The sequence below is a fragment of the Candidatus Aramenus sp. CH1 genome, from assembly GCA_022678445.1.
Taxonomy (GTDB): domain Archaea; phylum Thermoproteota; class Thermoprotei_A; order Sulfolobales; family Sulfolobaceae; genus Aramenus.
On the sequence record JALBWU010000007.1, the window covers coordinates 77,501 to 132,054 of the forward strand.

The window sequence follows — 54,554 nt, forward strand, 5'->3', positions numbered from 1 at the left end:
GCCGTTACCCCACCAACAGCCTGATGGGCCGCAGTCCCATCCTCGGGCGCCCCTGAGCGGTGACAGCTCAGGGGCCTTTCGGCAAGGGGTCGTTCCAGATCCCCTTGCCCGCCCCGGATTAGCCCCAGTTTCCCGGGGTTATCCAGGTCCCGAGGTTAGGTTGACCACGTGTTACTCAGCCGTCCGCCACGCCTCCTTACCGGAAGCGTACGACTCCCATGGCTTAGCCCTACCCCCATAGCGATCCGGTCCGGCAGGATCAACCGGAATTGGGGAGTGGGGTGCTTTTCACTATCTCGGCTCCCCTTGTCGGGAATGAGGAGTCCCAGAGTTATTAGCTCTGGGGTTCTCATCCCCCCATAGTCATCGTGAACTCCCCCGCCGGAGGTTTTGCCTCCGGGGGGAAGTGTGCAAGAATATACTTGATACAAACCAGATATAAAGCTAACTTCTTGCTACTTTGATAGTTCCCCCTTGGGTCTGACGAGGGGGTTAAGGGTGGTCTGTTGTATTAAGAGGATTTTCATGAAAACTTTTTAGCGAGAAATGAGAAAATGTAAGCCCTGCAGTCCAGTAAACGAAGGAGTTGTTAAAAGTTTTTAGAAAAATCACGGTTTTGTGAAAACCTTTCTGCGTAGTGTTTGATTTTCCCGGTAAAAAGTTTAACAACTTGCGTTTCTGGAGAAAAGGGTTTTGACACTAGAGTCCCACTATCCCGGGGACAACTCTCTGGGCTCACAGTAGGTTCACTACAAAGGTTATCGCTATCCCGGTCGCTATCCCCAGTTCAGCCAGGTCCCTTGTGCCCTTGTTGGAGCCTTTTGCCAATCCCTTGTACATCTCCAGGGCTACGAAGAGAATACCGCCCATGGCCAACGCGTTGAACGCCACAACTAGCAGGTCGGACCCGAGGGAGTAGGAAAGTAGAGAACCAAGGAGGGTGGGGGTACCGCCCAACGCGTACATGGCGAGGAGGTAGCTTCTGTCCACTTCCCTCCCTAGGAAGGGAGACACTATGGGGAAGCCCTCGGTTACGTTCTGCATGGTCAGCCCCACTACGAGGGGGAGGAGGAAAGATGAGAGCCCCTCCCTAAGGGAACCGCCTATGGCAAGCCCCTCCGTGAAGTTCTGGAGCCCTATCCCAAGGGACACGACCAGGGACGCTGTCTTGGCGTAGTCCCTCCTCACCCTGGAGGAGTAGAAGTGGAACCCTAGGTAGGAGGAGGTGAAGGGGACTATGAAGAGGGCATAGTATTGTCATCCCTGCAACAAGGGGTAGGTACCGGAGAACACATCCATTAGCAGGTAAACCAAGATGCCTAGGGCAAGGCCGATTAAGAACCGGTACCACTTCCACGAGAGCCTCTTAAATGTTATGGGGTAGGTGAGGAAGATGGAGAAGGCCACCAGTGAGGAAAACGCCACTAACTGTATTACTTGTCCCATACTCACTAAGTGTCGGCTGAGTTTAAAAGAATTACGCCCCATCGTAAATTTCTTTTTACTAGGACTTTCAGTTTTCCCGGGCAGTTCCTCAGCCATGCAAAAGGCTTTTCAACCCAAATCGAAATGTTATCCATGGGACTTCTCCTAATACTTGGGATAATAGTGCTAGTTGTGGACTTCGTCTTCTCCATGTGGAACAGCTACAACGCTGGTAGGATTTCCGCAGTGAGACCTGTTACAGGAAAGCTCTTCTACGCCCTTGGCGGTTTCCTTCCAATGGGCTACGTCCTCGCCATAGTTATAACCTTCATCGTGAGCTACTTGGGCTACATAAGTTACTCCTCTGCAGTCTTCCTCCTCTCCTTTTCCTTTCTCTTCTTTGGCTTGGCCTTCATAGTCTGGGGAGTGATGGCCACCTACGTCACGGCGAGGACTGCGGTGAGGGGAGGGGGGTGGTTAGCTTGGCTTGTGACGATCTACGACGCCTTCGCCACAATATGGGACGCGTGGGACTACATCTCGGGGTTCTTCTCCAACGTCAGGAGCTTGAGGAGGGCTATTGACTCGAGCGACTTCTCGCTCATAGACGTCGTCCTGGTCTTGGCGACCGCATTTGCAGCTGCGTTCCTCGTGACTTACGCTGCCTACAGGGAGGGGAGAAAGGCGGGGAGGTTGCTCTACTAGGTGGACAGTGCTCCCCTAGAGCCCTCCACGGCGTCCACTGTGGGCATGGACAAGTGGCAGGGAGTTGGGGACAAGGGTTTTACACGCTAGATGGAGGCCCTGCCCAAGGGCCAAGCTCCTAAGGACACACTGCTGGACACAAGACGTGCAAGGGACTCCCCCTCCTACCTGACGCTACGTCCAGTGCCCACGAGCCAGCCTTAAGTCTGCCCCGCGAACTTTTTGTCTGCCGTCCCTAGTCCTTGAAGGCCCGCTATAAGCTTCTCCACGGGGCAGTAGACCTCCCTCTCCTCGTCCTTCACTATCCACGAGGACTCCATGAGGCTGTTGATGTAGTTGTAGACCTCCGAGTCGTTTATCTCCCTGCCCTCGTGGAGCTCCAAGGCCCTCTTTATCTCGCTCCACCTACTACAGCCCTCTGCCACCTTCCTCATTATTGCTAAGTACCTTCCCCTTGCTATTGGCCTCTTGGAGAGGAAGTTCTCGAACTCCTCCAAAACGAGCTCCTTCGCCCTCCTTGTCGTCCTCCTAATGCTTTCGTCGAAGTCCCTGGTGTTCACGTAGTAGTAGCCAAAGTACGTCAGCCAGCCCGGGATGCCCCCTAGCTCCTCGTACGCTCTCTCGTGCTTCCTGAACTCCACTTTGGCCTCCTCAAAGCCCCTCTTCAAGAACTCCACGCTATCCTCCCTGCTAAAGGGCTTTAGCTCCACCTCGTTCATGGCCCTCCCAAACAGGGGGGACTTGGGGTTGTCCACTCCGAGGAAACGGTAGAGCAACCTCATCTCGCTACCGCTCATGACCACCTTGACCTTCCTCAAGTTGTCGAAGACGTAGGCTAGGGGGTTGAGCAAGTCGGCCCCCCTTAAGTTAATTAGGTCCTGGGCCTCGTCAAACGCCACCACTACCCTTTCTTCAGCCCAGTCGTTCAGCGTCTCCAGGAGGTCGGTGAAGTTGAGCTTGTCCTTCTTCCCCCAGTTGAACGTTATTTCGTTCCCCGCTGCGTTGACGCCCTTGATCCCCCTGAGGAAGTCCAACAGGGAGGGGAACCTCTTTGTGAGCTTTCTCACCTCCTTCTCCACCTCCAGCAGGAAGTCCTTGTAGGGAATGTACGCCCTGTCCTCGAACTTCCTTAAATCCACGTATATGTTGGGCGCGCCGAGCTCGTTGATGGCTATCCTCAGCACGGACTACTTCCCAGTCCTCCTTAGACCAAGGACAAGGGTCATGGGCGAGGACAGGGACTTCACGCTTTCTATCTCCCTCTCCCTGTCGAAGAAGTCCCTTCTGTCCTCCTTGGGCATTAGGTCGAAGAGCAGCTTAACTTATACCCCCTTAAGTAAATAAGCGTTGAAGATGACGCAAACTGACGCAAACGCCTCTCGGCACGCGAGACGCTACCTCTTGCACCCCAGCTGAAGGCTACTTGAGACGCAGTAGGAGGAAGGCCACGGTGACGTAAAACCGGAGGATAACAAAGTTAGTCAAAGATAAACGATTTATATTAAAAAATAAATTAAATTAACGAAGGAAAAATGGAAGAGGCGTGGTATTCTCTACCTAAAGAAATAAGAGAGGGCATAAGGTACGTCTCGGCGATGTTCTACCCAGAGGGGCTAATGCCAAGGTGGAAGAAGATGAGGCCAATGGTGTTCTCCCTGTCGAAGCAGGTAAAGGGGTACTCCCTACAGCAGGTCATAGAGGAACTGGAGCACTTCGACTTCTTCAGGGAGTACTTCAAGGAGGAACCGCTGAGGGACGTGAAGTTGCCCGCCTCATACATAAAGCTCTTCGACGGGCTCGTGGAGGACTTAAAGTCGCATCGCTTCCTCGACGACGTGGCGACGAGGTTCCACGTGATAACGGAGGGCGTGTTGGCTACTGTGGGCTTGAAGGTACTCAACGAGACCTCGAGGAAGTACGGGCTCGTCAAGTTCAACGAGGGCGTCAGGAACATCATAGAGGACGAGGCGAGGCACGTCAACTACGGGCTGTCCTTAATACAAGACCAAGAGTACGCGGTGAGGAGGGTCGAGGAGCTCTACCCCCTTGCAGTGCAGATAATGACGGACAGCAGGGAGAAGTTGGAGCCAATGGGCTACTCGCTCAAGGAGCTCCTGGCGTTGATGGAAGAGCTAAAGAGGGCCAGGATAGAGAAGATAAAGGCGAGGGTCACAGCTTAAAGGCCTTCTTGAAGTTCTCCTCAACCTTTCTTTTTACCTCCTCTAACTCTATTTCTTTGACTTTTGCTATGAACTCCAGCGTGGGGATCACGTCTGTGGGCTCGAGCAGTTTCCCCTTGTACTCGTAGCCACCGTCGCTCTCCGTCAAGAGGATCTCTAGTGGTGCCCTCTCTAACACCGCCCTGTGTTTCGCTTGAAAGGTCACGGAGGGGTTTATTGTCACGAAGTATCCCGCACCCTCTATGTCCTTCAAGAGGTCAGTTGGCCCGGAGTACCAGTGCAGTATTGCCCTCTCCACGTCGTGGTTCAGGAGCAACTTTAGGGCGTCTGCCCAAGCGTCAAGCGCGTGGACGTTTACCGTCTTGCCCTGGCCCTCCTCCAAGAAGGCCTCGAAGTACTTGGCTTGTAGCTTCCTTGAGGCGCTGGAGAGCCTATAGTCAAGCCCTATTTCCCCTAGGAAGTCGGCCCCCTCCACTAGGGACAACACTTCCTCTAGCTTCTCCTTCCCCACGTTCCACGGGTGTATCCCAACGCCCTTCAAGACGTTCTCGTCCTTGAGCTCGAGGTTGGCCAAGGAGGAGCGGTAGTCCATGCCGACGGAGGCTATCACGAAGCCCTCGTACTTCTTCTTTAGGTTAACGTAGTGACAGTGGGCGTCGTAGTACACGGGGAAAAATGGGGTTTCTAGAATAAAACCTTTCACGACTTTTCCGGCTTTCCTGGAATCCCTGGCTTCTCAAGTTAGAGGACGACTCATCGATGGCAGGGGTGAGAGGGCTTTCCCGCGTTACACCCTCTCCCCGGTTACCTCCGCGGTGAGCTCCTTCATGAACTCCCTGTGCCTCCTCCTCATGGTTGTGGAGGCGTTGAGGTGGAGGAAGAAGTCGTGGGTGCTCTCCATAACTTCACCGCAGATGGGGCACTGGTAGTCGTTGTTAAGTAGCACTTGGAGCAACAAGGGGTACACGACCTGCTTTATGAACTCGGACTTTATCCTCCTTAGGTTCTCCGAGCCGTCGACCTTCCTCCTAGCGGAGCCGAGCTTCTCCAGTTCCTCTCTGGCGTACTCTAGGCCCATCATAGACATGATCTCTAGGTCCTCCCTAGTCAGGGCGTTCCTTATCACTAGCCCGTGGAGGGCTGACCTCTGGCTGTAGTACGTGAAGGTGCCGGAGGGGGTCACCACTACCCACTTGACGTCCCTTCCGAACTTGACGCTCACCGTTACCTCCCCCCTCTTCAACGTCCTAGGCGCCACCTTCTCGAAGCCTACGGAGATGAGGGCCTTGAATAAGCTGACCACAAGAACTTAGAGGAGAAGCCCACTTTAACTTTTTGGGGTATCGCAGACGCCGTCCAGCTTCCTCATTAGCCTTCCTACCCTCTTGAACTCCTTGGAGTTGTGGTTCCTGAGCCCTCCTCCCATCCTCTTTGGTATGTGGAGTAGCTCGTGGAGGACGACAAAGGCCTTGTCAACGCACTCCAGTGGGTCGAACTTCTCGCTTATCACCTCAACGATGTAGACCTTCTCCTCCCCAAGCACGAACCTCCACTGTGGAGGGAGGGAGAGCGTCCTGGCCACGGCCGTGGTCCTTGCACCCCTGGATCTAAGGAACTCCACCCTGGTCAGGTCGAGGCCGAGCCCGACCTTCCTGTTTATTTCCTCTGCTAGCCTCCTAACGTCTTCCGCTTTCTCCAAATCCATATTATGCTCAAGGGGGTCGTAGGTAAAAACCATTTGGGGCTGTCACGTAGACCCCAAGGGCCAAAATCCTGAAATATTTAAAAACCTTCATTACCACATAAATTTCTTGTAAAGTTTTTATGTCTGAAAAACGGAAGGAGGGTGCAATGAAAGTTACTATAGAGATTGACGTAGGCAGAGTGGAAAAGGCTGTCTTGGTAGAGGTGGAGGGGCGTGGGCTCTCCAAGTTCGCCGAGCTTAACCCACTGCTAGTGAAGAACGTGTACTCCGCTGTTAAGTTCCTCTCCGCTCGCAACTGTGTTGTCGTAGTTCCATTCAACATCTACCAAGAACACGAGGAGGAGCTAAAGAGGGTTGAGGAAGAGCTAAGTTGTAAGGTCTTCAAGAGTTATAAGGAGAAGAAGATTCTAGTATTTTACTAAATGCGGGAGCGGGGATTTGAACCCCGGACGGCCTTCGCCAGCGGATCGCTCAACTGGTCTTGAGTCCGCCCCCTTCGACCAGCTCGGGCACTCCCGCAATATCTAGGTTCTCGTGGACGCTTAAAAATCTTACATCTTCTTGAGCACTAAGGAAGTTAAAGTGGAGGAGACGCCCTTCACCGACCTTATGTTCTCTATGACGGCGTTGAGCTCAACTGAGTCCTTTGCCTCGACCTTTGCTAGGATGTCGTAGTCGCCAGATATCTCCATCACCTCCTTTACCCCCTGTATGACCGAGAGCCTCCTGGTGACGGCAGTGGTGTACACGTTCGAGTCGCACTTTATGGACACCATGGCCTCTATCCTCTCCGGTGGCCTCGGCTTGAGCACCTTCCCCGTCACTTCCTCGGCTATCTCCAGCAGGTCCACGTCCCTGAGGAACCTAGAGTTCTGGCTCTTTATCTTTGCCAGAACCTGCTCTAGCTCTTGGTCTGTGAGCTTTACCCCTAGCCTCTCAAACCTGTCCCTGACAGCGTGCTTTCCGGTGTACTTGTCTATGACGTAGTCCCTGCTCCTGCCGAAGGTCTCCGGGGGCATGAACTCGTAAGTCCTCGGGTCGTTCAAGATCCCGGCTACGTGTATCCCGGCCTTATGGACGAAGGCGTAGTCTCCGGTGACGGGGTAGTTGGGGGGCATGGCTATCCCGCTGTACTTCTCAACTAGGGAGGCCACCTTTGGCAATTGATCCAGCTTCACCACGTCGATGCCGAAGTGGTACTTGATCGCAGCCGCGACTACTTGTAGGGGGACGATCCCTACCCTCTCTCCCAGGCCGTTGACAGTTGCGTGGATTATTGTCACCCCTCCCTCTACTGCAGCCAAAGCGTTCGCTACTGCCATCCCCAAGTCGTTGTGGGCGTGGATGTCGAACTCCACCCCGGGCACCTCCCTTGTCAAGTACGAGAAGAGCTCCCTAGTCTTCGAGGGGTATAGGATGCCAACGGTGTCCGCAATGCTAATCCTGTCTGCCCCGGCGTCCCTAGCAGTAGTCGCCACCTGGACCAAGTAGTCCAAGTCTGTCCTGCTACCGTCCTCAGCGGTAAACCTGACCTTTACGCCATGGGACTTGGCGTACGAGACGTGCTCAGCGATGATGTTGAGGGCGTCCTCCCTCGAGACGTGGTGTTTCGCCTTCAAGTGGATGTCGCTGACGCCAAAGAAGATGGCTATCCTGTCGACCTCAAGCTCTGCCGCTACCTCTATGTCCCTCTTCACCGCCCTGCTGTGGGCCAGGATTTCTGAGGTTATTTCCCCTTCCCTCTTCAGTTTCATTATCCTCTTTATTCCCTCGTAGATGTCAGGGGACACTGCCGGGTGGCCGGCCTCTATCATAGCTACTCCCAGAGTGGATAGGGCCTTGGCTATCTCCACTCTCTGGTCTACAGTGAAGACGACTCCTGGCGTCTGCTCTCCTTCGCGTAGAGTAGAGTCTAGTATACCAACTTTCAACTAATGCACCTAAAAGGTTTTAGAAAGGTAAGAGCGTTATTAAACAATTCGGAGATTAACGGTTCTATTTTCGAACTAAGAAAGGGAGTTCAGTATCAGTTGAGCTACGTTCTCGAGCCCTATCTTTGGGGCGTATTTTTCCAAGATTGTTGAAATTAAGTCGTAGAGCTCCTTGTTTTTCCTGACTTGCTCTATGTGGTTGACGTACACGAATATTAGGGAAGACTTGAGGCTACCGCTCTTGGCGAAGTCCTCCTCCACCTCCTCCAAGATGCTGTTGAGCTCAGCAGAGCTCACCTTTCCCCTGAAGCCCCTCAGCTTCCTGAACTCCTCTTCGTCTAGGATTGACATCTAAATCACGCAGGCTCCACTATACTAGCAACCTCTTCCCCTTTAATAATTTCCTTTAGCCTCGATATCCTGTTGTAGTTGGCGACGATGACCCTTATCCTCGACCTCTCTACTATCTTTATTGCAAGGGGATCCAGGAGCTCGTAAGTACCAGCGCTTACAGACTGGGAGCCCTCGAGTATCCTCTTGAGCTCTGCCGTGGTAAGCCTCGACACGAGCTTTGCGTCTGAGTAGAGCCTCGGGTCCTTCTCGTAGACCCCGTCCACGTTAGTCGCTACTACCAGGAGATCCGCGTTGGTGGCCTCTGCGACCAAGGCTGAGACGGCTGCAGTAGACTGCCCAGGCTGGAAACCTCCAGTGACCACCACCTTGCCGTGGGACCAAGCTTGGATGAACTCCTCCAGGCTCTCAGGGACCTTCATGTACGCGACCTCCGGGAGGGAGAAGACTACGAGGTAGGCGTTTAGCCTGGACGCCCATATGCCCAGCAGGTCAAGGAAAGCCTCGTTGCTTCCCATCTTCCTGGCGAGGTTTATGTACTTCCTAGCCGTCTGTCCGCCCCCAGTGACTATCCCTACCCTGTACCCTTCCTTCACCAGCTGGAGAACCGAGTTCTTTAAGGCAAGGAGCTTCCCGGGATCCTCCTCGTCAAAGAACTTCCCACTTACCTTTAATATGACGTTCATCGCGTTGAAAATGCAAAAAGTAGGTAAAAAAGTTTAGACTGGGTAGTCGTCCGGCAACTTATGCCTGAAGTACTTCCCGGTCTCTGGGTCCTTGAATAAGCCTATCTTTACGCCCTTCCTTCCCTTTGGCGCCAGCATCCACACCTTCTCGGGCGAGAGCTCCATTTCCTTCCCTGCTGGAGTCTTTACTTTTACAGCATTTTTGGAGGTCATTTCAATATCTATGTTGTAGGACTGAGGTTAAAAAACCTTTCCGTGAATAATTTAATTGATAATACCATGAGTAAATAAAGGTTAATGTTGAAGGTTTGCCTTAATCCTCAGACCGCGTCTGTCAGCCCTCCATCGATCAGAATTGAAGTCCCGTTTACGTACCACGACTTGTCGGAGAGGAGGAACGCCACCAGTGGTGCCAGATCCCTCTCTGGGTCGCCTATCCTCCCTGAGGGTACGGTGGAGAGGACTACCTCTTTCCACAAGTCCTCGAAGCTCTTCCCCTCCTTCTCTGCTAGCCTTTTTATTGTCCTCTTGGCCCCTTCCGTCTCGAAGCTCCCCATTAGGATCACGTTGAAGGTGACGTTGTGCTTCGCGTAGGTCTTTGCCAATATCTTCGCCAACTGGATTAGCGGCGCCCTAGATACGTCCGCTAAAGAGAGTATCCTCTGGGGCTCCTTCACTGTCCAAGAGGAGAGGAAGATCACCCTCCCCCAACCGTTCTTGACCATCTCTGGGACGAAGGTCTTTACTAGCTTCACTATCCCAGTCAAGTACAGCTTGACTGAGTAGTCCCAGTCCTCCATGCTGGTCTCCTCGAAGTAGGAGGGCTCTGAGGGAGGGTTGCCCGTGTTGACGACTACGGCGTCCACTCCTCCCATCACGTCCACGGCGAAGGAGAAGAGCCTCTCTGAGTCCTCGTAGTTGGTCACGTCAAACTTAGTTCCCCAGACTGAGGGGTTGACCTTCCTCAGTTCCTCTACTGTCCTCCTTACCTTTTCCTCCGTCCTCGATGACACGACTAACTTGCAACCTTCCTTTGCCAACGCCCTGGCGATGCCCTTACCTATACCCTCAGTTGAGGCAGTTACCACTACTCTCTTGCCGACTAGGTTTAGCTCCATGTGAGCTTTTTACTACTCAGGGAAATTAAGTTTCGTGGAGTTCACGCTCTTTCACCACTCCTTTGAGGTCCTCGGAGGGAGCGAGAGAGTAGCCGTAGCGGTCCTTTACACTTTGAAGGAACTGGGCTACAGGGTAACGTTAGTTACCACCAACTTCAACGGAGAGAAGGTGAGGAAGTGGGACAGACACTACGTTGAGCCGGACAAGGTGATAATAAGGCCCTTTCCCCTCAAGTTCGGCATATACAAAGCCCTCTACTTATCTACTATGACTAAGAGGGAGAACAGCTTCAGCACTATAGGCGACGTCACTTGGAGTACCTTTAGCTACGTTCACTTCCCCTGGTCCCTGACGGACAACTTGAAGGTGGTGGAGAAGTACTACTACTACGAGGACTACATTAGGGACAGGAAAAAGAGGCTATACTTCCTTCCATACAAGTACTTACACAGGGCGCTCTTCAGGAGGTCTAAGAGCAGGCTCTTGGCCAACTCCAACTGGACTAGGAGGTTGTTAGAGGTCTCCGGTTACGCTGCAGAGACCTTGTACCCCCCAGTAGAGCTGAGGAGTGTTAAGGCAAAGGAGAGGAACTCGAGGCTCGTTGTCTACGTGGGGAGGATATCCCCTGAGAAGAACCTGGAGAACGTGATCGAGGTTGCCAAGAGAATGAAGGACTTCAAGTTCGCCGTGTTAGGCTCCACTGGTAGGGACTTAAAGTACGTAGAGCAGTTCAAGTCCATTGCCAACTCCTTGGGCAACGTGATAGTAGAGGAGAACCCGGACGACGCTAGGATAGACGAATACTTCTCTAAGGCTAAGGTCTACTTCCACCCGAAGGTCAACGAGCACTTTGGTATATCAATTGTGGAGGCCATGAGCGCTGGGCTAACCCCCGTCGTCCACAAGAGCGGTGGAGCTTGGTACGACGTGGTGGCTGAGGGGAAGTACGGCCTGGGTTACGAGAGCGTGGAGGAGGCTGTGCCAGCAATAAGGGAGGCTAGCAAGTGGGAAGTTGACGTGAGGGAAAGGGCAGACGAGTTCTCCTTTGAAAAGTTCACAAAAAGGTTGAGCTCTATTTTGGAGAGAACCTCTTGAAGACCTCGTAGACTGACACGTAGTCGGCCTCGGAGTAACCTAGCGCCTCCGCCATCCTGTAGAGCTGTAGCGCCAAGGACGACAAGGGGGTTATTACCTTGAGGTTCTGCGACTCCCTTTGTATGATCTCTAGGTCTTTCCTCATGTGTTTTGTGGCAAACTGGGTGTTGTAGTCCCCTGTTACCAGCTTTGGTGCCTTGATCTCTGAGGTGGGGGACTTTGCGCTCGCCATCTCAGCCAGGATCCTGGCTACCTCGTTGGGGTCTAACCCCGACTTCACCCCGAAGTTGAAGGCCTCCACCAACGTGGCAACGTAAGTACCTACAAGCAAGTTGTTCACTAGTTTTGCGTAAAGCCCCATGCCGTTCTTGCCCAAGTAGAGTATATTGGAGGCAGTGCTCTTAAGTACTTCCTTTACTTCGTCGAACTTCTCCCTAGGGCCCCCCACGAGGACGGTCAATTTCCTCTGTTCCACGAACACAGAAGTGCCTATAACTGGGGCGTCGAACATGACACCCCCGGCTTCTGACATCTTCTTTGCTATTTCCACGCTTACAGAAGGGGAGATGGTGGACATGTCGACGAAGATCTTCCCCCTCGCCTCGCTCAACATCTCGTGATAAACTGAGGAGACCGCGTTGTCGTCGGCCAGCATTGTAATAACGAAGTCCGAGTTCCTCACAAGTTCCTTCAAGTCCGTGAAGTACTTGACGTTGTACTTCTTGGAGAACTCCTCTGCCTTGCTCGTCGTTCTGTTGTACACGTAGTCTAGCTTCTTATCTGAGGCTAGGTTTGCGGCTATTCTCCAACCCATTACGCCTAGTCCAACTAGGGCTACCTTCATAGTTTAATTTGCTCCAGGATTCTTTTATGTTTTCCCTCCGAATCGATGAGGTCCACCGTTAACACTTCCCCCTTTACCTCCTTCAGCTTCTCCTTTAACTCGTCGAAGTTCCTCGCCTCTATTATTAGGTCCCTTATGCCGTCGTACACCTCTTGTCCTACTTCCTCCTCTGTGTATACGGTCACCCTGTACACTCTCTTTTGAGGTAGCGACTGGGCTATTAAGCCCAGTTCTCTTCCCGATACTTCCCCTACCTTCTTAATGTAGTAGCCAACTGCCCTTATCTCCTCCCTGGTTTCCTCCTTCACCACCAAGGGGTAGGGGTCGAGAACCCTGACCTCAGATGGCTCGGAAAAGGGGACTACCATTGCCTTCTTTAACTCGTCCTCTAGGGAGGTCCCCTTACCGTACCAAGAGGATATGGGCACCCCTCTGCTTAGTCTGTTGTACACATAAAGGGACTTCCTCACCTTGGACAGGGTGTACACTGACCTAGTGCCCACGTCGTATATCACTTCTACCTCCGGGTTGTCCATCTCTGGGGGAAAGCCCTTGGCGCTCAGTCTCTTCCCTACTTCCCTTTTTAACTCGTTTTTGAGGCTCTCGTAATAGATCAGGCCGTTATCCACGGAGAAGGCAGTTTCCCTCCTCCTCAAGTCGTCGGACAACCTTACTCCTAACACGTACTTTGGGCGATCCTTGAGCACTTCAATCGCCTTCCTCTCAAAGTCGTCCAACAGTTCCTCGATTACGTCTCCGCATAGGTAACAGCTCCTCTTCTGGAACTCCTCGCTGAAGTAGTTCTTGAAGGTGCCTTGTGCGATTGTACCAATGTTGAAGAACAGTTCCTTTACGAGCTCTAGGTTTTCCACTTTGTGTTCCTTTACCTCTTGGTCAACTTGCAGTAACAGGGATACCTTTAGGGCAAAGCCCCTCTGTGCATTTGTGAGGTTTTGTCCTAGCCTAGCAAAGCACCTTCCCAAGCAACTGTCGCAGAGAGGATACTTGGAGAGGAGCTCTCTAGCCTTGTTCAATATTTCCGAACTGTCCGAGGAGCTTTTCCACATCCTTCCTTCTCCTCTTTATTAACTTCAGCATCCTCTGGACGTTATTAAAGTGATCGAGGAGTTCCTTGACGTCACTCGGCTCTGTACCAGAACCTAGGGCTATTCTCCTCATCCTCGACTTGTCTATTATGTCTGGGTTGTCGAGTTCTTGGTAGGTCATGGAGTTCATTATGGCCAACCACTTCTTCATCTTTTCCTCTCCGACCTTCAACTGCTTCTCGGAAACTTGGCCCATCAAGTTGACGCCTGGGATCAGCTGGAGGACCTTGGAGAGAGGACCCATCTTCCTTAAGGCAATCATCTGCTTGTACAGGTCTCTCAAGGTGAGCTTGCCCTTACCACTCATTACCTCCTCCATCCTCTTCTGCATGGCATCGTAGTCCTCCAGTGCCTTCATCTTCTCTATAATGGCCTCTATGTCCCCCATTCCCAAAATCCTTGCGACGAATCTCCTTGGCTCAAAAACTTCAAGCTCCTCTATCTTCTCCCCTGTACCTATGAACTTAATCCTAGCTCCAGTGGCGGCTACGGCTGAAAGGGCGCCCCCTCCCTTTGCGGTCCCGTCCATCTTGGTAACGATTATGGAGCCCACCTTACTAGCCTGGTTAAACCTGGAGGCCAGGTCGTACGCCTTTTGGCCTATTGACGCGTCGAGGACCAAAATTACCTCGTCAGGCTTCAGCTCCTCGTAGATGTTCTTCATTTCCTCCAGCAACTTGCTCTCCTCCCCGTACCCGTGCCTCCCTGCGGTGTCCACGATCACTATGTCGTACTTCTCCTTCAGGAACTTCTCCACTCCCCTCTTCGCTATCCCAACTGCGTCAGTGTTTCCGGGTTCGCCATACACTGGGACCTTTATCTGCTCCCCTATCTGCATCAGCTGGTCTAGGGCTGCTGGCCTATACACGTCTGCCCCAACTAGGGCTACCTTAAACCCCTTCTTCTTGTAGAAGTAAGCCAACTTCCCCGCAGTAGTAGTTTTGCCGCTGCCCTGCACTCCTACAAGCATGATAACATAGGGTATCTTCTCCGGGATTACCTCGGGTTTTCTGTCTCCCCCAAACAATGAGGAGAGCTCGTCGTAGACTACCTTTATGAACCACTCCCTTTTCTCCAAGGAGGAGGGAGGCTTTTCCTTCTTCAGCCTCTCCCTTATCCTGTTTGTTAAGGAGAGGACAAGCTTAACCTGGACGTCGGAGGAGATTAGGGCCTTCTGGAGGTCCTTTATGAACTCCTCTACAGCTTGGTCATAAGAAGAACTACCGCCCAAAAACTTCCTTACAGCGTCCTTTATGTTGTCAAGCATGACTTACACAGGAATTTACTTAACTCTCACTATCTTATTTCTTCCCATTATAGTCCAGTACTCTATCTCGGCTCCTGGCCTTATCTTGCTTGCCAAGTCCTCTTCCTTTGGTTTCTCCATCTCGAAAGTTTCGTAAGTATTGAGGTCCATTACTTGGAGCTTGTCCCCAGTGTCGGCGAGTATCTGGCCCACGTGCTTCTCTATGATGGGCACCTCAACTTGTTGGTCAACCGGGGCCATCAAGGTCTTCTTGGCCCCCGTGAATATACTTATCGCGACTACGTTGGCCTTAGCAGCGCCGTGCTTTCCGGTCTTTGCCTTCTGTATCTCAACTACCCTGCAGGGCTCTCCGTCAATGACTATGTAGTTACCTTCTTTCAATTCGCCAACTGTTGTATAGTTGACACCCATCGACCTTCCCTCTTGTTGATTCACTGCAGAGCTTTTAACTCTTGTGCTCCGAGCTTTGGCCCCTCATCATGTCTCAGCTAGTCTGAAGTCTTCACAGCAATTTTAATATAAAGAGGAGGATTTTAAGATATTATGCCTTGGAGAATAAGGTGCACTGAGTGCGGTACAGAGAGGGACCTGAACGTAAGCTTTGACATCAGCAAACAGAAGACCATTTACATGTACTGCAACGTGTGCAGGAAAAATACTTTTAACGAGATATTGGGATATAAGGAATAGATGAAGAACCCAAGTACTTTGAGCGGTGAAATGACCTGTCTCGGCTGATTTAGCTTATGTAATCGCCTTTTTGGATCTTGTCTGGGATATATTGGAAGGCGAGGAACTTGAGCCCCTTGCTCGCCATAGCCTCTATTTCTAGCTTTGCCTTCTTCTGGAGGAACAAGTCTATCTCTTCCTGCCAGCTCTTGGTCTTGAACCAGCTGTAGTTCCTTATCTCCTGGGCCCTCTTGATGTCGAAGTCCTTTGCCTTGATTATGAAAGAGTTCCTCTCTTTCTCCGTCAAGTAGGGCTTTTTGATCTTGGTTCCAAAGATGTCTCCCATTGAGACGCCCAGGAACTTGGCGTCAGGAGTTGCCAACCTCTCGCTCTCATAGGACAGGTTAATCGAGCCTATCCTGAAGACGCTGTAGATGTACCATCCGTAAGGGTCGGCGTCTGTCAAGATGTACACTGGGAGGTTGAGCTCATCACGTAGTCTCCTCACAAACCTCCTCGTTGCCCTATCCGGCTGGCCAGCGCTGGTCACGAGAATGCAGTTGTACTTCTTCCAGAACCCCGCCCTGTGCAATTGCTGAAACACTGCGTCCTTCTCTACTACTAGGACAAACTGAGCGTTTACGTCTACGAAGTCTATTAAGTCAGGGGTTGGCTCAATAGAGTAGGCCCCGTGTCCCATCTTGCTGAGGTCTATTACGTCATTACCGCTCCTAATCCTCATGTCCCCCACAACTTTTCCCTTTTCCTTGCTGAGTATTAGCATGTCCTCCCTCAGTAACGAAGTGAAGACCTCTATGTCCACTATGACGCTATCTGATTCCTTCTGCTCATCCCACGTGTTCTCCTCGTACACTTTCCCCTCTGGGGACTTGAGGACTATGGAGTGTTTTCCGCGATAGTAAAGGTCACGTATGGTCGGGTACTCGTCGTTAATTAGGGCCTCGTAAATTATACTGCCCATTAGCGTAGTCTGCATAAACCTCTTTGCCTCGTTTAGGTCTATGAAGGACCTCTTGAGCTTCTCCTCGCCCAGCAGGAGGAGCTTCCTCTTCTCATCGTACACCGTATTGGCAAGGGTCCTCTTTGGTATCTCCATTACCGGTGGTTGTCCCTCCTTTACCTGCTCTATTAACCTCAGGAACTTGGTCTTGAGAACCTCAGCGGCTTTTTTCCTCGCTTCCCTGTCTACCTTTGAGGTCAACTCGCTACTCATATTTCCTCAACCTTATATAATTTATATTGTTCTAGGTCTTTTAAATTCAATTTCCTTACCACTATCTCGAATAGGAGGTACTGCAACTCCTCCTTGTACTTGTCCTGCTCCTCTTTCTTACTATCAGCTAGGAACGTAGAAAGGCTCTTGGCTACCTCAGGGATATACTTTAGATAGGTGAGCATCCTCTTCCTGGCTTCCTCCTCCTTCTTCTTCTGCGTCAAGAACTGCTTGAGTTCTCTCGCAACTTCCATGATCCCGTTCTTGATCTCCTTCTCTATTTCCTCCACCTCGGCTATGCTCTCCTTCCCAGCGCTCTTGTAGGGGACTTTTGTACTGCAGAGGTGTACCATGACCACAAGTGGGAACTGGTCTTCTTCTATGCCGTACCTCTTCCAGTCTATCTCAGACACCACCTTCCATATCACGTCAGATTTTTCATCGTAGATCAGGGGGATCTTGTTGGCATACCTCAGCACTAGCGGCTCCGGAGAAGGCTGTATTTGGCCCCCGTACGCAAGCCCCACCTCGACTATGAACGGGTGGCCTTGGTAGGCCTTAGGCTTCCTGGTAACTGCTCCAGCGAACTCCGGGTTAAAGATTTTTCTCAAGCTCAGCTCTATTAGGTCAGATCCTATAACGGACAAGGCATCTGGAGATGGTGGACGGAAGTCTGGGAACTTCTTCATGGCCTCTGTAAGTCTTGAAAGCTCGTCGTCGGTCAACGAGGATATCTTCTTGCTCGGGCTCACGTTTGCCATTTCCAGGACTTTTTGGGCTGTAACCTCCCCGACGCTCTGGAACTCCTTAATTAGAAATTCCTTTACTGTGTAGCTCGGGTTTAGATGGGTTATCATGTTCTTTAGTAGCTCTATATCTACGCCGTAGGGGTGTGGCTTTACCTCCTGTGGAGGTTTTGGTATCTTATTCGTTAGCCTAGGGTAAAACGTGACGTTGCCGTCTGGGTCCTTAAAGTAGAACTCGGCGTAAGGTGCAACTATGTACGTCCTCTTTATGTAGTCGTAGACCCTTTGCTTTGACCTCTGCCAGTCGCCAAGCAAGTAGATTGAGACCGAAGTACCGTGGAAGTTCCTCTCGTTTGAAGCGGAACTTCTCTCGTATATGATTGGCTCGTTCTTGGTGACGTCAATCTTAAGCTTAAAGATGTAGATCCTCTTGGAGCCTATTGGGGACGTGATTATTTCCACTGGCTTCTCTTGATACATCTGGCTGTAGAGCACTGCTGCCTTTACTCCTAGCCCGTACATACCCCTTGTCTGCCTCAAAACATACTTTGAGCTGTAGAGCACCCTGCCAAAGGCGTCCGGGACTACGTGCGGAGGGATTCCGATGCCGTTGTCCTCAACCGTTACCTTGTATATCTCCTTTTCCTTGTTGTCGACGTCTATTATGACCTTAATGGAGGGCAAAATTTCGTGGACGTCAGTGGCGTCAAGTGCGTTCTCGACAAGTTCCCTCACGGTTTGGTACATAGCCCTAGCCGGGTTGGAGAACCCGGCCAGCTCCGGGTTCCTCTTGAAGAACTCTGCAGGCGAAATGCTGGTAAACTTCTCTCTAGCCGACACTAAATGTCACCGCAAATAAAATATCAAGCAGAATAACTTAATAAGGATGAAGCCAGAATAGGCAAGATAACCGTAGCGTCGCCGTAGATCACTTGTTGCTTCGCGTTAGGCAATACCTTGTTCCAAGATATCGCTTCCCTGGGCTTCGCACCGCTCAAACTTCCGTCGTACTCCTGCGCAGTGGTCAAGTAGACTGCGTAGTCTAAGCCTTCCTTAAATTGGTTCCACCATATCGTGTGGTGTTTGCTTATCCCTCCTCCTATAATTAGGGCACCGGACTTCTTGCACGAGAAGACCAAGTCCTTTAATAGCCTCATGTCCTCGAAGAGGTTTATCCTAAGCCCCGTGAACTGGGACTGGACGAACAAGTTGGTACCAAAGCTTCCGTCAACTACTCCGGGGACTATCACGGGTACCTTCTTTTCGTAAGCTGCTCTTAGGATGGAGTTCCCGTCCTCGATCCTCTTCCCGAACTCCCACAAGAGCTCGTACACAGGCCATTCCTTCTTCTCCCTTGTCAGCTCAGGGATTACCTTTCTAACGACGTTCTCAATAACCTCACCGTAAGCCTCAAAAGGGATCACTACGTTTCCTAGTCTATGGATCTTTAGCTCCCTCAGCATACTGTCGTCGTAGTTAAAGCTTCCCTTGTAATACTTCCCGCCGAAACTCCTAGCTAGGTCGTGGTCAACTGTTCCCCCCGTGGTTATAACGACGTTGAAGAAACCCCTCTTTATCAAGTCGGCAAAAATCCCTCTAAGGCCCGTAGAGACCAAGTTGGCCGTAAACGAGAGGAACCTCAGGTCGGCTTCTCTAACCATTTCCTTTAAGATTTGGGAGGACTTGTAGACGGCCTCGGCGCTGAACCCATATATTTTGCCGTAAACCTCTATTGCCTTGTCGAGTCCCTTTAAGTCGTCGAGGGTTACGTCCTCCACTTCCTCTACAAGGACGTCCTCTCTCTTCATCCCTTGGTCACTCCTATTGGCCTCAGCCTTGCTACAAGTTTAGCTATTTTCACTTCGTGCGCCACCTTAGCTACCCTGTCCACGTCCTTGTAGGCTCCTGGGGCCTCCTCTGCCACTACTCTTCTGGTGGCTGCCCTAACTATTATACCCCTGTCCTCTAGGCTCTCAATAACGGCGTTGGCTGGGTAGTTCCTCACTGCGGCTTCCCTAGACATCCACCTTCCAGCCCCATGTGGAGCAGTGTACCACGTCCTCTTACCCTCTGGTATCCCTGCCATCACGTAGCTGGCAGTGCCCATACTGCCTGGAATCAAAACTACTTGGCCAATGCTCCTGTGGTCTTGCGGGATCTCGGGGCTACCTGGCGGGAACGCCCTAGTTGCTCCTTTCCTGTGAACAAGAACCTTTTTCCTCTTGCCCTCTATGTCGTATTCCTCTATTTTGGCGATGTTGTGGGCAACGTCGTAAATTATGTGAAGGTCTAACTTCTCGGGGTCTGTCTTGAAGACCCTCCCAAAGCTCTCCCTTGCCCAATGGGTTATCAGTTGCCTGTTAGTCCACGCGAAGTTGGCTCCAGAAACCATGGCGTGGAAGTAATCCTGTCCCTCCCTACTCTCGAACGGAATTGCGGCGAGTTCCCTATCAGGGACGTTTATATTGTACTTCTTCATAGCTCTCTCCATTATCTGGAGGTAGTCGCTCGCAATCTGGTGACCTAACCCCCTGGACCCGGTGTGCACCATTACGGTCACTTGGCCCTCGTGGGTTATGCCAATGGCCTTTGCCACCTCTGGGTCGTATATCTTGTCCACCACTTGAACCTCTAGGAAGTGGTTGCCCGCGCCAAGAGTTCCCAGTTGGTTCATTCCCCTTTGCTTTGCGACGTTACTAACCTTAGAGGGATCTGCTATGTCCCAGCTCCCCTTTTGCTCTATGTGCTCCATGTCCTCCTCCCAGCCGTAGCTTTTGTCTACCGCCCACTCGACGCCGTTGGCGAGCACTTCGTCGAGTTGTTGCATCGTGAGCCTTACCTTTCCCTCGCTTCCCACACCGCTTGGGACGTTCTTGTGCAACTCTTCCACAAGTTCCTTGAGCTTAGGTTTTACGTCATCGTAGTCTAAGTTCGTCCTGAGCAACCTCACTCCGCAGTTTATGTCGTAACCTATACCTCCGGGGCTCACTACTCCGCCTTCGTCAATGGCCGTAGCTGCTATTCCCCCTATTGGGAAGCCATATCCTTGATGGCCGTCTGGCAAGACGTATACTGCCTCTTGAACCCCTGGGAGGCACGCAACGTTTGTTGCCTGCTTTAGCGTCAAGTCCTGTTTCATTTTCTCTATTAGCACGTCGTCCGCAAACACGGTTACCGGAACCTTCATGCACTCTTGAGTTCCCTTTTCTATCCTCCACTCGTACGAACCTATGCGTTTAGGAGTAATCTGCATTATTGCCCAAACATATTATAAACAGTTTTAGTTAAAAAACTGCCTTCATGGACGCTTTTAAACCAGGGGTAAAAGAGAATGCGAATGAAGAATGTGGCGGACCCTGAGCAGTGATGACAAGACCTACGCTGATTCATATCTTTTTCTCTACTTTCCTTTTCTCTAAGGACTCGGAAAACTTTTTGTAAACGTCTTTTACCGCAGAGGAAATACAGTCTTTGTCGGCGTTTTCCAGGACGTTCTTAAAGAACTTGTAAGCGCAGGCCTTGCTGTGGAACTCCAACTTCCTGTCGGCAATGGTAATCACAACACCCTGCCCCTCGTAAAATGACCTACCACACACTAAACACAAGTACTTTTGACGCATGATAATGAGAGCTGGGTTTAAATTTTTAAAAATATCTGAATTTGCTACTGTGCATCGAGATTGCGGTGAAAACTAGATGAGACAATTAAACCAGAGGATCCTAGAACTTATGAATGAGAGGAAGTGGGACAAACTTACTGACATACAGAGGAAAGCATTAACGCCAATACTTTGCGGGAATAATACGCTGATAATAGCACCAACGGGCTATGGCAAGACAGAGGCTGCCCTTTTGCCAGTGCTTAGCCAAATGTTGGACACTGGGTCGAACCCGGTGTCGTTAATTTACGTTACCCCCCTCAAGGCACTGATTAACGACATAACCCTCAGGATAGAGTGGTGGTCCTCTAGGCTAGGCTTTACGGTTAGCAGGAAGCATGGAGAGGTGCCCCAAAAGGAGAAGAACATGAGACTAAAGAGAGCCCCACACATCCTCGTCACTACCCCTGAGGGCCTTGAAATAGACCTAGACTGGGCCTCCAAGTTTAGGGAGTTTTACAAGAACGTCAAGTGGGTCATAGTAGATGAGATCCACGAACTTATAAACTCCAAAAGGGGGGTCCAGTTAGCCGTATTGCTCGAGAGGCTAAAGGCGTACTCTGGTTACGATTTCCAGAGGATAGGCCTCTCCGCAACCATAACCAACGAGGACGTAGTTGCGTCTTTCCTCTCTGGCTCCTCCTCCAGGAAAACCACGGTGGTCAAGGTTAGGGACTCGAAGAGCTTCGAGCTAAAGATAAGAAAGATTAAGGGGGAGGAAGTCTGGTCAAACTCCGCAAGGGAGTTAATCTCCTCGCTAGAGCCCCCAACCCTTGTGTTCACCAACTCGAGGTTTCTAACCGAGAGACTTCACGAGGAGCTCGACAAGCTAAACGTTGACGGAATCTTCGTCCATCACTCTTCGATCTCTAGGGAGTCCAAGAGCAACGTTGAGGAGTACTTGAGAAAGGGAAAGGTGAGGGCAGTAATTTGTACTAAAACCCTGGAGCTCGGAATAGACGTTGGCGACATCAAGAAGATTGTCATGTACCGACCTCCTCCCTCCGTCGCTTCCTTCCTACAGAGGTTAGGGAGAAGCGGTCACTACGTCCAGGGCGTGCCTAGAGGGGAGATACTATGCGTTTACGACTTTGACGTAATAGAGGCCATCGCCATATACCAGTTGGCAAAGAAGGGAATAGTTGAGAAACCTAAGATAACCTCTCCCCTGGACGTGGCGACTAGGGAGATCCTCGGGATGGTTCTTCAGACGGATGGCGTATCTAAGGACTACGTCTACGACGTCTTAACTAAGTCTTATCCCTTTAGGAACATGACGAGGGAGAAGTTCGATGAGCTCGTCGAGTACCTTGTTAAGAACAACCTCTTGGTGGAGGACGGTGAGAGGCTAAGGATAGGAAAGTTCTTCTTCAAGCTCTGGAACTTCAACAGGAACAAGAACTTCACGTGGAGCAGGAACTTCTCCGAGTTCTTCTCCCTCATAAACAGTAACGACGCCTTCACCTTGAGGCATAACGACAACGTAGTTGGGGAAATAGACGCAATCTACGTTTACAAGCACATTAGGGTTGGGGACGTCATAAGGGTTGGGGGAAAGCTTTGGAAGATAACTAGGGTAAACAACAGCAAAATGGCCATAGACGTAGTGCCAGCGGACGCAAATGAGGGGGAAATCCCCGTATGGCGGGGAGACGGGATACCCAAATCGTATCTCTTGCCTAAGCAACTCGAGAAGGTCCTAAGAGGCCTAGATAACTTAGATCAAGGAATTGTGGAGAGGAGCTCCGTTGAGGAGGTCAAGAAACTGGTCTCCTTGTACGCCAAGGAGAACCTCCCATTGCCTTCAAGGTCTACCGTGATAGTGGAGAGAAAGGACAAGGAGGTGATCTACACAACGCTCATAAACGAAAAGGTCTCCAACACAATGGCCCACCTTCTCCTTTACTTGTCCTCTTCTAAGGACTCATTGAACTCTTACGCTAGGGCCTCTATTTACGGCTTTTCGATTGGTTCAGACAGGGACTTCCTGGAGGATTTGCTCAAAGTTGAGGAGAAGAAGCTGAAGAGGTTAATAGTAAAGGCCATACTTAGGTCGCCTATGTTTTTCTCAGTTCTTAAGGAGATACAGGTCAGCTTCGGGAAAATAGGGAAGGTTGACCTAAAGGAAGACAAGACCCTAGTAGCGGAAGCCCTTAGACAGACGGTGAGCAAGTACTTCAGCATAAAGGGGACGCTGAAGTTCATCGGAAAGATCAAGAATAAGGAAATTAAGGTAATTAAAACCGATAAAAGGACTCCATTGGCAAATGCTGTGCTGTCCCACGCCCCAATAAAGCCTTGGTTGCTGAGCGTTTACTCCCTGATCTACGAGTCCCTGAAAGGAGGCGCTTACACGATATCGGAGCTATCCGAGCAGATAGGCATTCCAGAGAAGAGCTTAGAGAACAAGTTAAAGCAAATGAGAAAACCCTCTTCCAAGTATAGGATAACAAGCTTCATAGACGTCGACAGCGGGGAGACCAGATGGTGCGTTATGGACGAACTTCCCAAGATAGTCGAGTCAGACGATTACTATACCTCGTTTACTGTGTTAAACGACAACGAGACCTTCATAGCGGTGCTGAGGCAAGTTAACGGTGATGGAAACTCGGAGATCATCTTCAAGCCCAAGGACTTGCTAAAGGACGATATAAGGGTAAGGATACCTTACGAGGAGATAGCCGAGCTCAGGATAACCGATCCTGTAGACCCTCTGGTGAGCAACTTATCGCCGAGGTTCTACTACGTCAACAAGAAGGTATTGCCTTACCTACTGCTGAACGCGGTAGCTTATATACAGAACTTAAAATACTCTTAGTAGTGATGAGCCTCACACTTAAGATGAAAGGTGATTGGGGCCCGTGTTACTGAGCGTGATTCCACAAGATTTATAATGCAAATGTGGAGTTTTGTGACTGAAGTAAAATGGCAGATAAAACGCAAATTGTTATAACCAGTTCCAAAACAGTTGACGAACACGTCCTAGAGATCCTGTCCATGTTTAACCAAGGCGTGAACGAGGTAGAACTGAAAGGATACGGAAGGGAGATAAACAAGTTAGTCGACGTCTATAACCAGCTTAAGGACAAGTTAGGTGAAGGGGTTAAACTGGAGAACGCCAAGACTGGAAGCGAAGTAAGGGAAAAAAGGAGGATTTCATACCTCTTGATTAGATTGAGTAAGGTCTATTGAAGTTATCTGAGCGAGGATGCTGAATATAACGTCCTCCGGAGCTAGCGAGCCCTTTGCTATTAAGTCCATCTTTTCCACGAGCTCGGACGTGGTGGACTCCGAGACTAAGCTTGGGAAATTGGTGGACAAGTAATTGAAGGCTTCCATGCCCTTTTTAGTGGCTATTAGGTATCCCCTCTTCTTGCTCTGCGCAACGTAGCCGTGACGTATCAGGTTCTGGATAGTCTTGGCGTAGGTACTTGGCCTACCTATATTCTTTTCCCTCATTAACCTTATCACCTCAGCGTAGTTGAGTAGCCTTTCCTTTGAGCCCCTAACGACCTCGTACTGGGGCTGTAGCTCACCTAAGGGCAGAGAGTAGGTCCTCGGTTTCGCCACCAACGAGAAGCCCCCAGTTACTTCAGAGAGTAAGTCGACCTCGCTCACTGCGTTGTCGTTAACAGTAACCTTGTACTTAGCGAATTTCCCTATTGCGTTCTCCATTTGGCTTGCTATGAACCTCTTAAATATCAAGTCATAGACTGCTAGGTGGGACCACGTGAGTTTGACGAAGAACTTGTTGGGGTTGTCTGATATTTCCTTTTTCAGCTCCTCCACGTCGACGGGGTAAGTTGGTCTTATGGCCTCGTGCGTCCCCTCGTCTCCCCAGCTCCTCGGCGAGAAGTGGCCGATCCCTTTCTTCTCCAAGTACTCCTTAGCTATCTCAATACCTCTAGAGGACACGTGAGTGCTGTCAGTCCTATGGTAGGTTATTAGCCCAAGCTCAAAGAGGTCTTGGGCTATCCTCATTACTCTCTCCGCGGGTATCTTGTAGTAGTTGTAAGCGTCTATTAGCAGTGCGTCTGTAGTATAGGGAGGTAGCGGGGAGAGAACCTCCACCCTCTCCTCAAGCTTCTCCACCTTTACTTTGTTTACCTTCGCCTTCTCTTTATCGTCGAAGAAGAGACTGTGGACGTAGTCGCCTAACTTTACCCTGGCGACCCAACCCATCGAAGCCTTGTACTTTTTCGTCCTCTCCACTATCCAGCCCAATACCGGCGTTTGCACCCTGCCTGCTCCGTGATTGGGAGAGCTAAACCTCAGCTTTAGGGCCTTGCTCAACTCGAAACCTATCCAGCGATCTTCTATCCTCCTAACTATTTGGCTGTGTACAGCGTTTAAGTCTAGGCGACCTTGGTTCCTCAAGGCCTCCAGTATGCCCTTCCTTGTCACCTCGTGGTACTTTATCCTGAACACGTTATCGTTGTATCCCTTTACGTTGACTGCTACGTCGTAGGCTATCTTCTCTCCCTCGGTATCTGGGTCTGTAGCTATGAGTACTTTGTCCACCTCCATTGCCAATCTTCTGAGGGCATTTACGGTGGAAACGCTTGAGGTAAAGGTAGTGGAACCGCAGTAGGGGCACTTATCGACGTTAGCGCTGATCACCCTCTTGCAACTTATACATCTGAATAAAGGAGAATAGTATGGAGAAATCCTATCGTTGCCTACCTCGACGCCGTAGTACCCCCTCTCCTCCAAGGTAAGATCGGTTAAGTGACCCTTGGTGGCTACAACGTCCAGCACATAAACCTTATTTCCGTCCACTACCACAGTCTCGTAGACCGGTACACCGCCTATTGTCCTCCTGGCAGGGGAACCAAAGAGCCTAGAGATCGTCTTAGCCTTCGTGGGCGATTCCACTATCATTAAAGCAGTAGACACGTCCACAGGGGTGTTGCTGTCCACCCTGCTTTTCTCCATCTCAGCTTTTACCTTTTCTAGGTTCAGGGAAGCGAAGTCAACGAACTCAAAGGAATTCATCATATACCTAAGCCTCTTTGTGAGCATCCCTAACAACTTAAGTTCGTCCACTAGTACCACGCTTAGCCCAAGGGTAAGTCCACCGTTTAGAAGCCTGCTACTGCGCCCGGACCCCTGAAGGTAAGTTATTGGATCTGGGAACTCTATGTACAGCTCCCTCCCCGTCCTCCTGATTACGAAGCTGTCTCCATCTAAGTCGCCGTCTAAAGACTTTAGCCTCTGTCTAACCTCCTCTATTTTGCCCTTTAGGTAAAGCTGAACCTCTCCCAGTTTACCGGTTAGCGTTTGGGACTTGAGGAAGGCTATCCTTAACGCTTGGGACTCGGCGGAGTTGAGGTTAAGGATCTTGTTCTCGTCCACTTCCACGTTTAAGAGCTTTGAGACCCTTAACAGGGTAAACGGGTTATAGAGGGCTTCCATTGCCTTTACTCTACTTTTGGGCACTCCGTAGAAGATAACGTACTTTAGCCTCTTGGGCTCGTCTATTCCCCTTACTGCGACGCCGTAGTAGGAGGCAGAACCTATGATTATGCCTGTCTCCCCCTTGGAAAATCTCTCCAGGAACTTCCTACCGCTTACGGCAAGGTCTGCCCTTATTCCCCTGCCTTCTAAGAGTTGCTGGAGCTCCCTCATTTTCTGCTTGCCGTACTCCCTAGACACTAAAACTAGCCCTCCCTCGCCCAGCCTCTCGACGAGGTTCACGAAATCGCCCGAGTAATAGGCGTCAATTATGTTCCTAGCGTAGATCTGGGCAGTGCTCACGTCAAAACCGGTAATGTATTTGAGGGCCTTTTGCTTCGCTCCCTTTGGCCTCATGGTAGCGCTGGCTACCACAAGTTGAGCCACGTTGCCGTGGAAAGACGCTATCTTAGCCTCTATTCTCCTTATCTTCTCCTCGATGTCCTCCTTGTGTTCAGACAAAAGGACTAACCTCTTGAGGCTAACGAGCTTTATGGCGTCCTCGTATACGTCCTGCAATATCCCCATGATGGCTACCAACTTGTCGGTAGTCTTACCGCTCTTTACTATGGCGTCGGCGTCGTCTACTCCAATGAACTTAGGCCTAAATCCCTTGATGCTCTCGAAGTTCCTGTTTAGGTAGTTAACAGTTACCACGCTTATCTTCTTCTCGTCCACCTTGCCACATGCCACTTGTGCCATCTTTCCTAGTTTACCGCATATCTGCTCTTGGAGGGATTTAGTTGGGACGAGGTAAAGTACGTTTTCCCCCAAATAAGAGGAGTAGACCATAATAGTCGTGGTCTTCCCTAGCCCAGTAGGTGCCGACATGGAGAAGCTTGCTCCCTCGGCCAACCTCCTGAGCCAAAACCTTTGCATAGACCAGGGCTCATTGCCCGTGACCTTTTTGAAATAGGAAATCACCTCGTCGTAAAGCTCAAAGGAGTAGTAAAGCTCCCAATACCCCTTTAAGCTGTTCCTGGACACCAAAATGTTGTAAACAGCCTTTACCTTATCCCTAAACGTCATGCCCCTAAAGGCCTCAATGCTACCTGGTAGGCACCTACTGCAGGGAAGACCTTCTAAAGCATGTGTAGCTTCTAAGGGACCTCCGCAGTTAGGGCAAGATCCGATGTACACTGAATTTATCATAACGATGATTTTCTTAGCATGGGAACTACTTTAAAAGATATTAACCTAGATGTTACCGTGTAGGATAACTTTTTTAACTTTCCCATTACTACATCATGCGACAAAGGTGATAAAATGAGCTCGACCGCACCAACTCCAAGCAACGTAGTACTAGTAGGTAAGAAGCCAGTAATGAACTACGTCCTAGCAGCTCTGACTCTGCTAAACCAGGGTGTGCCAGAAATAGTGATAAAGGCTAGAGGAAGGGCAATAAGCAAGGCAGTAGATACTGTGGAGATAGTCAGGAACAGGTTCCTTCCGGACAAGATAGAGATAAAGGCCATTGGCATAGGCAGCCAAGTTGTAACTAGCCAGGACGGAAGGCAGTCCAGAGTATCCACTATAGAGATATCCATCAGGAAAAAGGCTTAAAGATAACGTCTAAGGTTTTTTAGCGTGTTTCCCATACATTTAATATCCTTAGCAAGATCATAGATATGTGAAGACAGATGAGCCAACCTGCGTATAAGATTGAGTTCGAGGCAAAGGCTAAGATCGGAGAGATAATGGGAAATCTAACCTCCGTTCAGCTCAGGCCCGAGGACTTATCAAGCCCGTTGGCCTTTCAGATGGCCCTCTCGAGGATATACGACGAGCTTATGAAGGTAATGACGCAAGGCCCTCAGAAGCATTACGTGGCTGACGTCAGATTTACCGACTCCATGGGAAACCCCGTCTCGATTGGCGTGGACTTTGGTAATAACATTCCTCCGCTTTCTAAAAAGGAGGTAAAGGTCAAGATTATCCTCGAGTTCTACGACGAAGAGTAGACCTTCTCTTTATGTACTCGTAAGAGGTCAAGTAAAGGAATTCCTCGAAAGGCACTAGGCTGTACTTCGAGTTTCCTAGGCTGTTTATGAGTCCCTTTTTGGAAAGGTATTTGATCACGCTCATTGACACTTTTTTAGAGAAATAAGGTTTGAGAGTGTCTAAAGCCTCCCCTACGTTAAACTTGTCAAACCTAAACTTCCTGTAGAGCAAGTAGTACACAACTACTTCCCTTTTCTTAAGCCACCTCATGGTCATTAGCCCGGTTATTCATCACAGTCAGCCCTTACAAGTTCTATCATTCGTTAAGATTATTTATAGCACCGTTAAAAAGTTTCATATGCCTTACATAGACGAGCGTTACGGATTCTGTAGACCTCAGGAGAAAGGGGTCGAAGTGGGGGACGTGATAGCGGTAAAGCCCTTCTTGGCCACAGTAAACGGCAGAAGCGTCGTTTTTCCCCCGCTAACTATTGTCTCAATAGGGTGCGAGAGGAAAGCACAGTTCACCATTTGGGTCGACGGAGTGAGGGTGAAGGGGGACGAGATCGTTGAAGTCAGTCAAGGAAACGTGGAAGTATCTGGGTGGCTTGAAGTGAAGAGCAAGGAGTTCCTTCCCGCCTTTACTGCCAGGAAATTATTGGGGGAAGCTAGGCTTAAGGTCGATGGAAAGGGAGAGGGCACTGAAGTTGTGACCCTAGGTGGGTTACCTCTCCTGAGCGTTAAAGGTGGAAAGGTAGTAGTGCACACAAGGGAGAGGCTGGACGTCCTAATTCCTCTCGCCTACTCGCTGTTCTACTTTTTGTCGTCAGGGTACTCTGAGGACATTTGAAGCAGAATGTCAGTTAGGTCCTGCTCCTTTCTTCTCTTAGCTTGATACTCCTCTGGAGTACCTCTTACAAGGATCTCGTAAAGTAGCGCCTTCTTCCCCTCGTAAGGCCTCAAGAGCCTGCCAAGCCTCTGAATAAACTGCCTCCTGGATCCTGTGCCGGTAACGATGATACCGACGTTGGCGTCGGGTATGTCCAAACCCTCGTCTCCTACAGTGGTGAGCACTAGGATGCCGCTCTTCATGGACTTAAAGGCCTTTAGTACCTTTTCCCTCTCCGTTTTTGACATCTTCCCCGTTATGAGGAGTCCGTTAAACGCCTTAGCTACTTCCTCGGCTTGTTCTACATACTGGGTGAAGACCAAGACCTTGCCTTTCTCTTTTTCCAAGATTTCCCTTATTTTGGCCATCTTGTTTTGTGCAAATCCGACTATCTTCTTAATCTCGTTGTGGAGCTTCAGCGCTTCAATTGCTTCCTCGTCTCCATCTTGGGCCCCCTTAACGAGCTCCGAGACCTTTCTCCCCTTTGCTAAGGCGTTGAACTTTTTGAGGAGCTCGGAGTACTTCTTCCTCTCCTCTTGCGTTAAATACACCTTTATTTGCACGATCTCGTAAGGAGAGAGATACCCCTTGCCTATTAGGTCGTCCACAGACTTATAGTAGACAACTCCGCCCATGAGCTTAAAGAGCTCCAAGTGTCTACCGTCATCCCTATAGGGAGTTGCGGAAAGCCCCAACCTCTTTTCAGCTATAAGGCCTAACGCGATCTCCTTGAACTTATCAGCTGGAAGGTGGTGTACCTCGTCTATCACCACTAGCTCAAACTTGTCCGAAAGCTCGGCGACGTGCCTAAAGGCTGTCTGGTACGTCGAAATAGTTATTGGCTTAATGGTCTTCTCTGCACTGTAAAATAAGCCTAACTCTGGCCTTTTGGCCGAAAACTTAATCACCGTGTCCCTCCACTGCAACATTTGTTCCCTAGTAAAGGTGACGATCAAAGTAGGCCTCTTTACCTCTTCTATTGCCTTAATTCCAACTACCGTCTTTCCAGCCCCAGTCGGTAATGCTATAACACCCTTGAAGTCGTTCTCCTTCCACTTATTAATAGCCTCTTGCTGATAGTCCCTCAGATTAACGTTTAGCTCGAACTCGAACTCCTTGAATCCTAGAGTCAGCTCCTTCACCTTTAGTCCGTTCTCGATAAAGATCTTCTTTAGCTGGGGATAAAAATAGGGATACGTCTCGAATACCTTCCTCTGCCTATCGTAGGTCAAATGTAGCCCAGCGTGTTTAATGATGTCCATCACGTAGACCCTAGGTATCACGTATAGTTTGCCGTTAACGAGTTGAAATTCAACGTCGTACTCTGGTAGAGCCTTAGCCAAGTAACTTACTTCGTCCTCTGTAAGTTCCACGCCTAGCTCTTCTAGGGTACTCTTGATCTCTGATAGCTTAACCCTGTTCCTCCTTGCCCTCTCTATATCCAAGGCGAACTGGGAGCCGTTGGAGTCCCTGCCCAAGAACCTGGAAAACGTGAGTAGCTTAGAGAACGTCTCCTCGTCCAGCCAGCGCCTCAAGTAAAAAGTCTTCGAGAACATCCCTAACCACTTCCACCGATACTACTTCCAACTGACCTAAACTTTGTAATTGTGATATATCTATTATATCGTAAATGAAATAAGTGTTACCCCCCTCATATTTGAAAACTCCTAGAAACCTCCCTATTTCTAGCTTCTCAGGGGACATTAACAGCAGTGAGCGAACTTCCTCGGAGAACGGATCTAAGTAAAGGACTAGCCCGAGGCCGTTCGACAAAGTCAACCCAAGTAACGTTTTACCTAGATAACTTGCCTCCTCCACGCCGTATTCGAGCGCTAAGTCCAAGTTCCTCCAACCAAACGTTAGAAGTTCCTTTACCTTCATCACTCCGCATTAGTTTTAACTTCGCACAAAAAAGAGTTAATTATGTCTGCTGTCATCGTTTTGAGCACGGTACCGGAAATGGGGACTGGGAAAAAGATAGCTAAGGCATTAGTAGACGAAAGGCTCGCTGCCTGCGTTAACTTGATCCCTTATGTGAAGTCGTTTTACGTATGGGAGGGAAAGACTGTCGAAGACGACGAAGGGCTCCTAATAATTAAAACCGACAAGGAGTCGCTGGAGAAGGTGATTAAGAGGGTCAAGGAGCTCCACCCTTACACCATCCCAGAGGTCATATCAATAGATATATCTTGGGGTCTACCGGAATACTTAAATTGGATAGTTGAGAGCGTGAGAAAATGAGCGACCTAGTCGACAAGTTGCAGAGGCTGTCCCTAATCGACTTAAAGGAAGAGGAGAAGGAGAGAATCGGGAGGGACGTCCAGAAGATCTTACAATTCTTTAACAAGATTAACGAACTTGACTTGTCAAACATTGAACCCTTGTTCCACCCCATTTCGCAGGGCAAATTGAGGAAGGACGTTACACAAAGCCCTCTAACGCAAGGCGAAGCCTTGTCAAACGTTAAGCGAAAGGAAAACGGGTTCATAATAGGACCTAGCACCTACGGTGATTAGATGATCTCCCAAGTAGTAAAGGACCTAAAAGAAGGGAGACTGGACCCCGAGGAGTACGTAGAGAGATACTACGATAGGATATCTAAGTTCGAAAAGAAGATCAACTCCTTCATAACGCTGAGGAGCAAGGAAGAGGTAGTAAGAGACGTGAAGGAGTCGATAAAAAGGGGAGGAAGGCTTGCCGGAGTCCTAATAGGAATAAAGGACGCCATTTCGACTAAGGGCATAAGGACCACTTGTGCCTCGAAGATGTTGGAGGACTACGTTCCACCCTTCGACGCTACGGTGGTAGAGAAGCTCAAGAGAGAAGGGACAGTGATATTGGGCAAGACCAACATGGACGAGTTCGCCATGGGCTCTACCACGGAAACCAGCTATTTTGGCCCCACGAGGAACCCGTGGGATCTCGAGAGAACTCCAGGAGGTTCTTCTGGGGGGAGCGGAGCGGCACTTGCTGCGGGTTTCGTGGACTTGGCACTTGGGACAGACACAGGAGGATCCATAAGGGCCCCTGCTGCCTTCACCGCGACGTTTGGGCTCAAGCCATCCTACGGTACTGTAAGCAGGTATGGGTTAGTGGCTTACGCGAACAGCCTTGAGCAGATAGGTCCCATGTCTAAAAACGCCGAGGACCTAGGTCTGCTATACAGCGTTATAGCTGGAGACGATCCAAGGGACGCTACTACGATACCTTACGAGGTCAAGGAGGTTCCCTCTGAGATCTCGGTTAACGGGTTAAAGGTGGGAGTACTTAAGGACATCCTAGAGGCTTCAGAGGAGCCGGTTAAGGAGATTATTAACAGGGTAGTAGACAAGCTGTCCTCGGAGGGAGCGGTGGTAGAGGAGACTAAGCTGGGCTACGCTGAGTACGCTTTGCCTGCGTATTATATCATTGCCATGTCCGAGGCTAGCTCAAACCTAGCAAGATACGACGGAGTAAGATACGGCTACAGCAAATACGGTGATGGGAACTGGAAGGAGACCTTTAGCAAAAACAGGGGAGAAGGGTTCGGTTTGGAGGTAAGGAGGAGGATAATGCTGGGTTCGTTTATCCTAAGTGCCGGGTACTATGACCAATACTACGTTAAGGCGCTTAAGGTTAGAAGACTAATAAAGAACAGCCTAGACCAGTTGTTTGCCAAGTTTGACGTCCTAGTATCTCCTACCATGCCCATATTGCCTCCAAAACTGGGCGAAATGGTAGATGACCCAGTGAAGATGTACGCTATGGACATAAACACAGTTATAGCCAATCTAGCTGCGATCCCAGCCCTTTCCATGCCTGCTGGCTTCTACAACAACCTGCCAGTAGGTTTACAGTTAATGGGCAGGTATCTTTCCGATACCTTCCTAATTGGTGTCAGCATGTTTGTGGAAAAGCTGACTAAGATCTACGACGCTACGGCGCCCCTACAATAGACCTTTTTACCGTCTCATAGGGCAACGAGCACTGACCTACTCCCCGCCCTGCGAGGGTTCTGCCTAGGTCTAAGGCGTTACTCCCCTTTATGGGAGTTACTCCGTGATGTGAAGAGAAAGGAAAGAGCCAAAGCGTTGACAATCTTCCTTTTTCATAATGTTTAACGCTCCGCTAACGTTGCTGTGAAGTTAACGACCAAAAGGACAGTTAACGACACCACTGGGATTTCTGTCAACCTTAACGTTATGGTAAGCGCAGAGCCGCGAAGTGTTATGCTCAACAACTAGAAACGCGATTATGCCGTACTCATCCACTATAGCGTCAACTTGCGATAAGACCAAATGTTCGCAGTGAACTTATTTCCGTTATTCCGAGAGATGAAGTAAGGATAGCCCAAGTAAACCGTGGAGACGCCAAAGACCACAAAGTCTTGGTGAGGTGAGATGCTAAAGTTCTGTAAATGAAGAAGCCTACGGTAAAGCTTAATGAATTCTTTTCCTTTCCCTCAGCACTTCTTCCCTATCACTTCTTGGACCTTTTCTGTCTCGCTCTTCAACTCGTCGAGTTCGGCGATCCTCTCCTGAAAATAGAAGTTCGCTCTTCACTGCTGAACCACGGTAAAAGAGAACAGTAAGTTCTCAACCACGACAGTAGCCAACGCGTTTACGCCAAGGTCAATTGACGCAACCTTTTCACTTTTAGGCTTTTGAACTGAATCTCTTTCGCCGTGAATAACGAGAGAGCCCTTCATCGGCTTATTGCTCTTCTTTGCGGTGGTTCTGCCAACGTCAACGAAATGTGGGCGTAAAAATTGTTACCCATCACGCGGATCTCCAGCCTACCTTGTGCGCCAAACCACCTTAACCTACCTTCAAAGGGCATCTTCATTTTCCAATCCTTCAGAAAGAGAGTGTTTTTCTTCGTTAACCTCATAACGATCTTGCTTAACGACTAGGATCAACTTCTCCTTTCCTCCATCTTTCCAGTAACGTGGCGGCGAGAAGTGATTCGCGAATGACGGTTTTTGTTTTAATGACGAGAAGAAGGACGACCAAGTTGTTCTTCTGAAAACAGCTTGAGCGTTAACTCCTAGAACCTCCTTGTACTTCCTCCACGTCACAACTGCGGTTTTGACGCTTCCGGAATTGCGGGAGTAATCTGGCTCCTCATCTTTAGTTCACCAAAGGAAGCGCCATAAAAGGAAATCGTTTTCATGTTAAAACCTTAACCCCGCCAAGCGAGGTTTGTCTTCTTATTTATCACGTCGTTCTCAACAGAATACGGGACAGACCAATTTCATTGCCCCTGACAGTAAATAAGTTTTTTAAATCACGGGAAAAATGTTAATGAATACGCTCATGGAGACTCCTAAGTTTAGAATAGACACCTTAAGTAGGATAATTGACGAGATGGAGAAAGAAAAGTATCATGTTATAGGTAGCCACAGCGCCTATAAGAAGTGCTACTGGACCCACAAGGCTTTGACCTCCCACAGGTATTGTTATAAGGGGAAGTTCTACGGGATCGAGAGCCACAAGTGCGTCCAGATGACCCCTGTGGCTGCGTGGTGCTGGTTTAGGTGTATTCACTGCTGGAGACTGGAACCAGAGGACATAGGGCTAGAATGGGACGAGACAAAGATGCCGGTCTCAGACGACCCGGAGTACATAGCAGAGAGGAGCATAGAGGAACACGTAAAGGCAGTTTCTGGTTACTACGGAAGGGAAGGCGTAGATAAGGAACTGGTTAAGGCAGCTTCGAGGCCCGCTCACGTCGCCATAAGCTTAACGGGTGAGCCAACCCTCTACGAGAGGCTAGGGGAGCTGATAAGGGAGTACCACAAGAGGGGCATGACAACTTTTCTTGTAACCAGTGGAGTAAGACCGGACATACTTGCCAGCCTAGAAGAGGAACCAACTCAACTTTTCGTGTCCCTTCAAGCTCCGAACGAAAGGAAGCATAAACTTATAAATAGACCAATTGTTGCAAACTCGTGGAACCTAGTAATGGAGACCTTGAGGATGTTGCCCAGCTTCAGTTCTCCCACAGTAATTAGGATGACAATGATAAAGGGTTTCAACATGAGCGAGGACGACGCTAGGGAGTTTGCGAAACTTATGGAGATCTCTATGCCCACTTACATCGAAGTGAAGGCGTACATGCACGTAGGCCCCTCCACCTATAGGCTCAGCAAGGACGCCATGCCCAGACACAGGGAAATAAGGGAGTTTGCCGAGCTACTAGCTAAGTACACGGGGTATAAAATACTGTCCGAGCACGTCCCAAGCAGAATAGTGTTGCTGAGTAAGCTGGATAGACCAATACAGATAGGCAACGCGTGGACCCAGAAATGGGACTGGAGGGCTAAGGACAAGGAAGACGACATCCACGGCGAGTACGAGGAAGCCGAGCTTGGCTGTACTGAGGGAACTTAAGCATGCTGGATTCTTGCTTAATTGCGAAGATCGTGTGTGCCTCCAATAAAAACGGAGGAGTCACTCAAGAGACTCTAGCTAGAGAATTATCAATGTCCCAGCAAACTGTGTCAAGGAAGTTAAAGGAATTGGAGGAGAAAGGGCTCATAAGGAGGACGATTACCCCAGTGGGGGAAATCATTTCCCTTTCAGAGAAAGGTCAAGAAGTCCTCTCCCAATGCCTAGAGCTACTGAAAAACGCCATTACCTCCGCTCACGCAATTAAGATAATCGGAAAAGTGACGTCAGGACTAGGTGAGGGTAGAATATTCCTTTCGCTACCTTACTACAAGGAGTCCTTCGAGAAGTTCTTGGGATTTACGCCGTATCCAGGTACCCTTAACTTAGTCATTTATGATAGAGTATCCTTAGAGAACAGACTCATCTTGGACACAGAAAGGCATATACTGATCCCAGAGTTCAAGAGCGAGAACAGGATTCTTGGAGCAGTAAAAGCTTTCCCTGCTTCAATAAACGGACTGAGGCCTGCTGCAATAGTGTTCCCTCTAAGGAGCACACATCCAAAAAGCATTATCGAGATTATATCACCTTACCACTTGAGGGAAAAACTGAACTTAAAGGACGGAGACGACGTAGAGATTGAGGCTTACGTTTAAGCTTTAGATCCCTCCCTTTCCGCGGAGTTGGTGCAGTACCTGCTTACTATTTCCTTTATAACTGAAGAGGTACTGCTATGTCTCCACACGTTGACTCTTTCCTTCATCCTCACAATTTCCGGGAAAAGGCCCCTCTTTCCCAATTCCTGTTTAAGCTTTTCCACGTCGACCTTTTGGTCGGGGCCTAAAAAAATGACGTCCGGTTTTACCTTCTCCACGCTCTTTAGGAAGTCCTTTTCGTCGCCAAGAAATGCAGAATACACGTACCTTATGCTCTTTACAACCTCGAGCCTTTGGTTTTCATCGTTTATCGGCCTCCTCCCCTTTGCCTTTTCCGAATTAGCGTCCCTAGCGACAGAAACGTATACCCTTCCTAGTCTAGAGGCCTCCTTCAAGAACTCTATATGCCCTGGATGAATGATGTCAAATGTCCCACCTACAAACACCCTCTTAGATACGTCTGATTCCGGATCCACGTTGTTTATAACTAGCACGGCGTCTAGAAGTCCCTCCGCGTATACCACGTCAACAATAGCAGTCTCTTCGTCTCCCCTCTCCAAGTAGTATTTGGCGTCTTCAGTGTACTGCCTAGCTAGGTCCAAGATTTTCTGGTAATCTGGCAAGTGGACGCTGTTGAGCCTCCTTTCCATCCCCTCTATGTATTTTTTCACTCTTTCTCTCAATGAAGACATTTCAGTGCCTCTACCTCCATGTAATGTAAGTTTCTCGCGGGAATTATTATTATGTGTGGCGGAGGGCTAAGGTCTAGATTCCCCTCAAGGATATCTTTTACGGTCTTTACAATCACTTTTTCGTCGTCACAACCTAGTCTCTGCCCCACGACAACCACGTCCTCACCCGAGATCACGTTCTCTTTCCTTTTCTCCTCCATCTTCATCAAGTAGGTAAGGGCTTCCCTAGCGTCCATGAACTTTCCGTCCTTGACGTCCAAGTAGACGATTGTGTGGAGCCCATGTTCCCGGTTTTCCTTCACGACGTAATAGGGGGCGTAGTCGATAACGTCGTTGTAGGGGTACACTACCGTTACTGATCTCCCAAACTTGTAGGATGAGAGCATGGACTTGGATATTATGTAACAGTGAACTGAAACTCCGGGAACTACGACGACCTCGTGCCCTCTGTTCTTTGCCTCAACTGCCAGGCTAACGTGGGTGGTCGCTATCACTGGGTCTCCTACTGACGCTATTGCCACGTTCTTTCCGGTCTCCAAGTGGGACACTATTTCCTTGAACCCAGTTTCCAACAGAGCTCTAGTTGCCGGAATGACTCTCTTCCCGATAAGCTCTTCTAGGGACTCTGCGCTCAAGTCGCACGAAAAAGAAGTGTAGGTGTCAAAGTATATTATGTCGGAGTCCTTTAAATAGTCCAGAGCTTTTTTTGTAAGAAATCTTTTTGACAAGCCCAACCCAATTAAATATAGGTACGACATTTTGGGTAAAAGTATGAAGAACTCTTATAAATGGTGATCTTATTGCTGGAAATATCCCCTGGTATTTACATAGCGTCCGACCTGCCAGTACTTTACCTAAAGAGCGTCGACGCCATAGTCCTCTCTGACGTTCACATAGGTTACGAGGAGGAGATGGCAAGGAAAGGGATGTTCCTTCCAAAAGTCCAGAAGAAGAGATTCATTGAGGTCTACAGGAACTCCGGAAAGGTATTCAAGTTCAAGAGAATAGTAATCAACGGCGACTTCAAGCACCTATTTAATAAACTAGGAAAGGAGGAGAGAGACGACCTAAACGAAATTCTAAGTACTCTAAAAGACGACGGAATGGAGGTTACGTTGGTTAAGGGTAACCACGACAATTACGTAACCTTGGTAACAGACAAGTTCGACAACGTTGAAGTGGTGGACTACTTGGACCTAGGAAACGTGTTTCTCCTTCATGGACACAAAGAGGTTGAGGTAAGGGATAACACAACTTACGTAGTAGGGCACGAGCACCCGAGGATTTCCATAAGGGATAGGTTAGGGTTTGCGAAGAAACTGCAAGCCTTCCTAGTAGTCCCCCTGAAGTCAAACGGTAGTAAGGTAATTGTCCTGCCCTCTGTCGGCACGTATCAAGCAGGGAACGATATCTCACTGATACACAACAACTACATGAGCCCCATAGTAAGGAACCTGGGAGTTCTAGAGAAGGCAAAGCCTTACGTAATAATTGAGTCCGAGGGTATTATGGAATTTCCTGAGCTAGGCCTTCTAAAGAACGTCCTTTTCTAACCCGGGGGTTTATAAATGAGTATATAAGAATTATATGTGGTGAGTGTTATCTCCAATTCAATAGCTTATAAACCGATTATAAGCATAGAAAACATAGTAGCAACCGTAACTTTAGACGAGTCCTTAGACCTTTACGCCATGGAGAGGAGCGTTCCAAACGTAGAATACGACCCTGACCAGTTTCCTGGGCTGATATTTAGGCTCGAGACGCCCAAAGTTACTTCTCTCATATTCAAGTCCGGAAAGATGGTAGTAACTGGGGCAAAGAGCACCGAGGAACTAATAAAGGCCGTAAAGAGGATAATAAAGACGTTAAAGAAGTACAGCATAAAGATTACCGGCAAGCCCAAGATTCAGATCCAGAACATTGTTGCTTCCGCAAACCTCCACGTTCACGTCAACTTGGACAAGGCCGCGTTCTTACTCGAGAACAACATGTACGAGCCAGAGCAATTCCCTGGGCTGATATATAGGATGGACGACCCCAGAGTCGTCCTCTTGATATTCAGTAGCGGAAAGATGGTCATAACTGGGGCAAAAAGGGAGGAGGAAGTATACAAGGCCGTCAAGAAAATCTTCGACAAGCTAGAAGAACTAGACTGCGTGAGGCCAATAGAGGAGGAGGACGAGATAGAAATTTAAGGCTTTAAGCTATTGTGATAACCATGACCCTTAAACACAAGAAGTACGTGTACATAGATACGGGAAAGGGCTTTTACGTTAAGGCCAGAGTGCTGAAGAACAGGGACGAGAACTCAGCTGAGAGCTACGTCTTACTAAATATAACGCCTAAGGCCAAGCCCAGAAAGGCCTCAGTCCTAAAGTTAGACAATTTGCCCCTAGAGATCAAGGAAAAAGTTTCCAAGATGGCTAAGTGAGCTTATATTTTTCGATTATTGTAAGGGCTATGTACGTCATGATTATTATCATTGACGAGACAGACAACGTGTAGAAGAGCTGAGCCTGGATTATATAAATTCCCCTCTCGATGTTATACAAAGCGCTTGATATTATGTATGCAGAAACTATTATAGCAGCTATTTTTATTAAGTCATGCCATACCCTTATGTTCTTCTCTATGGCGTTTTCTAAGGCCTTCCCTGCAAATAAAATCACAACTGAGAAGGTAAGGTAAGGTAGCATGGCGTTGGCTATTGAAGAAGACACGTAAACGTAGGAGCCCTTAAGAGACTGGCCTGTCACATATCCCTGGATTATACCTATAATTAATGAGATGAGGGATAGGATTCCCACTATCACCATGATAGTGGAAGTTTGCCACCACCTTTCTATCATATCGTCAATTGCGAATCCCCTTACCAGCATGGAGAGTCCTATTACCAAGAGAACCGCAGGCAGAAGATATGATGCCAGTCCAAGGATGTAAAACACACTACCTATTACGAAAATTATACCAGGGACTCCAAGGAATATCCTAGAATACCTAGGTTCGGTTATTACCTTCTTCAAGTACCTCCCTATGAGAATGTAGGTCTCCTCAACTCCCCTGTACTGCTCTACTATGACCCTTTGTATCCCCGTTATCTTGAGCTTGGACTGTATAATTGGGATAGCCTTTGCGTCCTCGGGACTATCGTAGACTACGATAGCGTTCGTGATACCTAGTTTCCTGATTACCTCGTCCAGCTCTGAAGACAGTCTGAGCTGAGCTTCAATCCCCCCTTTTTCCGAGCCTGCAATAAAGACTATATCGACGTTGCCTTTATCTTTCAACTTCTTGTATAGATTTAGCGTAACTACCATGGCATTGAAGTCAGAGTCGTCTGGGATGACCTCAGAAGCCTTCTGAATGGCTAAAAAAGCGTCCTTTTCTCCTATTACGGGCGTTTGAACGCCTATTCTGCCTAGATCGTCGTCAATGTCAACGTAAATTACTGCAGTCCTTTCAGTCAGCGTCTCCATTATCTTTACTTTGGTCGCCATAAAGTATTAAAAGTTCCTCAAATGACAGTCTTTCGCCGTTCTTTAGCTTCTCTTCAGCGATCTTCTTTTTCCTGTCCAATATTTCCTTGCTCTTGCCGTTTTCTGCATAGCCCTTCGTCTCTCCTTTCCTCTCCTTGACGTCCTTCGCTCTGGCGTAGTAGCTGTTAAATACCTCGTCCTTGCTCTTCTTAAGTTGCTCTTGATACTTCCTCAGTTCCTCGCTCTTTGCCCTCTTCTCCTCCTTTATCTTAGCTAATTTGCTCCTTTGTTCCTCTATCTTTGCCTTTACCTCTAGAATTTCCTTCTTTAGCTTCTCCCTTTCTTCTTTAAGCCCTTGCAGTATTTTCCTCTTCTCGTTAATCTCGTCAAAGATCTTTTTCATCTTCTCTCTTACGGTAGAGAGTTCTAGCCTCTTCGCTAAAAACTCCGCCCTTTCCTCGTTGCTCCTCTCCTTAACTTTGAATGCCTTCCTGGCTTCCTCGAGTTTCCTCTCCAGTTCGCTTATTTTCTCGATAATTTTCTTTTCCTCCTCAAGGGAGAGCGTAAAAGTTTGCAGTCTCCACTCTAGGTTCTTTATCTTCTTCTCCACCGAATTCACGTTAAGTCCCTGGAGCTTGTCGGTCACAGCCTTCAACTCTTCCAACTGTTTTCTCATGTCCTGGAGGGCAGAGAGAAGGCTCTGCTTCCTTTCCTTTAACTGCTTTAACTCGGTAAGTCTATCGGTATACTCCTTCCTCACGGTCTCTATTTGGGACCTAACGGAGTTCAGCTTCTCGAAATACTCGGACTTTTTCTGCTTAAGACTCCTTAACTCTTGGAGGGCCTTATTATACTCTGCGTCCAACTTCTCGAGTTCTTCCTTCAAGTCTGAGATTTTCTTCAGAAGCTCCTCTTCAGCGTCGTCAGCCAGTTTACTCATTGGGATTAACTAACTAAATGCGTTAATATAGTTTTTCCTAGACGTCTAAAGACAAACTCCTTGAACTGACCTACTCCCCGCCCTGCGAGGGTTTTGCCTAGGTCTGAGGCGTTACTCCCCTTTAAAGGAGTTACTCCGTTAGATGTGACAAGAAAAGAGAGGGTTTTTCAACGCGTTGACAATCTTCCCTATACCAAGTTTCATAATGTTGAACGCGCCATTAATGTCACGAAGCTTGTGACCAAAAGGGCAGTTAACTACGCCTCTAGGCTTTCGGCTCAGCTCCTCATCTTCTCTAAGTTCATCAGAAGCGCCACAAAAGAAAGTTGTTTTTATTGCCTAAAGACATTACCCCGGCCTTAAAAGACGAGGTCTACCTTTTCTTTATCAACTTATGTTATGTATAGAAAGTGCTCCTTATATCCGCTTTATTCCCTTTTTAAACAAGAGCCCCAAATAATCTACCATCCCAATCGCGTATTACCTCCTCGTATAAATAGGAGAGTATTATTGAGGTTAATATTAAGCATGCCTTTTCAGCAATATCTTTTGTGACAAAAGCTCGAGTAATTGAAATTGGATTTTACGAGAAAGAGACACTCAAAGGCAAGATGCTGGTAAGGGCTGATTCCAAGTTCGATTACGTTCACAACAACGTAGTTGGGAAAACATTAGTTGACGAAAAGGGAAACAGAATAGGTAAAGTTCTGGACGTAATAGGCAACATAAACGAGCCTTATTTGCTAGTAAATCCAGTAAACAAGGAGGAGGTACCAAAAGGTAAACTATACGTTATCCTGGAAGAGAGGAAAAAGAACAGGAGAGGAAGGAAATGAAGTGCCAAGTCTGCAACTCTGAGAGCGTGAGATACGACTACGAACGCGGCCAGTACATCTGCTCCACTTGCGGATTCGTGATAGAGGAGGGGTTAGTGGATCAAGGACCCGAATGGAGGGCCTACGATTACGAGGATAAACTAGAAAAGGAGAGGACGGGCTCGCCTCTAACGTTAAAGGTTCACGACCAAGGTCTCACCACCAAGATAGGCTACGGAAGGGTTAAGGACAGAGTGAAGCTCCTTAAGATGCAAAGGTTGCAGAACAAGCTTAGAGTATCCTCAAAAGACAAGAAGCTTGTGACCTACTTGTCGGTTCTCAATAACGAGGCGTCTAAGTTAGGGCTTCCCGAGTTCGTTAAGGAGACTGCAGCGTTGATTTTGAGGAAACTAGTAGAGACTGGGCTCGCTAGAAGAATCGACATGTACACTCTAGTTGCCGCAGTCCTGTATTACTCTTGCCAGATAAACAACATCCCCAGACACCTTCAAGAGATAAGGAGCAGGTATGGGCTAAACTCCAGTGAACTTTGGAAAGCTCTGCAAAGGGTACAAGAGGTGTCCAAGAAGGTTCAGAACTTCAGACCTAAGGTAAAGCCAGTCGTCTATATCCCAGAGATCTTGGATAAGTTGGGGCTACCCCAACAAGTAGCCATCAAGTCAGCGGAGATCGTTGACATAATGTACAAGACAGGACTAACAAGCGGTAAGGGATACCTAGCGTTAAGCGCTGCTTCCGTTTATCTGATAAGTACTCTCTTGGACGTCAAGAAGACGCAAAAAGAAGTAGCTGAGGCGTTAGGGATTACGGAGGTTACAATAAGGAATAGGTATAAGGAAATTATTAATAATTTTGATATTGAAGTAAGTTTATAGTTTTTGTTGGAAAGCAAACTAAATAAGCATGAAGTGGTATATAATATATATAGCCAACACAGGTGGTTTGAATGGAATCAAAAACATCAACGTACGAAGATATGGTTCGCCAAAAGATAGCTGAAAGGGGTAGCCAAGGCATATCACAGCAGGAACTCGCCAAGTCAGTCGGGCTCTCAACTAGGGAGCTCAGCGTTATAATTAAAAAGCTTATTGAAAAGAAACAGGTCATCAAGAAGTCAGTCAAGGAAAACGGGAAAAGCATTGTAAAGCTCTTCGCCGTTCAAGTTTTTGAAGAACCCAAACTCCTTGTAGAGCTCAATAACGTTGTCGACATCCCGTGTTTCTCGTGCAAGTTCCTTTACAAATGCAATGAGGGTACTCACGTTAATCCAAACTCTTGTTCAAAGCTATCGCAATGGATTTTATCTATTATAGCTAAATGACGTTTTTAGGCATTCCAAAACTTCTTCGTATTTTTTATTTGTTTTAATCCCTTTTTTATCAAAGTGCGTTCTCGTTGCCTCTCCAAGGCATTCGAGCATGCCTCTAGTTGGGGGTACGTTCACCTTATGCCTCGAAGCTAGGAAGTCCAGATTGTAATACGCTAGGAACTTGTTCTCATCCCTTAAGCTCGTCAGTAGCTCCTTAACCATTTGGAAATTGGTTAGGTATTCGAACTTGTCAATTGACGACGTCACCTTTCCAAGGAACTCTTCGTCCACAAGCTTACCCAGCCACACTGGCCCTACTACCTTTACGTTCTTGCTACCACAATATGGGCACTTCTCCACGCAATTTTCCCTAGTCCCCTCGTGGTACCCGCAGTCTTGACACTCAATAAAATACCCTAATTCTTCTAGGACATTATCTGCCCTCCTTGCTCCTCCCAACACTCTGAAGAAAACCCTGTAGTAGTAATCGGAGTAGAAGGAGATAAGGGGGACCACTGTTCTCTCAAGAACTGCTGAGTCCCTTACTACCTTAGAGACAAGTGCCCTTATCCCAACCTCCTTTGAGAAACTAAGCCTTTGGTTATGCACGTAGTACTTTCTCAAACATGATCTCCTGGCCTTCCCCTCTAAGGGGGAAAGGTCTGTTGCAGTATAGGCCACGCTTCCTCCGCGTTTGGTGGCATTTATTGATGAGAGTACGAAGGGGGCCGGGGATCCAAAGGGATCTACGTCCACGTAGTCCACCTTGAGCTCATAAAGTAGGGAATTGGCGTCTCTGTTGTACACTTTAGCGTTCTGTATTCCGTTAACTTCCACGTTTCTCTTTATGAGCTCCACTGCGTTAGGGCTCTTGTCGTTAAACACTACCTCCTCTGCTTGTGAGGACTCGAGGTAATACCTTATCCCCCTCACGCCAGTTGCGGAAAGGGCGTCCACAATACTTTTCGGAGAAAGCGCACTTACTACAACTACGCTCACGTCCCTGTTGAAGACCATCCTAGGGTTATAGAAGACGGGAGCCCACGAAGGATCGTACTTCTCTTCCTTCCTGTACTCCTCGGGATCTGGAACTAGTAGTTTAGCCTTTCCCTCTGTTATCTCTTTTAATTTCATCTCTTAGGCTCGTTAAATCATCGGTCGTATAGGCTTTAAATCCATCTTTCTCCAGATCCTTTGCCATGTTATAAGTCCTCACTATTGTGATTAGTGAAGCGCTTAGCTTCATCGCCAGCTTCTTAGCCTCTTCCGCCTTTCTGCGCGTGAAGTCGGCCCTCTTTGGCCCTATTGCAATTAAAACCCTCTCGTCGCCCCTAGAAGCTACAACGTCGACAGCGGTTAGCTTCAGGGTTGCGATGCTGAAACCTTCGTCTGCCAATATCTTCGACACTTGGTTGTTCTCCTCGTTTTCTAGCTCTATTCTAGATCTGTTGTTCATATCTTCGAACATGTCTCCTATTATCTCTGGTCCAAAGATGTCAACCAACTTTTCTGCTATCTCTATGGACACATCGCACTCTCCGTTCTCGTAATCGTAGATCGTCTTCCTGGACACCCCAAGCATCTTCGCCAGATCTCCCATGCTGAACCTCATTTCCTCCCTCTTCCTCTTCATTACCTCCGACCTTATCTTAACGAACATCCCGCCACGCGTCCTGTATACAAATATCTTCTCCCTTTCTATCATTTTTCTAAAACCTTCCAGCGAGAGCCCAACAACCTTGTCCTTCTGGATCGCTATATCTTCCTCCGTTTCGTCGGTCACTAGCACAGGGAAGCTGTTGACTAGGTAGGCGAACTTTTCCAGTTCTACTATCTCCTCCTTGGACACTTTGTCCATTGATACCTTTATAACTAGTTTCCTAGACGGATCCTTCGCCACTATGTCGATTGACTTCTTACTCTTTTCTGGGTAATATATTACGGAGTAGTCTACGTTACTCTTCTCCAATATATCAACTACGTCAGTTAACTTATCCTCCATCTCCCATTCCTTCTCTATTCGTTATCTATATTTACGTTACTTAGTATAGAATAAGAGATAGTTATAAATATTAATGATTTATACCCCATTAAAAGTCTTTCTACGTCTCCAGAGGTCAAGTAGTTCGCGTTATCCTTTCCCAACAAAAGGGACACTGCCCTCTTACTCCACTCGTCGCCGTTGACTACGTAGTCTCCCGGGGTCTCGAGCTTCAGTATAACAAAAGGCAACTTGACTAGCGCCCAAAGGTAGATGGGGATGGACTTGGATGCGCTGTCCACCTCCCGCTCGTCAAACTTGTGGAGGAAGCCGTTTCCAAGCCTTATTACGTTTTTCCCCTTTACGGCCTCGTCCAAAGTCACAAACTCGGCTGGCATTGAGGAAAAAATGTCCTTGAATCCTAGGTCTATTATCTTGTCTAACATTATCTAACCCTTAAACTTGGCAACTATCATGGAGTGGTCCTTATCGTAGGGATCTAAGTTAATTATCTGCTCTACGTCGAAGTTCTCCTTCCTCAGTTTTTCCGCCTCAGCCATAAATATCTCCTCTGGTTCCTTAGTCACGTCAATGCTCCTAGCCTTTACCGCTAGGAGGAGGTAACCGCCCTCCCTCAGGAAGAACTTGGCGTTGTAAATAGCAATGTCGGTTTGGTCTGGCTGGGCTATGTCAACGTAGAGTACCTCTGGGTCCTCAACCAACAAACTGTAAGCCTGAGGGAACCTGGCGTCAGCAAGTATTGGGAAGAGGTTTGGCCTACGCTGCGCTACAAGGATTAACTCCCTAACGACCCTTGGGGAAAACTCTACGCCGTAAACTTTGCCCTCTTTTTCCACTATGTCAGAGATGTGGCTTGGCGTGGTACCCGATGCTGCACCCAAGTAAAGGACCTTAGTGCCCTTCTTTATCGGGTTGTACTTTAGCCCCTTAAGTATGGCCCCCGCCAACTTACTCCTAAATGCGTTCCACTCTCTGTACTCGATCCCCTCGAATTTAATCAGCCTCTCACCGTAGACAGAGTATCCGGGGGCCAAGTTTTTGGTGCAAAGCCTAGTAACCCCATCAACGTAAATGCACTCGAATACGTTCTCCATCTTTGTTTCCTTTACTGTCTTAATGCTCTCAGAAATGGTTCATCACCTTCTCTTACCTTTTTTCTTATCTCCTTTACCTTTTTTACCTTTTCCCTGAGGCCTTTCCTCTTTCTGTTGTTTTCTAGGAGGTGGCTGTGCGTACTTAGTCTTGATCTCCTCGATCCTCTTGTTTAGCTGTTCCACCAACTGGTCTCCTATATACCTCCCGCTGAAGGCGTCTACCCTAGCTGCGATTGCCAGCTTGGCAGCCAGAGCCCTAGCTATCTTACCCCTCTGCCACCTCGGAGACGAGTGAATGGCGGGGAACTGGAATATAATGCCGTGCTTTGGAGGCCTGCTACCCGTCTTTAGTGCCCTAAAGAGGGCCTTTTCTGCACCGAGCACTTGGATAGTGCTTGCTGGCATCTTTGCTAACTCCTCTAGGCTACCCGCCAAGCTAAGTAGCCTCGCTCCAAGGACTGGTCCCACTAGAGCGGTAACGTTAGGGGAGACTTCCCTCATTACCGATTCTACGTAATCTGCAAGGTCATTCCTTATCTTGAAAAGCTCGAGGATAGTGTTGGAGAGCATCCTTATGGAGTTTATGTCGTCCTCCGATATGTCAGCACCTATACTCTTCTTAGCCGCGTCTGCAATCTTTGACGCGCGAGAATCGTTTAGCCCGAGTTCCTTTAGCGCCTCTTGCGTTATGTTGTCCCTATACCCAAGGTAAGAGACTATCTTAGAGTAGAGCTGGTGATCTTCCACCATCTTATCTAGTTCAGGGAAATGAAGACTGTACCACTCCCTCAGCCTCTCCGAGAACAGGTTGATCGTCTTGTCTATGTCGTCTATCGCCCTAACTGCCTGAATTGCTAGCAGATCCCTCTTCTGAGAGGCCTTCCTCAGTTTCCTCCTTGTGTACTCAAAGGAAACTTGGTAAAGGAAGGAGTAAAGTTCCTCCTCGTTTGGAGCGTACTTAGCTTCCAAAGCATACTTAACCAAAGACTGCCTAAATTCCCTGGCTCCAAAGTGGTGTACCTGCGTGGTTACCCTAGCGCCCAACCCCTGGAATTTCGCTACCTCAGCCTCATTCTCCACCACGACCTCAGAAGGCTTTAGCTTCAGCAGGAGCTCAAGCGCGGAAGGAAAGGGGTTTCCGTGTTCCTCGTGATCTATAAGCATGTCAACTACTTTGCCCAGATCCCTGGGGTTCAAGACGTAATCAACGAGCTTACCGTTCTCGTCAAAGGCAAACGAGCCTATGACGTGCTCGACGAGATAGACTTTCATTATGTTTAGCCCAGAAGTCTTAAAGCTCTAAGTTTAAATTTCTTGTTTTCGGTATATTACTTCTGAAAGCAATATGCCGTCTCACGGTTCGCTAACAAAGGCTGGAAAGGTAAGGAGCCAGACGCCAAAGATACAGCCAAAGGAGAAATCAAAGGAGCCACCTAGGCTAAGGAACAGAATGGAGTTCGAGAAGAGAATAGTTAAGGCTTCATCACAACAGCAAAGAAAATGACCTTCACAAGGTTTTTATTCAACTTAAAGTATTTTTTCTCAAATGCCTCTTGAAAGTTATAAAGGTAAAGCCCTGGACGTGTTATCTCAAATTGGGGCTGAAATAGGGGACATTATTGAAATAGAGAAAGAGAAGGTGAGGGTAAAGGGCATATTGATGCCCTCATATTCCAAGGACGACGACATCGTGGTCGTAAAAATGGACAACGGCTATAACGTGGGAGTGTCCGTGGAGAACGCCAGCGTCAAACTGGTGGAAAAGAAGGGACTTGGCAAGCCCTTGACGGGAAAGGGAGACAACAGGAAAGGAGAGGTCAAAATAATAAGCACTGGAGGTACCATAGTGAGCAAGGTGGAGTACGAGACAGGTGCCGTTAGGCCAGCCTTGACCACTGAGGAAATAGTGCAGTTCCTACCGGAGATCAACGAGATAGCGAAGGTGTCGTCTGAGATACTCTTCAGTATACTTAGCGAAAACATGACGCCGGAGAACTGGGTGAAAATAGCCGAGTCAGTTAAGAGGGCCTTTGACGAAGGTAGCTTAGGCGTAATTGTAACCCACGGCACCGACACCATGGCCTACACGGCGTCAGCGTTAGCTTTTTCGTTTAAGGGCCTTCAAGGCCCAGTAGTCCTAGTTGGTTCCCAAAGAAGCAGTGACAGACCAAGTAGCGACTCCCCAATTAACCTACTCAGCTCTGTTATCCTCGCTAAGAACGCCCCATTTGGGGAAGTAGTCGTGAACATGCACGGCGAAAGCTCAGACACTTACACCCTAGCACACAGGGGAGTTAAGGTAAGGAAAATGCACACCAGCAGGAGGGACGCCTTCCAAAGCATTAACGACAAACCCCTCGCTAAGGTGTTCTGGAGGGAAAGGGAGGTGCAGCTCTTGAGGTCGGACTTCTTCCCTAAACGGGAGGAGAGCGTACTTGACTCAAAGTTCGATAGCCGGGTCTTTCTCCTCAAGTACTACCCCGGAATGGACCCCTCTATCGTTGAGCACCTAGTTGAGGAGAAAGGTGTAAGGGGGATCGTAATAGAGGGGACTGGACTTGGACACACGTCCACTCAGTTCCTAGAACAGTTCAAGAAGGCGTCAAGGGAGGGAGTTTTCCTGGGAATGACCTCCCAGTGTCTCTTTGGGAGGGTCAACATGAACGTCTACACTACTGGAAGACTTCTCCAGCAAGCTGGAGTAGTCCCGCTGGAGGACATGCTTCCGGAAGTGGCTTTAGTGAAGCTGATGTGGGTCTTGGCCCACGAAGACGATGTCGATAAGGTCAAGTCGCTCATGTTAACTAATATGGCTGGAGAAATAAACTATAGACATTCGGTAGACTTTTACCCAAGGTGGAACCATGAGTAAGCTCGACTATAGATCCCTTGGATTAAAGGTAGGGCTTGAAATTCACCAGCAACTCGACACTCAGCACAAGCTTTTCTGTAACTGCCCTACGTTACTCACCGAGGAGTACAAGGCGACCCTGGAGAGGTACTTGAGGCCAGTCATGAGTGAAATAGGCGAAGTGGACGTAGCAGCGCTCTTTGAGTGGGAAAAGGGGAAGAAGTACGTCTACAGGATACCAGAGAAGAGCAGTTGTCTAGTGGAGTGCGACGAGGAGCCCCCGCACGAGATGAACAGGGAGGCTGTAAAGATAGGCATAGCGATGACGCTGGCGTTCAAGGGCAAGGTAGTCGATGAAATCTATGTAATGAGAAAGGAAGTAATAGACGGGTCAAATACCTCCGGGTTCCAAAGAACGTCGATTGTAGGACTAGGGGGTTCAATCCAAGATGAAGAAGGAGAAGTGGTGATACAGACTGTGGCCATAGAGGAGGACGCGGCGAGGAAAATAGAGGACATGGGGAAGGAGGTAGTTTACAACTTGGATAGACTTGGTATACCTCTAATAGAGATCTCGACTGCGCCTGACATACATTCCCCCGAACAGGCTAAGAGGGTGGCCTTCAAGATAGGGCAGATGTTGAGGCTGACCGGAAAGGTGAAGAGGGGTCTAGGGACTATAAGGCAGGACTTGAACGTTTCCATTGCCAGAGGAGTTAAGATAGAGATCAAAGGTGTGCAAGAGCTCGACTTGATACCAACGATAATCGAAAACGAGGCTTTGAGGCAGTACAACCTACTTAGGATAAGGGACGAGTTGAAGAGGAGGGTAACCAAGGACGAAGTATTGGGGAACTTCGATAAGAGGGACTTGACGGACCTCTTCCAGGGGTCAAAGAGCAAGGTAGTCCAGAACACGCTGAAGTCCGGGGGAAGGGTTTACGGCATCAAGGTCAAGGGGTTCAAGGGCATATTTGGATGGGAAGTCATGCCGAATAGGCGCTTTGGCACAGAAGTGGCGGACTACGTTAGGGTCTTGGCAGGTCTGGGAGGAATATTCCACTCAGACGAGTTGCCTAATTACGGCATAACAAATGAGGAGGTCAAAAAGGTCAAGGACGCCCTGGGCGTAGAGGAGGGCGACGCCTTCGTACTCATAGTGGGACCAAGGGAGAAGCTGGAGAAGGCGTATGAGGTAATAAGGGACAGGGTACTTTACGCTTTTGAGGGGGTACCCAAGGAGACAAGGGGGGCACAGGAAGACGGGACTACAAGGTTCCTAAGGCCACAACCGGGCTCTGCAAGGATGTACCCAGAAACGGACATCCCTCCAATAAGGGTAACAGAGCAATTGCTCGCTGAGGCAAAGGCCTACATACCGCCTTCTCCTGAGGAAAAGCTGAAGAGTTTGGTGGGACTAGGACTCGGAGAAGAGCTAGCTAAGCAGATTATAAATAGCCCAAGGTTATCCCTTTTCGAGGAGCTTACAAGGAAGTACTCGCCCAAAGTACCCCCAGTGGTTATAGCGACAACAATCGAAAACACCGTCAAGTACGTAAAGAGCAAAGGAGGGAAGACAGAGCTCATTACTGACAACGTCATAGAGGCGGTGATAGCAGGAGTATACAGCGGTGTAATAAACAAGGACTCGATCCCGGAGATCCTGCTGGAGTACTCGCTAGGTAAGGGAACAATTAACGAGTTGATTTCCAGGTTCTCTTCCATAAGCGACCAGGAGCTGGAGAAGATAGTCAAGGCCACAATTCAAGAGAACCTAGAGGAGATCAAGAGGAAAAAGGACAAGGCCTTTAACCTAGTCATGGGAAGGGTAATGGCGAAGGTCAGGGGAAAGGCAGAGGGAAAGAAAGTAGCTGAGTTAATAAAGAGGGAATTGGAGAAAATATAAAGGTGAGGAGTTACCCCCGATCCTGAAAGGTGACGAAAAGGCATTTGTCTGACGGTGTAAGTTTTGCTCCCTGACTTTCTACTTAGTATCCTGTTTTCAAACAAATTGGAGAGCTTGAGGTTAGACGACGAAGATCTGTCGGTAGAGCAGTTGCCCCAACTGCTTAAACTTTCGGGGGTTAAGGAGGTATACTGGAGACTAAACTCCAGGATCGTTGGCCCCGATGGAACATGCATCAGGGCCAAAGGAGAGGGAGACGAGGTGATTGTAAAGACGCCATTGAAAGTTAAGAGTATACCGTGGAGCTTTGGCAGACTCAACGAGAGAGCCCTCGTTAGCCTAGTCCAAGACCTAATACCTTCTGGGGAAGGGGAAAGCTACTTAAACCCCTCCCCTTGGCCTAGGGGGAGCCTAAAGCCAGGGGAAGTGATGGCAGAACGCAGGGAAGAAAGGGAAGAGTTACAGAATTCCCTGAGCGTGGACACCAGGTACTTCAACCCAGACTTTGTCTACCTAAACCCCTTTTTCATCGAGGTCTCGAAGGAACCTGCAAACTCCCCTTTCGTCTGTGTCGAACTGGAAGAAGCCTTTTGTTTCGTCTCCTCCTCTCCGATCGAAGTAAGCTTTGAGAACGGAAGGATGAAGGCAGAAGGAAAGGGGATTTTAATGGTAAGGGGGAACAACTGGAGGGAGGTGAAGCCTTACAGGCTAAGCTGGGATCTCTCAAACCCTCTAGTAAGGCTGGACTTTAAGCCCAAGTACAACGTGAGCCTCTACAGATTGGAGCCAGCTTCTATAGTGCCCTTTTTCCTTGACTACGCTCAGGGAGATCTAGCCTTAGCTTTAGTCAACTTGTCGGAAAGCCCAGTGATTTCCACGGTATACGTTACCGCCAGGATCACTGAGGCTGAAGTAGTCGACGAGAACGAGAAGGTAGTCCCAGAATTCGACAGAGTAAGGATACCGTTTAGAAGGTGGGGAATCCACATCGTAAAGCTGAAGGTTAGGAGGTTAATGGAACAGTACTTGAGGAAAAGAATCATTTAATTAAGGCGTAGTTTTCATACATGCAAGGTAGAACTTCCATCCCACTCTTCTTTAGGGCCCTCTTTCCCTCTGAACAGAGTATGCAATAGTAAGTCGAGAGGTTGTCAACCTTGTTGCTTGCCAGCCTATCTACGAGGTCGTTGACCATACTCATTAACCTCTCGTCCTTTTCTATAAGCCCACGTATACCAGTCCCCCTCCTCTTGTTCACGTAGTTTGCTACGGCAGCTGGGGTCAGTCCCATAGCGTTAGCTGCCCTATATATGGGCATCCCCTTCTCAGTGACCAGCTTCTCGGCAATTATAGACCTCAAAGCCGGCAGTATCTCTTTAACAGAAAACTCGCACGGTAATGTAAGAGACATGATCTTCTACATTTTAAAAATACGTGTTAGAGTATAAAAAAGTTTTTTTATAACTCGCAGGTCTTACATCCGCCAGCGTAGTTCTCGCTCACTTCCACGTACTTCTCCATCCTCAGGGAAGAGGGGAGTAGCTTGCCCTCCTTCTTCTTCTCCAGCTCCTCCCTCTCCTTCTTTATGCCAAAGTAGATTACTTGCTGGGACTTGCTCTTGTCCCTGTACACGGTTATGCCCTTTATCCCCATCTTCCACGCCATCAAATACACCCTCTCTACAGTCTCCGGGGGCTCCTCGGACCTCAAGTTGATGGTCTTTGAAGTCCCGGAGTCGTTCCACTGTTGCCAAGCACCCTGGTGCAACACGTGGTACTCTGGAGGCACTTCGTGGGCAGTCCTAAACAGCTTGCGGATAGTTGCGGGCATGAAGGCGTTGTCACCTACCATCCCGGTCTCAGCCACCTTCTTGACGACCTCGGGGTTGTCGAGCTCGTACTTCCTCAAGTACTCGAGGAACAGGGGGTCTATCTCCATGAACTTCCCGACCGCCACGTTCCTGATGAAGGCTAGGGCGAAGAGTGGCTCTATAGAGGAAGAGGTTCCTGCTATGATAGAGATTGTCCCTGTCGGGGCCACGGAGACCACGGCGGCGTTCCTCAAGCCGTGGGTGAGCCTCTCCCCCTTGAGCTTGGAGAAGTCGAGGGCTTCCACGGCCTTGGTGATCTCCCTGACCTTGGCGGATGGTCTATCTCCTATACCTGCGATGGCCAACAGCTCCTCTAAGGGCTTAGCGTTCTCCCATATGTCCCTGTAGAGCCTAGCGTCGTAACCGGGGAAAGGCCCCTTCTCCTTGGCCAGCTCTATTGACGTCTTCAAAGCGTGGTAATAGATGAACTTGGCGAGCTGGTAAGATAAATACACGGCATCGACGCTGTCGTAGGGTATGCCCAGCTTTATCAGCATCCTAGCGAGGCCCATGACCCCTAGACCTACTTTCCTGGTCCTCTTAGTGGCCTCCTCTATCTGCTTCAATGGGTAGCGGTTGGCGTCTATGACGTTGTCCAGGAGGCGTACCGCATAACGGATAGTCTCAGCGAGGCCATCCCAGTCAACCGTGGGCTTGCCGTTTACCTCCTTCACGAACTTCTCCAGGTTTATTGAACCCAAGTTACAGCTCTCCCAGTGCAACAGTGGTTCTTCTCCACAGGGGTTCGTGGCTTGTATTTTCCCAAGGTACCAGGTTGGGTGACCCCTGTTTATGGTGTCTATGAAGAGCAGTCCTGGGTCACCACTGTCCCAAGCGCCCTTTACTATCTCGTTGAAGAGAGTTCTAGCATTCACCCACCTAGTGATGGCACCTTCCTTCTCTGCTATAACTAGTGCCTCATCCACTGTGATGATTTTGCTCTCGTCCAAGTAGACGCTACCCTTCTCCTCTAACTCGTTCAGAACTACTTCTTGTACCCACTCCTCGTGCATGTAGTTCCTGGCCTTGACTATGTAATAGTCGTGGTCGGTGCCAGGGACTTTGGTCTTCCTCGGCGTGATGAGGGGCACTTCCTCCCCCTTCTCCACCTTCTCCATGAAGTAGTCGTAAACTCCCACGGAGATGTTGAAGTTCTGGAGCTGGACGTCCTTCAACTGCCCGGTCTTGGCGTGGATGAAGTCCTCTATGTCGGGGTGCCAGACGTGCATGACGCCCATGTTTGCCCCCCTCCTCTTCCCTCCCTGCTTCACCACGTCGGTGGACACGTCGAATATCTTCATGAAGGACACGGGCCCAGAGGCAACGCCTGCAGTTGAAGCGACAATGTCGCCCTTTGGCCTCAACTCGGAGAAGTCAAAGCCAGTGCCCCCTCCCTGCTGGTGCACTAACGCCATTGCCCTCAACGTGTCGTATATCCCGTCCCCTTCAGGGGACGTCATGGAGTCCCTCACAGGCAGTACGAAGCACGCCGAGAGTATCCCCAGCCTGGTACCGCTGTTCATTAACGTGGGAGTGTTTGGCAAG

At 48.9% G+C, this 54,554-nt stretch carries 63 protein-coding genes, 1 tRNA gene and 1 rRNA gene (2 of these 65 running past the window's edge); 25 read left to right on the top strand and 40 right to left on the bottom strand.

Annotated features, from left to right (window positions below; all coding sequences use genetic code 11):
- The 3 genes from MPF33_06390 to MPF33_06400 all read right to left on the bottom strand — a co-directional run.
- Positions 1-270, bottom strand: a 16S ribosomal RNA gene (locus MPF33_06390) (it extends 1,228 nt beyond the left edge of the window).
- Between the two features lie 465 nt (positions 271-735).
- Complete coding sequence (locus MPF33_06395; protein MCI2414857.1) at positions 736-1,188, bottom strand: hypothetical protein; 453 nt, start codon at positions 1,186-1,188, stop codon at positions 736-738.
- 69 nt (positions 1,189-1,257) lie between these two features.
- On the bottom strand, positions 1,258-1,446 hold the full coding sequence (locus MPF33_06400) for a hypothetical protein (protein ID MCI2414858.1): 189 nt from the start codon (positions 1,444-1,446) through the stop codon (positions 1,258-1,260).
- Positions 1,447-1,578: 132 nt separating this feature from the next.
- Between MPF33_06400 and MPF33_06405 the strand changes: the two genes are divergently transcribed.
- Positions 1,579-2,130: a hypothetical protein gene (locus tag MPF33_06405; GenBank protein ID MCI2414859.1), complete on the top strand. Its 552-nt coding sequence runs from the start codon at positions 1,579-1,581 to the stop codon at positions 2,128-2,130.
- A gap of 200 nt (positions 2,131-2,330) precedes the next feature.
- Here MPF33_06405 and MPF33_06410 read toward each other — a convergent pair whose 3' ends face one another.
- Positions 2,331-3,314 (bottom strand): ATP-binding protein, encoded by a 984-nt coding sequence (locus tag MPF33_06410; protein MCI2414860.1) that lies wholly within the window; start codon positions 3,312-3,314, stop codon positions 2,331-2,333.
- Positions 3,315-3,662: 348 nt separating this feature from the next.
- Here MPF33_06410 and MPF33_06415 point away from each other — a divergent pair, with 348 nt between their 5' ends.
- Entirely contained in the window at positions 3,663-4,310 is a 648-nt protein-coding gene (locus tag MPF33_06415; GenBank protein MCI2414861.1) for a hypothetical protein, read from the top strand.
- Here the strand turns inward: MPF33_06415 and MPF33_06420 are convergent.
- The 3 genes from MPF33_06420 to MPF33_06430 form a co-directional block, all read right to left on the bottom strand.
- The gene (locus MPF33_06420; GenBank protein ID MCI2414862.1) at positions 4,300-4,977 is read right to left on the bottom strand and encodes a TatD family hydrolase; all 678 of its coding nucleotides are present in this window, start codon (positions 4,975-4,977) and stop codon (positions 4,300-4,302) included. The genes MPF33_06415 and MPF33_06420 overlap by 11 nt on opposite strands.
- A 120-nt stretch (positions 4,978-5,097) precedes the next feature.
- A complete protein-coding gene (locus MPF33_06425) occupies positions 5,098-5,613 on the bottom strand; it encodes a hypothetical protein (protein MCI2414863.1) in 516 nt (171 codons plus the stop codon).
- Between the two features lie 24 nt (positions 5,614-5,637).
- Positions 5,638-6,015: a metallopeptidase gene (locus MPF33_06430; protein ID MCI2414864.1), complete on the bottom strand. Its 378-nt coding sequence runs from the start codon at positions 6,013-6,015 to the stop codon at positions 5,638-5,640.
- A gap of 146 nt (positions 6,016-6,161) precedes the next feature.
- Between MPF33_06430 and MPF33_06435 the strand changes: the two genes are divergently transcribed.
- The gene (locus MPF33_06435; protein ID MCI2414865.1) at positions 6,162-6,437 is read left to right on the top strand and encodes a hypothetical protein; all 276 of its coding nucleotides are present in this window, start codon (positions 6,162-6,164) and stop codon (positions 6,435-6,437) included.
- A 1-nt stretch (position 6,438) separates the two neighbouring features.
- Here the strand turns inward: MPF33_06435 and MPF33_06440 are convergent.
- The 6 genes from MPF33_06440 to MPF33_06465 form a co-directional block, all read right to left on the bottom strand.
- Positions 6,439-6,534 (bottom strand) — tRNA-Leu (locus MPF33_06440).
- A gap of 32 nt (positions 6,535-6,566) precedes the next feature.
- Positions 6,567-7,946: a homocitrate synthase gene (gene lysS / locus MPF33_06445; GenBank protein ID MCI2414866.1), complete on the bottom strand. Its 1,380-nt coding sequence runs from the start codon at positions 7,944-7,946 to the stop codon at positions 6,567-6,569.
- 75 nt (positions 7,947-8,021) lie between these two features.
- The gene (locus tag MPF33_06450; protein MCI2414867.1) at positions 8,022-8,297 is read right to left on the bottom strand and encodes a hypothetical protein; all 276 of its coding nucleotides are present in this window, start codon (positions 8,295-8,297) and stop codon (positions 8,022-8,024) included.
- 5 nt (positions 8,298-8,302) lie between these two features.
- On the bottom strand, positions 8,303-8,983 hold the full coding sequence (gene pyrH / locus MPF33_06455; GenBank protein MCI2414868.1) for a UMP kinase: 681 nt from the start codon (positions 8,981-8,983) through the stop codon (positions 8,303-8,305).
- A gap of 33 nt (positions 8,984-9,016) precedes the next feature.
- On the bottom strand, positions 9,017-9,196 hold the full coding sequence (locus MPF33_06460) for a chromatin protein Cren7 (GenBank protein ID MCI2414869.1): 180 nt from the start codon (positions 9,194-9,196) through the stop codon (positions 9,017-9,019).
- Positions 9,197-9,303: 107 nt separating this feature from the next.
- Complete coding sequence (locus MPF33_06465; protein MCI2414870.1) at positions 9,304-10,101, bottom strand: SDR family oxidoreductase; 798 nt, start codon at positions 10,099-10,101, stop codon at positions 9,304-9,306.
- Positions 10,102-10,135: 34 nt separating this feature from the next.
- On the opposite strand from MPF33_06465, the gene MPF33_06470 reads away from it, so the two are divergent.
- Positions 10,136-11,197: a glycosyltransferase gene (locus tag MPF33_06470; GenBank protein MCI2414871.1), complete on the top strand. Its 1,062-nt coding sequence runs from the start codon at positions 10,136-10,138 to the stop codon at positions 11,195-11,197.
- On the opposite strand, the gene MPF33_06475 is transcribed toward MPF33_06470, so the two are convergent.
- Genes MPF33_06475 through MPF33_06490 form a run of 4 tightly spaced genes read right to left on the bottom strand, consistent with a single transcriptional unit; the run spans position 11,175 to position 14,825 of the window.
- Positions 11,175-12,041 (bottom strand): NAD(P)-dependent oxidoreductase, encoded by an 867-nt coding sequence (locus MPF33_06475; protein MCI2414872.1) that lies wholly within the window; start codon positions 12,039-12,041, stop codon positions 11,175-11,177. The two genes, MPF33_06470 and MPF33_06475, sit on opposite strands and share 23 nt — an antisense overlap.
- On the bottom strand, positions 12,038-13,108 hold the full coding sequence (locus MPF33_06480; GenBank protein MCI2414873.1) for a pseudouridylate synthase: 1,071 nt from the start codon (positions 13,106-13,108) through the stop codon (positions 12,038-12,040). The genes MPF33_06475 and MPF33_06480 overlap by 4 nt, the downstream gene beginning before the upstream one ends.
- Positions 13,062-14,414 carry a signal recognition particle protein Srp54 gene (locus MPF33_06485; protein MCI2414874.1) on the bottom strand — a complete coding sequence of 451 codons (1,353 nt, stop codon included), beginning with the start codon at positions 14,412-14,414 and terminating at the stop codon, positions 13,062-13,064. The genes MPF33_06480 and MPF33_06485 overlap by 47 nt, the downstream gene beginning before the upstream one ends.
- A gap of 15 nt (positions 14,415-14,429) precedes the next feature.
- Entirely contained in the window at positions 14,430-14,825 is a 396-nt protein-coding gene (locus tag MPF33_06490) for a translation initiation factor IF-5A (protein ID MCI2414875.1), read from the bottom strand.
- Positions 14,826-14,957: 132 nt separating this feature from the next.
- On the opposite strand from MPF33_06490, the gene MPF33_06495 reads away from it, so the two are divergent.
- Complete coding sequence (locus MPF33_06495) at positions 14,958-15,104, top strand: hypothetical protein (protein MCI2414876.1); 147 nt, start codon at positions 14,958-14,960, stop codon at positions 15,102-15,104.
- Positions 15,105-15,153: 49 nt separating this feature from the next.
- On the opposite strand, the gene MPF33_06500 is transcribed toward MPF33_06495, so the two are convergent.
- The 5 genes from MPF33_06500 to MPF33_06520 form a co-directional block, all read right to left on the bottom strand.
- A complete protein-coding gene (locus tag MPF33_06500; protein ID MCI2414877.1) occupies positions 15,154-16,317 on the bottom strand; it encodes a DNA topoisomerase IV subunit A in 1,164 nt (387 codons plus the stop codon).
- Positions 16,314-17,903, bottom strand: a complete 1,590-nt coding sequence (locus tag MPF33_06505) for a DNA topoisomerase VI subunit B (GenBank protein ID MCI2414878.1) — start codon at positions 17,901-17,903, stop codon at positions 16,314-16,316. The genes MPF33_06500 and MPF33_06505 overlap by 4 nt, the downstream gene beginning before the upstream one ends.
- A gap of 23 nt (positions 17,904-17,926) precedes the next feature.
- Positions 17,927-18,871 carry a deoxyhypusine synthase gene (locus MPF33_06510; protein MCI2414879.1) on the bottom strand — a complete coding sequence of 315 codons (945 nt, stop codon included), beginning with the start codon at positions 18,869-18,871 and terminating at the stop codon, positions 17,927-17,929.
- Positions 18,868-20,316 (bottom strand): RtcB family protein, encoded by a 1,449-nt coding sequence (locus tag MPF33_06515; protein ID MCI2414880.1) that lies wholly within the window; start codon positions 20,314-20,316, stop codon positions 18,868-18,870. The genes MPF33_06510 and MPF33_06515 overlap by 4 nt, the downstream gene beginning before the upstream one ends.
- Positions 20,317-20,449: 133 nt before the next feature.
- Positions 20,450-20,683, bottom strand: a complete 234-nt coding sequence (locus MPF33_06520; protein MCI2414881.1) for a hypothetical protein — start codon at positions 20,681-20,683, stop codon at positions 20,450-20,452.
- Between the two features lie 76 nt (positions 20,684-20,759).
- Here MPF33_06520 and MPF33_06525 point away from each other — a divergent pair, with 76 nt between their 5' ends.
- Both MPF33_06525 and MPF33_06530 read left to right on the top strand, forming a co-directional pair.
- Positions 20,760-23,540 (top strand): DEAD/DEAH box helicase, encoded by a 2,781-nt coding sequence (locus tag MPF33_06525; GenBank protein MCI2414882.1) that lies wholly within the window; start codon positions 20,760-20,762, stop codon positions 23,538-23,540.
- A 107-nt stretch (positions 23,541-23,647) separates the two neighbouring features.
- Positions 23,648-23,914 (top strand): DNA-binding protein, encoded by a 267-nt coding sequence (locus MPF33_06530; GenBank protein MCI2414883.1) that lies wholly within the window; start codon positions 23,648-23,650, stop codon positions 23,912-23,914.
- Here MPF33_06530 and rgy read toward each other — a convergent pair.
- On the bottom strand, positions 23,879-27,328 hold the full coding sequence (rgy, locus tag MPF33_06535; GenBank protein MCI2414884.1) for a reverse gyrase: 3,450 nt from the start codon (positions 27,326-27,328) through the stop codon (positions 23,879-23,881). The genes MPF33_06530 and rgy overlap by 36 nt on opposite strands.
- Before the next feature lie 114 nt (positions 27,329-27,442).
- Between rgy and albA the strand changes: the two genes are divergently transcribed.
- Positions 27,443-27,739, top strand: coding sequence for a DNA-binding protein Alba (albA, locus tag MPF33_06540; GenBank protein MCI2414885.1), 297 nt, complete (start codon positions 27,443-27,445; stop codon positions 27,737-27,739).
- Positions 27,740-27,816: 77 nt separating this feature from the next.
- Entirely contained in the window at positions 27,817-28,137 is a 321-nt protein-coding gene (locus MPF33_06545) for a hypothetical protein (GenBank protein MCI2414886.1), read from the top strand.
- Here MPF33_06545 and MPF33_06550 read toward each other — a convergent pair.
- Positions 28,109-28,387: a hypothetical protein gene (locus MPF33_06550; GenBank protein ID MCI2414887.1), complete on the bottom strand. Its 279-nt coding sequence runs from the start codon at positions 28,385-28,387 to the stop codon at positions 28,109-28,111. The genes MPF33_06545 and MPF33_06550 overlap by 29 nt on opposite strands.
- An 88-nt stretch (positions 28,388-28,475) precedes the next feature.
- Here MPF33_06550 and MPF33_06555 point away from each other — a divergent pair, with 88 nt between their 5' ends.
- On the top strand, positions 28,476-28,967 hold the full coding sequence (locus tag MPF33_06555; protein ID MCI2414888.1) for a hypothetical protein: 492 nt from the start codon (positions 28,476-28,478) through the stop codon (positions 28,965-28,967).
- On the opposite strand, the gene MPF33_06560 is transcribed toward MPF33_06555, so the two are convergent.
- Positions 28,931-30,562: a DEAD/DEAH box helicase gene (locus MPF33_06560; GenBank protein MCI2414889.1), complete on the bottom strand. Its 1,632-nt coding sequence runs from the start codon at positions 30,560-30,562 to the stop codon at positions 28,931-28,933. The two genes, MPF33_06555 and MPF33_06560, sit on opposite strands and share 37 nt — an antisense overlap.
- The gene (locus MPF33_06565; protein MCI2414890.1) at positions 30,507-30,887 is read right to left on the bottom strand and encodes a hypothetical protein; all 381 of its coding nucleotides are present in this window, start codon (positions 30,885-30,887) and stop codon (positions 30,507-30,509) included. The genes MPF33_06560 and MPF33_06565 overlap by 56 nt, the downstream gene beginning before the upstream one ends.
- 42 nt (positions 30,888-30,929) lie before the next feature.
- Here MPF33_06565 and MPF33_06570 point away from each other — a divergent pair, with 42 nt between their 5' ends.
- From MPF33_06570 to gatA, 3 genes are read left to right on the top strand one after another with little or no spacing between them, the layout of a single operon-like run.
- A complete protein-coding gene (locus tag MPF33_06570) occupies positions 30,930-31,247 on the top strand; it encodes a divalent-cation tolerance protein CutA (protein ID MCI2414891.1) in 318 nt (105 codons plus the stop codon).
- Positions 31,244-31,522, top strand: a complete 279-nt coding sequence (gene gatC / locus MPF33_06575) for an Asp-tRNA(Asn) amidotransferase subunit GatC (GenBank protein ID MCI2414892.1) — start codon at positions 31,244-31,246, stop codon at positions 31,520-31,522. Before MPF33_06570 ends, gatC begins: the two co-directional genes overlap by 4 nt.
- A complete protein-coding gene (gatA, locus tag MPF33_06580; GenBank protein MCI2414893.1) occupies positions 31,523-32,941 on the top strand; it encodes an Asp-tRNA(Asn)/Glu-tRNA(Gln) amidotransferase subunit GatA in 1,419 nt (472 codons plus the stop codon).
- 189 nt (positions 32,942-33,130) lie between these two features.
- On the opposite strand, the gene MPF33_06585 is transcribed toward gatA, so the two are convergent.
- The 3 genes from MPF33_06585 to MPF33_06595 form a co-directional block, all read right to left on the bottom strand.
- Entirely contained in the window at positions 33,131-33,256 is a 126-nt protein-coding gene (locus MPF33_06585) for a transposase (GenBank protein MCI2414894.1), read from the bottom strand.
- Between the two features lie 287 nt (positions 33,257-33,543).
- Entirely contained in the window at positions 33,544-33,693 is a 150-nt protein-coding gene (locus MPF33_06590; GenBank protein MCI2414895.1) for a transposase, read from the bottom strand.
- Positions 33,690-33,875 (bottom strand): hypothetical protein, encoded by a 186-nt coding sequence (locus tag MPF33_06595; GenBank protein ID MCI2414896.1) that lies wholly within the window; start codon positions 33,873-33,875, stop codon positions 33,690-33,692. Before MPF33_06595 ends, MPF33_06590 begins: the two co-directional genes overlap by 4 nt.
- 425 nt (positions 33,876-34,300) lie before the next feature.
- Between MPF33_06595 and twy1 the strand changes: the two genes are divergently transcribed.
- Positions 34,301-35,377, top strand: a complete 1,077-nt coding sequence (gene twy1, locus MPF33_06600) for a 4-demethylwyosine synthase TYW1 (GenBank protein MCI2414897.1) — start codon at positions 34,301-34,303, stop codon at positions 35,375-35,377.
- 32 nt (positions 35,378-35,409) lie between these two features.
- On the top strand, positions 35,410-36,033 hold the full coding sequence (locus tag MPF33_06605; protein ID MCI2414898.1) for a CTP-dependent riboflavin kinase: 624 nt from the start codon (positions 35,410-35,412) through the stop codon (positions 36,031-36,033).
- On the opposite strand, the gene MPF33_06610 is transcribed toward MPF33_06605, so the two are convergent.
- Positions 36,030-36,725, bottom strand: coding sequence for a cytidylyltransferase family protein (locus MPF33_06610; protein ID MCI2414899.1), 696 nt, complete (start codon positions 36,723-36,725; stop codon positions 36,030-36,032). The two genes, MPF33_06605 and MPF33_06610, sit on opposite strands and share 4 nt — an antisense overlap.
- Positions 36,713-37,483 carry a diphthine synthase gene (dph5, locus tag MPF33_06615; protein MCI2414900.1) on the bottom strand — a complete coding sequence of 257 codons (771 nt, stop codon included), beginning with the start codon at positions 37,481-37,483 and terminating at the stop codon, positions 36,713-36,715. The genes MPF33_06610 and dph5 overlap by 13 nt, the downstream gene beginning before the upstream one ends.
- 42 nt (positions 37,484-37,525) lie before the next feature.
- Here dph5 and MPF33_06620 point away from each other — a divergent pair, with 42 nt between their 5' ends.
- The 3 genes from MPF33_06620 (at position 37,526) to MPF33_06630 (ending at position 39,156) form a co-directional block, all read left to right on the top strand.
- Positions 37,526-38,278 carry a metallophosphoesterase gene (locus MPF33_06620; protein ID MCI2414901.1) on the top strand — a complete coding sequence of 251 codons (753 nt, stop codon included), beginning with the start codon at positions 37,526-37,528 and terminating at the stop codon, positions 38,276-38,278.
- Positions 38,279-38,371: 93 nt separating this feature from the next.
- On the top strand, positions 38,372-38,920 hold the full coding sequence (locus tag MPF33_06625) for a TATA-box-binding protein (protein MCI2414902.1): 549 nt from the start codon (positions 38,372-38,374) through the stop codon (positions 38,918-38,920).
- 23 nt (positions 38,921-38,943) lie between these two features.
- Positions 38,944-39,156: a DUF5622 domain-containing protein gene (locus tag MPF33_06630; GenBank protein MCI2414903.1), complete on the top strand. Its 213-nt coding sequence runs from the start codon at positions 38,944-38,946 to the stop codon at positions 39,154-39,156.
- On the opposite strand, the gene MPF33_06635 is transcribed toward MPF33_06630, so the two are convergent.
- Together MPF33_06635 and MPF33_06640 are read right to left on the bottom strand one after the other, a co-directional pair.
- The gene (locus tag MPF33_06635; GenBank protein MCI2414904.1) at positions 39,149-40,222 is read right to left on the bottom strand and encodes a DUF373 family protein; all 1,074 of its coding nucleotides are present in this window, start codon (positions 40,220-40,222) and stop codon (positions 39,149-39,151) included. The genes MPF33_06630 and MPF33_06635 overlap by 8 nt on opposite strands.
- Positions 40,185-41,141, bottom strand: coding sequence for a hypothetical protein (locus tag MPF33_06640; GenBank protein MCI2414905.1), 957 nt, complete (start codon positions 41,139-41,141; stop codon positions 40,185-40,187). Before MPF33_06640 ends, MPF33_06635 begins: the two co-directional genes overlap by 38 nt.
- A 551-nt stretch (positions 41,142-41,692) precedes the next feature.
- Here MPF33_06640 and MPF33_06645 point away from each other — a divergent pair.
- From MPF33_06645 to MPF33_06655, 3 genes are all read left to right on the top strand, one after another.
- Positions 41,693-41,977 (top strand): H/ACA RNA-protein complex protein Gar1, encoded by a 285-nt coding sequence (locus tag MPF33_06645; GenBank protein MCI2414906.1) that lies wholly within the window; start codon positions 41,693-41,695, stop codon positions 41,975-41,977.
- Positions 41,974-42,852: a transcription initiation factor IIB family protein gene (locus MPF33_06650; protein MCI2414907.1), complete on the top strand. Its 879-nt coding sequence runs from the start codon at positions 41,974-41,976 to the stop codon at positions 42,850-42,852. Before MPF33_06645 ends, MPF33_06650 begins: the two co-directional genes overlap by 4 nt.
- 71 nt (positions 42,853-42,923) lie before the next feature.
- Positions 42,924-43,298, top strand: a complete 375-nt coding sequence (locus MPF33_06655; GenBank protein ID MCI2414908.1) for a winged helix-turn-helix transcriptional regulator — start codon at positions 42,924-42,926, stop codon at positions 43,296-43,298.
- On the opposite strand, the gene MPF33_06660 is transcribed toward MPF33_06655, so the two are convergent.
- Genes MPF33_06660 through MPF33_06680 form a run of 5 tightly spaced genes read right to left on the bottom strand, consistent with a single transcriptional unit; the run spans position 43,278 to position 47,657 of the window.
- Positions 43,278-44,420 carry a tRNA (guanine(26)-N(2))-dimethyltransferase gene (locus MPF33_06660; protein MCI2414909.1) on the bottom strand — a complete coding sequence of 381 codons (1,143 nt, stop codon included), beginning with the start codon at positions 44,418-44,420 and terminating at the stop codon, positions 43,278-43,280. The two genes, MPF33_06655 and MPF33_06660, sit on opposite strands and share 21 nt — an antisense overlap.
- On the bottom strand, positions 44,386-45,288 hold the full coding sequence (locus MPF33_06665; protein ID MCI2414910.1) for a helix-turn-helix domain-containing protein: 903 nt from the start codon (positions 45,286-45,288) through the stop codon (positions 44,386-44,388). The genes MPF33_06660 and MPF33_06665 overlap by 35 nt, the downstream gene beginning before the upstream one ends.
- Before the next feature lie 14 nt (positions 45,289-45,302).
- The gene (locus tag MPF33_06670; GenBank protein ID MCI2414911.1) at positions 45,303-45,713 is read right to left on the bottom strand and encodes a DUF61 family protein; all 411 of its coding nucleotides are present in this window, start codon (positions 45,711-45,713) and stop codon (positions 45,303-45,305) included.
- A 3-nt stretch (positions 45,714-45,716) separates the two neighbouring features.
- Entirely contained in the window at positions 45,717-46,382 is a 666-nt protein-coding gene (locus MPF33_06675; GenBank protein MCI2414912.1) for a fibrillarin-like rRNA/tRNA 2'-O-methyltransferase, read from the bottom strand.
- 42 nt (positions 46,383-46,424) lie between these two features.
- Complete coding sequence (locus MPF33_06680; GenBank protein MCI2414913.1) at positions 46,425-47,657, bottom strand: C/D box methylation guide ribonucleoprotein complex aNOP56 subunit; 1,233 nt, start codon at positions 47,655-47,657, stop codon at positions 46,425-46,427.
- A 70-nt stretch (positions 47,658-47,727) separates the two neighbouring features.
- On the opposite strand from MPF33_06680, the gene MPF33_06685 reads away from it, so the two are divergent.
- The 4 genes from MPF33_06685 (at position 47,728) to MPF33_06700 (ending at position 52,186) form a co-directional block, all read left to right on the top strand.
- Complete coding sequence (locus tag MPF33_06685; GenBank protein MCI2414914.1) at positions 47,728-47,886, top strand: 30S ribosomal protein S30e; 159 nt, start codon at positions 47,728-47,730, stop codon at positions 47,884-47,886.
- Between the two features lie 42 nt (positions 47,887-47,928).
- Entirely contained in the window at positions 47,929-49,254 is a 1,326-nt protein-coding gene (gene gatD, locus MPF33_06690) for a Glu-tRNA(Gln) amidotransferase subunit GatD (GenBank protein ID MCI2414915.1), read from the top strand.
- Positions 49,247-51,139: a Glu-tRNA(Gln) amidotransferase subunit GatE gene (gatE, locus tag MPF33_06695; GenBank protein MCI2414916.1), complete on the top strand. Its 1,893-nt coding sequence runs from the start codon at positions 49,247-49,249 to the stop codon at positions 51,137-51,139. The genes gatD and gatE overlap by 8 nt, the downstream gene beginning before the upstream one ends.
- Positions 51,140-51,244: 105 nt before the next feature.
- Positions 51,245-52,186 carry a hypothetical protein gene (locus MPF33_06700; GenBank protein ID MCI2414917.1) on the top strand — a complete coding sequence of 314 codons (942 nt, stop codon included), beginning with the start codon at positions 51,245-51,247 and terminating at the stop codon, positions 52,184-52,186.
- On the opposite strand, the gene MPF33_06705 is transcribed toward MPF33_06700, so the two are convergent.
- Entirely contained in the window at positions 52,179-52,550 is a 372-nt protein-coding gene (locus tag MPF33_06705; protein ID MCI2414918.1) for a transcriptional regulator, read from the bottom strand. The genes MPF33_06700 and MPF33_06705 overlap by 8 nt on opposite strands.
- A gap of 47 nt (positions 52,551-52,597) precedes the next feature.
- On the bottom strand, positions 52,598-54,554 hold the 3' portion of the coding sequence (locus MPF33_06710) for an adenosylcobalamin-dependent ribonucleoside-diphosphate reductase (protein ID MCI2414919.1). 548 nt of this gene lie beyond the right edge of the window; 1,957 of the gene's 2,505 nt are visible here — the last part of the coding sequence; the start codon falls outside the window, past its right edge; its stop codon occupies positions 52,598-52,600.

Bases quoted from the DNA above. Each gene is read 5' to 3' on its own strand.
- MPF33_06525 (MCI2414882.1), top strand. From the start codon at position 20,760: ATGAGACAATTAAACCAGAGGATCCTAGAACTTATGAATGAGAGGAAG.
- MPF33_06705 (MCI2414918.1), bottom strand. From the start codon at position 52,550: ATGTCTCTTACATTACCGTGCGAGTTTTCTGTTAAAGAGATACTGCCG.
- MPF33_06495 (MCI2414876.1), top strand. From the start codon at position 14,958: ATGCCTTGGAGAATAAGGTGCACTGAGTGCGGTACAGAGAGGGACCTG.
- gatE (MCI2414916.1), top strand. From the start codon at position 49,247: ATGAGTAAGCTCGACTATAGATCCCTTGGATTAAAGGTAGGGCTTGAA.
- MPF33_06460 (MCI2414869.1), bottom strand. From the start codon at position 9,196: ATGACCTCCAAAAATGCTGTAAAAGTAAAGACTCCAGCAGGGAAGGAA.
- MPF33_06595 (MCI2414896.1), bottom strand. From the start codon at position 33,875: ATGAGGTTAACGAAGAAAAACACTCTCTTTCTGAAGGATTGGAAAATG.
- MPF33_06555 (MCI2414888.1), top strand. From the start codon at position 28,476: ATGCCTTACATAGACGAGCGTTACGGATTCTGTAGACCTCAGGAGAAA.
- MPF33_06490 (MCI2414875.1), bottom strand. From the start codon at position 14,825: ATGGGTGTCAACTATACAACAGTTGGCGAATTGAAAGAAGGTAACTAC.
- MPF33_06400 (MCI2414858.1), bottom strand. From the start codon at position 1,446: ATGGGACAAGTAATACAGTTAGTGGCGTTTTCCTCACTGGTGGCCTTC.
- MPF33_06515 (MCI2414880.1), bottom strand. From the start codon at position 20,316: ATGCAGATTACTCCTAAACGCATAGGTTCGTACGAGTGGAGGATAGAA.
- albA (MCI2414885.1), top strand. From the start codon at position 27,443: ATGAGCTCGACCGCACCAACTCCAAGCAACGTAGTACTAGTAGGTAAG.
- MPF33_06565 (MCI2414890.1), bottom strand. From the start codon at position 30,887: ATGAAGGTAAAGGAACTTCTAACGTTTGGTTGGAGGAACTTGGACTTA.
- MPF33_06475 (MCI2414872.1), bottom strand. From the start codon at position 12,041: ATGAAGGTAGCCCTAGTTGGACTAGGCGTAATGGGTTGGAGAATAGCC.
- MPF33_06590 (MCI2414895.1), bottom strand. From the start codon at position 33,693: ATGAAGGGCTCTCTCGTTATTCACGGCGAAAGAGATTCAGTTCAAAAG.
- pyrH (MCI2414868.1), bottom strand. From the start codon at position 8,983: ATGAACGTCATATTAAAGGTAAGTGGGAAGTTCTTTGACGAGGAGGAT.
- MPF33_06570 (MCI2414891.1), top strand. From the start codon at position 30,930: ATGTCTGCTGTCATCGTTTTGAGCACGGTACCGGAAATGGGGACTGGG.
- MPF33_06685 (MCI2414914.1), top strand. From the start codon at position 47,728: ATGCCGTCTCACGGTTCGCTAACAAAGGCTGGAAAGGTAAGGAGCCAG.
- MPF33_06510 (MCI2414879.1), bottom strand. From the start codon at position 18,871: ATGAAGAGAGAGGACGTCCTTGTAGAGGAAGTGGAGGACGTAACCCTC.
- MPF33_06550 (MCI2414887.1), bottom strand. From the start codon at position 28,387: ATGAGGTGGCTTAAGAAAAGGGAAGTAGTTGTGTACTACTTGCTCTAC.
- MPF33_06485 (MCI2414874.1), bottom strand. From the start codon at position 14,414: ATGCTTGACAACATAAAGGACGCTGTAAGGAAGTTTTTGGGCGGTAGT.
- MPF33_06530 (MCI2414883.1), top strand. From the start codon at position 23,648: ATGGCAGATAAAACGCAAATTGTTATAACCAGTTCCAAAACAGTTGAC.
- MPF33_06450 (MCI2414867.1), bottom strand. From the start codon at position 8,297: ATGTCAATCCTAGACGAAGAGGAGTTCAGGAAGCTGAGGGGCTTCAGG.
- MPF33_06520 (MCI2414881.1), bottom strand. From the start codon at position 20,683: ATGCGTCAAAAGTACTTGTGTTTAGTGTGTGGTAGGTCATTTTACGAG.
- MPF33_06610 (MCI2414899.1), bottom strand. From the start codon at position 36,725: ATGTCTTCATTGAGAGAAAGAGTGAAAAAATACATAGAGGGGATGGAA.
- MPF33_06650 (MCI2414907.1), top strand. From the start codon at position 41,974: ATGAAGTGCCAAGTCTGCAACTCTGAGAGCGTGAGATACGACTACGAA.
- gatA (MCI2414893.1), top strand. From the start codon at position 31,523: ATGATCTCCCAAGTAGTAAAGGACCTAAAAGAAGGGAGACTGGACCCC.
- MPF33_06655 (MCI2414908.1), top strand. From the start codon at position 42,924: ATGGAATCAAAAACATCAACGTACGAAGATATGGTTCGCCAAAAGATA.
- MPF33_06435 (MCI2414865.1), top strand. From the start codon at position 6,162: ATGAAAGTTACTATAGAGATTGACGTAGGCAGAGTGGAAAAGGCTGTC.
- dph5 (MCI2414900.1), bottom strand. From the start codon at position 37,483: ATGTCGTACCTATATTTAATTGGGTTGGGCTTGTCAAAAAGATTTCTT.
- gatD (MCI2414915.1), top strand. From the start codon at position 47,929: ATGCCTCTTGAAAGTTATAAAGGTAAAGCCCTGGACGTGTTATCTCAA.
- MPF33_06675 (MCI2414912.1), bottom strand. From the start codon at position 46,382: ATGGAGAACGTATTCGAGTGCATTTACGTTGATGGGGTTACTAGGCTT.
- MPF33_06415 (MCI2414861.1), top strand. From the start codon at position 3,663: ATGGAAGAGGCGTGGTATTCTCTACCTAAAGAAATAAGAGAGGGCATA.
- rgy (MCI2414884.1), bottom strand. From the start codon at position 27,328: ATGATAAATTCAGTGTACATCGGATCTTGCCCTAACTGCGGAGGTCCC.
- MPF33_06500 (MCI2414877.1), bottom strand. From the start codon at position 16,317: ATGAGTAGCGAGTTGACCTCAAAGGTAGACAGGGAAGCGAGGAAAAAA.
- MPF33_06660 (MCI2414909.1), bottom strand. From the start codon at position 44,420: ATGAAATTAAAAGAGATAACAGAGGGAAAGGCTAAACTACTAGTTCCA.
- MPF33_06670 (MCI2414911.1), bottom strand. From the start codon at position 45,713: ATGTTAGACAAGATAATAGACCTAGGATTCAAGGACATTTTTTCCTCA.
- MPF33_06545 (MCI2414886.1), top strand. From the start codon at position 27,817: ATGAGCCAACCTGCGTATAAGATTGAGTTCGAGGCAAAGGCTAAGATC.
- MPF33_06465 (MCI2414870.1), bottom strand. From the start codon at position 10,101: ATGGAGCTAAACCTAGTCGGCAAGAGAGTAGTGGTAACTGCCTCAACT.
- MPF33_06405 (MCI2414859.1), top strand. From the start codon at position 1,579: ATGGGACTTCTCCTAATACTTGGGATAATAGTGCTAGTTGTGGACTTC.
- MPF33_06480 (MCI2414873.1), bottom strand. From the start codon at position 13,108: ATGTGGAAAAGCTCCTCGGACAGTTCGGAAATATTGAACAAGGCTAGA.
- MPF33_06430 (MCI2414864.1), bottom strand. From the start codon at position 6,015: ATGGATTTGGAGAAAGCGGAAGACGTTAGGAGGCTAGCAGAGGAAATA.
- MPF33_06630 (MCI2414903.1), top strand. From the start codon at position 38,944: ATGACCCTTAAACACAAGAAGTACGTGTACATAGATACGGGAAAGGGC.
- MPF33_06635 (MCI2414904.1), bottom strand. From the start codon at position 40,222: ATGGCGACCAAAGTAAAGATAATGGAGACGCTGACTGAAAGGACTGCA.
- MPF33_06560 (MCI2414889.1), bottom strand. From the start codon at position 30,562: ATGTTCTCGAAGACTTTTTACTTGAGGCGCTGGCTGGACGAGGAGACG.
- twy1 (MCI2414897.1), top strand. From the start codon at position 34,301: ATGGAGACTCCTAAGTTTAGAATAGACACCTTAAGTAGGATAATTGAC.
- MPF33_06665 (MCI2414910.1), bottom strand. From the start codon at position 45,288: ATGGAGGATAAGTTAACTGACGTAGTTGATATATTGGAGAAGAGTAAC.
- gatC (MCI2414892.1), top strand. From the start codon at position 31,244: ATGAGCGACCTAGTCGACAAGTTGCAGAGGCTGTCCCTAATCGACTTA.
- MPF33_06640 (MCI2414905.1), bottom strand. From the start codon at position 41,141: ATGAGTAAACTGGCTGACGACGCTGAAGAGGAGCTTCTGAAGAAAATC.